General features: G+C 72.1%; 51 protein-coding genes, 1 tRNA gene and 1 pseudogene (1 of these 53 cut by a window edge). 27 read left to right on the forward strand and 26 right to left on the reverse strand.

All coding sequences use genetic code 11. From position 1 onward, the window contains the following. The 4 genes from ACFWBY_RS24905 to ACFWBY_RS24920 all read left to right on the forward strand — a co-directional run. On the forward strand, positions 1-1,032 hold a 1,032-nt coding region (locus ACFWBY_RS24905), incomplete at its 5' end, for a vitamin B12 dependent-methionine synthase activation domain-containing protein (RefSeq protein WP_385345208.1). 32 nt (positions 1,033-1,064) lie between these two features. After that, positions 1,065-2,003: a methylenetetrahydrofolate reductase [NAD(P)H] gene (gene metF, locus ACFWBY_RS24910; protein ID WP_385345210.1), complete on the forward strand. Its 939-nt coding sequence runs from the start codon at positions 1,065-1,067 to the stop codon at positions 2,001-2,003. 32 nt (positions 2,004-2,035) lie between these two features. Continuing rightward, positions 2,036-3,484, forward strand: coding sequence for an adenosylhomocysteinase (ahcY, locus tag ACFWBY_RS24915; RefSeq protein WP_385409703.1), 1,449 nt, complete (start codon positions 2,036-2,038; stop codon positions 3,482-3,484). A gap of 202 nt (positions 3,485-3,686) precedes the next feature. Beyond that, entirely contained in the window at positions 3,687-3,962 is a 276-nt protein-coding gene (locus tag ACFWBY_RS24920; protein WP_385340465.1) for an acyl carrier protein, read from the forward strand. Between the two features lie 107 nt (positions 3,963-4,069). On the opposite strand, the gene dxr is transcribed toward ACFWBY_RS24920, so the two are convergent. Both dxr and fdxA read right to left on the reverse strand, forming a co-directional pair. Continuing rightward, entirely contained in the window at positions 4,070-5,332 is a 1,263-nt protein-coding gene (gene dxr, locus ACFWBY_RS24925) for a 1-deoxy-D-xylulose-5-phosphate reductoisomerase (RefSeq protein WP_385340464.1), read from the reverse strand. Beyond that, positions 5,325-5,651, reverse strand: coding sequence for a ferredoxin (gene fdxA / locus ACFWBY_RS24930; protein ID WP_385340462.1), 327 nt, complete (start codon positions 5,649-5,651; stop codon positions 5,325-5,327). The genes dxr and fdxA overlap by 8 nt, the downstream gene beginning before the upstream one ends. 237 nt (positions 5,652-5,888) lie before the next feature. Between fdxA and ACFWBY_RS24935 the strand changes: the two genes are divergently transcribed. Together ACFWBY_RS24935 and ACFWBY_RS24940 are read left to right on the forward strand one after the other, a co-directional pair. Continuing rightward, positions 5,889-8,255: an ATP-binding protein gene (locus ACFWBY_RS24935; RefSeq protein WP_385340460.1), complete on the forward strand. Its 2,367-nt coding sequence runs from the start codon at positions 5,889-5,891 to the stop codon at positions 8,253-8,255. Then, on the forward strand, positions 8,255-9,895 hold the full coding sequence (locus ACFWBY_RS24940; protein WP_385340458.1) for an AMP-binding protein: 1,641 nt from the start codon (positions 8,255-8,257) through the stop codon (positions 9,893-9,895). The genes ACFWBY_RS24935 and ACFWBY_RS24940 overlap by 1 nt, the downstream gene beginning before the upstream one ends. A 172-nt stretch (positions 9,896-10,067) precedes the next feature. On the opposite strand, the gene ispG is transcribed toward ACFWBY_RS24940, so the two are convergent. The 9 genes from ispG to ACFWBY_RS24985 all read right to left on the reverse strand — a co-directional run bounded on the left by ispG (position 10,068) and on the right by ACFWBY_RS24985 (position 21,236). Further along, positions 10,068-11,231: a flavodoxin-dependent (E)-4-hydroxy-3-methylbut-2-enyl-diphosphate synthase gene (gene ispG / locus ACFWBY_RS24945; protein ID WP_214947343.1), complete on the reverse strand. Its 1,164-nt coding sequence runs from the start codon at positions 11,229-11,231 to the stop codon at positions 10,068-10,070. Between the two features lie 155 nt (positions 11,232-11,386). After that, a complete protein-coding gene (gene dxs, locus ACFWBY_RS24950) occupies positions 11,387-13,732 on the reverse strand; it encodes a 1-deoxy-D-xylulose-5-phosphate synthase (protein WP_385340456.1) in 2,346 nt (781 codons plus the stop codon). 55 nt (positions 13,733-13,787) lie between these two features. After that, positions 13,788-14,711 carry a Gfo/Idh/MocA family protein gene (locus ACFWBY_RS24955; RefSeq protein ID WP_385340454.1) on the reverse strand — a complete coding sequence of 308 codons (924 nt, stop codon included), beginning with the start codon at positions 14,709-14,711 and terminating at the stop codon, positions 13,788-13,790. Further along, positions 14,708-15,841 carry an Ldh family oxidoreductase gene (locus ACFWBY_RS24960; protein WP_385340452.1) on the reverse strand — a complete coding sequence of 378 codons (1,134 nt, stop codon included), beginning with the start codon at positions 15,839-15,841 and terminating at the stop codon, positions 14,708-14,710. Before ACFWBY_RS24960 ends, ACFWBY_RS24955 begins: the two co-directional genes overlap by 4 nt. Before the next feature lie 20 nt (positions 15,842-15,861). After that, positions 15,862-17,178, reverse strand: a complete 1,317-nt coding sequence (locus tag ACFWBY_RS24965; RefSeq protein ID WP_385340451.1) for a M20/M25/M40 family metallo-hydrolase — start codon at positions 17,176-17,178, stop codon at positions 15,862-15,864. Beyond that, on the reverse strand, positions 17,159-18,121 hold the full coding sequence (locus tag ACFWBY_RS24970; RefSeq protein ID WP_385340449.1) for a sugar phosphate isomerase/epimerase family protein: 963 nt from the start codon (positions 18,119-18,121) through the stop codon (positions 17,159-17,161). Before ACFWBY_RS24970 ends, ACFWBY_RS24965 begins: the two co-directional genes overlap by 20 nt. Beyond that, positions 18,111-19,148: a Gfo/Idh/MocA family oxidoreductase gene (locus ACFWBY_RS24975; RefSeq protein WP_385340447.1), complete on the reverse strand. Its 1,038-nt coding sequence runs from the start codon at positions 19,146-19,148 to the stop codon at positions 18,111-18,113. The genes ACFWBY_RS24970 and ACFWBY_RS24975 overlap by 11 nt, the downstream gene beginning before the upstream one ends. A gap of 25 nt (positions 19,149-19,173) precedes the next feature. Then, a complete protein-coding gene (locus tag ACFWBY_RS24980) occupies positions 19,174-20,223 on the reverse strand; it encodes a polyprenyl synthetase family protein (protein ID WP_385340445.1) in 1,050 nt (349 codons plus the stop codon). A gap of 62 nt (positions 20,224-20,285) precedes the next feature. Further along, a complete protein-coding gene (locus ACFWBY_RS24985) occupies positions 20,286-21,236 on the reverse strand; it encodes a 4-hydroxy-3-methylbut-2-enyl diphosphate reductase (protein ID WP_385340443.1) in 951 nt (316 codons plus the stop codon). A gap of 271 nt (positions 21,237-21,507) precedes the next feature. Between ACFWBY_RS24985 and ACFWBY_RS24990 the strand changes: the two genes are divergently transcribed. Beyond that, positions 21,508-22,326 carry an isocitrate lyase/phosphoenolpyruvate mutase family protein gene (locus ACFWBY_RS24990; protein ID WP_385340441.1) on the forward strand — a complete coding sequence of 273 codons (819 nt, stop codon included), beginning with the start codon at positions 21,508-21,510 and terminating at the stop codon, positions 22,324-22,326. Between the two features lie 119 nt (positions 22,327-22,445). Next, positions 22,446-22,925 (forward strand): LysM peptidoglycan-binding domain-containing protein, encoded by a 480-nt coding sequence (locus ACFWBY_RS24995; RefSeq protein ID WP_385340439.1) that lies wholly within the window; start codon positions 22,446-22,448, stop codon positions 22,923-22,925. A 96-nt stretch (positions 22,926-23,021) separates the two neighbouring features. Here ACFWBY_RS24995 and ACFWBY_RS25000 read toward each other — a convergent pair whose 3' ends face one another. Then, on the reverse strand, positions 23,022-23,795 hold the full coding sequence (locus tag ACFWBY_RS25000) for a DUF5324 family protein (protein WP_385340437.1): 774 nt from the start codon (positions 23,793-23,795) through the stop codon (positions 23,022-23,024). Between the two features lie 174 nt (positions 23,796-23,969). Between ACFWBY_RS25000 and ACFWBY_RS25005 the strand changes: the two genes are divergently transcribed. Together ACFWBY_RS25005 and ACFWBY_RS25010 are read left to right on the forward strand one after the other, a co-directional pair. Then, positions 23,970-24,497 (forward strand): peptidylprolyl isomerase, encoded by a 528-nt coding sequence (locus tag ACFWBY_RS25005; protein ID WP_385340468.1) that lies wholly within the window; start codon positions 23,970-23,972, stop codon positions 24,495-24,497. A 107-nt stretch (positions 24,498-24,604) separates the two neighbouring features. Then, entirely contained in the window at positions 24,605-25,498 is an 894-nt protein-coding gene (locus tag ACFWBY_RS25010; protein ID WP_385340435.1) for a rhomboid family intramembrane serine protease, read from the forward strand. Between the two features lie 162 nt (positions 25,499-25,660). On the opposite strand, the gene crgA is transcribed toward ACFWBY_RS25010, so the two are convergent. Further along, the gene (crgA, locus tag ACFWBY_RS25015; protein ID WP_385340433.1) at positions 25,661-25,915 is read right to left on the reverse strand and encodes a cell division protein CrgA; all 255 of its coding nucleotides are present in this window, start codon (positions 25,913-25,915) and stop codon (positions 25,661-25,663) included. A gap of 91 nt (positions 25,916-26,006) precedes the next feature. Here crgA and ACFWBY_RS25020 point away from each other — a divergent pair, with 91 nt between their 5' ends. From ACFWBY_RS25020 to ACFWBY_RS25045, 6 genes and pseudogenes are all read left to right on the forward strand, one after another. Then, entirely contained in the window at positions 26,007-26,783 is a 777-nt protein-coding gene (locus ACFWBY_RS25020; protein WP_385340432.1) for a DUF881 domain-containing protein, read from the forward strand. Next, positions 26,752-27,504, forward strand: coding sequence for a class E sortase (locus tag ACFWBY_RS25025; RefSeq protein WP_385340431.1), 753 nt, complete (start codon positions 26,752-26,754; stop codon positions 27,502-27,504). Before ACFWBY_RS25020 ends, ACFWBY_RS25025 begins: the two co-directional genes overlap by 32 nt. Before the next feature lie 65 nt (positions 27,505-27,569). Beyond that, positions 27,570-27,770, forward strand: a complete 201-nt coding sequence (locus ACFWBY_RS25030) for a hypothetical protein (RefSeq protein ID WP_162688402.1) — start codon at positions 27,570-27,572, stop codon at positions 27,768-27,770. After that, complete coding sequence (locus ACFWBY_RS25035) at positions 27,767-28,405, forward strand: aminodeoxychorismate/anthranilate synthase component II (RefSeq protein ID WP_385340429.1); 639 nt, start codon at positions 27,767-27,769, stop codon at positions 28,403-28,405. Before ACFWBY_RS25030 ends, ACFWBY_RS25035 begins: the two co-directional genes overlap by 4 nt. Then, a pseudogene (locus ACFWBY_RS25040) lies at positions 28,387-29,253 on the forward strand (class E sortase); the annotation flags it as partial. The gene ACFWBY_RS25035 and the pseudogene ACFWBY_RS25040, both read left to right, overlap by 19 nt. Before the next feature lie 10 nt (positions 29,254-29,263). Further along, positions 29,264-29,980: a class E sortase gene (locus ACFWBY_RS25045; protein ID WP_385340427.1), complete on the forward strand. Its 717-nt coding sequence runs from the start codon at positions 29,264-29,266 to the stop codon at positions 29,978-29,980. Between the two features lie 234 nt (positions 29,981-30,214). Here the strand turns inward: ACFWBY_RS25045 and pknB are convergent, their stop codons facing one another. The 6 genes from pknB to ACFWBY_RS25075 all read right to left on the reverse strand — a co-directional run bounded on the left by pknB (position 30,215) and on the right by ACFWBY_RS25075 (position 38,389). Continuing rightward, positions 30,215-32,242, reverse strand: coding sequence for a Stk1 family PASTA domain-containing Ser/Thr kinase (gene pknB / locus ACFWBY_RS25050; protein ID WP_385340426.1), 2,028 nt, complete (start codon positions 32,240-32,242; stop codon positions 30,215-30,217). A 215-nt stretch (positions 32,243-32,457) separates the two neighbouring features. Beyond that, a complete protein-coding gene (locus ACFWBY_RS25055) occupies positions 32,458-33,924 on the reverse strand; it encodes a peptidoglycan D,D-transpeptidase FtsI family protein (protein ID WP_385340425.1) in 1,467 nt (488 codons plus the stop codon). Further along, on the reverse strand, positions 33,921-35,345 hold the full coding sequence (locus ACFWBY_RS25060) for an FtsW/RodA/SpoVE family cell cycle protein (RefSeq protein WP_385340423.1): 1,425 nt from the start codon (positions 35,343-35,345) through the stop codon (positions 33,921-33,923). Before ACFWBY_RS25060 ends, ACFWBY_RS25055 begins: the two co-directional genes overlap by 4 nt. A gap of 31 nt (positions 35,346-35,376) precedes the next feature. Next, positions 35,377-36,855, reverse strand: coding sequence for a PP2C family protein-serine/threonine phosphatase (locus tag ACFWBY_RS25065; protein WP_385340421.1), 1,479 nt, complete (start codon positions 36,853-36,855; stop codon positions 35,377-35,379). A 147-nt stretch (positions 36,856-37,002) separates the two neighbouring features. Further along, positions 37,003-37,506, reverse strand: coding sequence for an FHA domain-containing protein (locus tag ACFWBY_RS25070; protein WP_385340419.1), 504 nt, complete (start codon positions 37,504-37,506; stop codon positions 37,003-37,005). A 10-nt stretch (positions 37,507-37,516) separates the two neighbouring features. Next, positions 37,517-38,389: an FhaA domain-containing protein gene (locus tag ACFWBY_RS25075; RefSeq protein ID WP_385340417.1), complete on the reverse strand. Its 873-nt coding sequence runs from the start codon at positions 38,387-38,389 to the stop codon at positions 37,517-37,519. A 292-nt stretch (positions 38,390-38,681) separates the two neighbouring features. Here ACFWBY_RS25075 and ACFWBY_RS25080 point away from each other — a divergent pair. The 6 genes from ACFWBY_RS25080 to ACFWBY_RS25105 all read left to right on the forward strand — a co-directional run bounded on the left by ACFWBY_RS25080 (position 38,682) and on the right by ACFWBY_RS25105 (position 44,445). Next, positions 38,682-38,764 (forward strand) — tRNA-Leu (locus ACFWBY_RS25080). A 197-nt stretch (positions 38,765-38,961) separates the two neighbouring features. Then, the gene (locus tag ACFWBY_RS25085; RefSeq protein ID WP_385340415.1) at positions 38,962-40,671 is read left to right on the forward strand and encodes a sensor histidine kinase; all 1,710 of its coding nucleotides are present in this window, start codon (positions 38,962-38,964) and stop codon (positions 40,669-40,671) included. Between the two features lie 8 nt (positions 40,672-40,679). Further along, complete coding sequence (locus ACFWBY_RS25090) at positions 40,680-41,339, forward strand: response regulator (RefSeq protein ID WP_385340413.1); 660 nt, start codon at positions 40,680-40,682, stop codon at positions 41,337-41,339. Positions 41,340-41,538: 199 nt separating this feature from the next. Then, on the forward strand, positions 41,539-42,972 hold the full coding sequence (locus tag ACFWBY_RS25095; protein WP_385340411.1) for a DUF2252 domain-containing protein: 1,434 nt from the start codon (positions 41,539-41,541) through the stop codon (positions 42,970-42,972). Positions 42,973-43,107: 135 nt separating this feature from the next. Then, entirely contained in the window at positions 43,108-43,971 is an 864-nt protein-coding gene (locus ACFWBY_RS25100) for a J domain-containing protein (RefSeq protein ID WP_385340409.1), read from the forward strand. Between the two features lie 129 nt (positions 43,972-44,100). After that, the gene (locus tag ACFWBY_RS25105; protein ID WP_356652752.1) at positions 44,101-44,445 is read left to right on the forward strand and encodes a rhodanese-like domain-containing protein; all 345 of its coding nucleotides are present in this window, start codon (positions 44,101-44,103) and stop codon (positions 44,443-44,445) included. Positions 44,446-44,453: 8 nt separating this feature from the next. Here the strand turns inward: ACFWBY_RS25105 and ACFWBY_RS25110 are convergent, their stop codons facing one another. From ACFWBY_RS25110 to paaA, 6 genes are all read right to left on the reverse strand, one after another. After that, complete coding sequence (locus ACFWBY_RS25110) at positions 44,454-45,596, reverse strand: acyl-CoA dehydrogenase family protein (protein WP_385340408.1); 1,143 nt, start codon at positions 45,594-45,596, stop codon at positions 44,454-44,456. A 98-nt stretch (positions 45,597-45,694) separates the two neighbouring features. After that, a complete protein-coding gene (locus tag ACFWBY_RS25115) occupies positions 45,695-46,837 on the reverse strand; it encodes a 2Fe-2S iron-sulfur cluster-binding protein (RefSeq protein ID WP_385340406.1) in 1,143 nt (380 codons plus the stop codon). Further along, the gene (gene paaD / locus ACFWBY_RS25120) at positions 46,838-47,377 is read right to left on the reverse strand and encodes a 1,2-phenylacetyl-CoA epoxidase subunit PaaD (protein ID WP_385340404.1); all 540 of its coding nucleotides are present in this window, start codon (positions 47,375-47,377) and stop codon (positions 46,838-46,840) included. Continuing rightward, positions 47,371-48,051, reverse strand: coding sequence for a 1,2-phenylacetyl-CoA epoxidase subunit PaaC (paaC, locus tag ACFWBY_RS25125; RefSeq protein WP_385340467.1), 681 nt, complete (start codon positions 48,049-48,051; stop codon positions 47,371-47,373). Before paaC ends, paaD begins: the two co-directional genes overlap by 7 nt. Before the next feature lie 113 nt (positions 48,052-48,164). Continuing rightward, on the reverse strand, positions 48,165-48,449 hold the full coding sequence (paaB, locus tag ACFWBY_RS25130; protein ID WP_385340402.1) for a 1,2-phenylacetyl-CoA epoxidase subunit PaaB: 285 nt from the start codon (positions 48,447-48,449) through the stop codon (positions 48,165-48,167). Then, entirely contained in the window at positions 48,446-49,489 is a 1,044-nt protein-coding gene (paaA, locus tag ACFWBY_RS25135; protein WP_385340400.1) for a 1,2-phenylacetyl-CoA epoxidase subunit PaaA, read from the reverse strand. The genes paaB and paaA overlap by 4 nt, the downstream gene beginning before the upstream one ends. A 142-nt stretch (positions 49,490-49,631) precedes the next feature. On the opposite strand from paaA, the gene ACFWBY_RS25140 reads away from it, so the two are divergent. The 3 genes from ACFWBY_RS25140 to ACFWBY_RS25150 are packed head-to-tail and all read left to right on the forward strand — an operon-like array spanning position 49,632 to position 52,470. Next, positions 49,632-50,330, forward strand: coding sequence for a DUF5819 family protein (locus ACFWBY_RS25140; RefSeq protein ID WP_385340398.1), 699 nt, complete (start codon positions 49,632-49,634; stop codon positions 50,328-50,330). Continuing rightward, positions 50,315-51,697: an HTTM domain-containing protein gene (locus ACFWBY_RS25145; RefSeq protein ID WP_385409704.1), complete on the forward strand. Its 1,383-nt coding sequence runs from the start codon at positions 50,315-50,317 to the stop codon at positions 51,695-51,697. The genes ACFWBY_RS25140 and ACFWBY_RS25145 overlap by 16 nt, the downstream gene beginning before the upstream one ends. Further along, entirely contained in the window at positions 51,694-52,470 is a 777-nt protein-coding gene (locus ACFWBY_RS25150; RefSeq protein ID WP_385344669.1) for a TrmH family RNA methyltransferase, read from the forward strand. The genes ACFWBY_RS25145 and ACFWBY_RS25150 overlap by 4 nt, the downstream gene beginning before the upstream one ends. A 37-nt stretch (positions 52,471-52,507) precedes the next feature. Here ACFWBY_RS25150 and paaN read toward each other — a convergent pair whose 3' ends face one another. After that, entirely contained in the window at positions 52,508-54,190 is a 1,683-nt protein-coding gene (gene paaN / locus ACFWBY_RS25155; protein WP_385344666.1) for a phenylacetic acid degradation protein PaaN, read from the reverse strand. A 157-nt stretch (positions 54,191-54,347) separates the two neighbouring features. On the opposite strand from paaN, the gene ACFWBY_RS25160 reads away from it, so the two are divergent. Continuing rightward, positions 54,348-55,886 (forward strand): 3-hydroxyacyl-CoA dehydrogenase, encoded by a 1,539-nt coding sequence (locus ACFWBY_RS25160; protein WP_385344663.1) that lies wholly within the window; start codon positions 54,348-54,350, stop codon positions 55,884-55,886. Then, positions 55,883-56,371, forward strand: partial view of a TetR/AcrR family transcriptional regulator gene (locus ACFWBY_RS25165; protein WP_385344660.1) — the 5' portion only. Its footprint extends 99 nt past the window's final position; only the first 489 of its 588 coding nucleotides appear in the window; the start codon lies at positions 55,883-55,885; its stop codon lies off the right edge, out of view. Before ACFWBY_RS25160 ends, ACFWBY_RS25165 begins: the two co-directional genes overlap by 4 nt.

The following is a 56,371-nucleotide window of genomic DNA, read 5'->3' on the forward strand; positions in this document are numbered from 1 at the left end:
GCCTACGTCGAACAAGACCTCCACGAGATCTACGAGGGCGAAGTCCGCTACGCCCGCGACGCCTTCGAAGGCCTGCGCCTCATGGACGCCCTCATGGGAGTCAAACGCGGAGTCCCGGGAGCGAGCCTGCCCCCGCTCAAACAGCGCCGGGTCCGGCAGCAGCCCGCCGCCGGAGCCCTGCTGGTCGAGGAGCGTCCCGAGGACGAGGGATCGGTCCGCTCGGACGTCCGCAGCGACAACCCGGTCCCGACTCCGCCGTTCTGGGGCACCAGGGTGGTCAAGGGCATCCCGCTCAAGGACTACGCGTCCTGGCTGGACGAGGGCGCCCTGTTCAAGGGGCAGTGGGGGCTGAAGCAGGCCCGCGGCGGACCCTCGTACGAGGAGCTCGTGGAATCCGAGGGCCGGCCCCGGCTGCGCGGGCTGCTCGACCGCCTCCAGACGGAGAACCTGCTCGAGGCGGCCGTGGTCTACGGGTACTTCCCCTGCGTCTCCAAGGGCGACGACCTGATCGTCCTCGACGAAGCGGGGTCCGAGCGGACCCGCTTCACCTTCCCGCGCCAGCGCCGCGGCCGACGGCTCTGCCTGGCCGACTTCTTCCGCCCCGAGGAATCGGGGGAGACCGACGTCGTCGGCCTCCAGGTCGTCACCGTCGGCTCGAAGATCGGCGAGGAGACCGCCCGCCTCTTCGCGGCCGACGCGTACCGGGAGTACATGGAGCTGCACGGCCTGTCCGTGCAGCTGGCCGAGGCCATGGCCGAGTACTGGCACGCCCGCGTCCGCGCCGAGCTGGGCTTCGGCGGCGAGGACCCGGCCACGGTCGAGGACATGTTCGACCTCAAGTACCGCGGCGCCCGCTTCTCCCTCGGCTACGGCGCCTGCCCCGACCTGGAGGACCGCGCCAAGATCGCCGACCTCCTCCAGCCCGAGCGGATCGGCGTCCACCTCTCCGAGGAGTTCCAGCTCCACCCGGAGCAGTCCACCGACGCCATCGTCATCCACCACCCCGAAGCCAAGTACTTCAACGCACGCTGACGAGCGCACCCGTACGTCCGGAAGGAACCTCCATGTCAGGTACGCAGCTCGCCGCCGAGCGCGGCCGACGCCGCCCGGCCCTGCTTCCCGCCGACGGCGAGCGCTCGTTCTCCTTCGAGTTCTTCCCCGCGAAGGACGAGGCCGGAGAGCGCCGCCTGTGGCACGCGATCCGCCGGGTCGAGGCGGTCGCCCCGACCTTCGTCTCCGTCACCTACGGGGCCGGCGGATCCTCCCGCACCAGGACCATCGCGACCACCCACAAGATCGCCACCCAGACGACCCTGCGCGCCGTCGCGCATCTGACGGCGGTCGGGCACTCGGTGGCGGAACTGCGCCAGATCATGGGCCAGTACGCCGACGCCGGGATCCACGACGTCCTCGCCCTGCGCGGGGATCCGCCCGGCGACCCGAACGGCCCCTGGACCCCGCACCCGCAGGGGCTCGACCACGCCCATGAGCTCGTGTCCCTGGTCAAGGAGGTGGGCAGGTTCGGCGTGGGCGTCGCCGCCTTCCCCGAACGACACCCGCGCTCGGCCGACTGGGAGGAAGACATCCGCCACTTCGTGGCCAAGTGCCGGGCCGGTGCCGACTACGCCATCACGCAGATGTTCTTCCAGGTCGAGGACTACCTGCGGCTGCGCGACCGGGTCGCGGCGGCCGGCTGCGACATCCCGATCATCCCGGAGATCATGCCCGCCACCGACGTCCGCCAGATCCGCCGGTTCGCCGAGCTGAGCAACGCCTCCTTCCCGGACGCCCTGGCACTGCGTCTGGAAGCCGCCCGCGACGACCGCGCCGAAGGACACCGCATCGGTGTCGAGCACGCGACCGACATGGCCGAGCGGCTCCTCGCCGAGGGCGCTCCCGGCCTGCACTACATCACCCTCAACCGTTCCACGGCCGCCCTGGAGATCCACCAGAACCTGGGACCGGCCCGGGCCCGACTGTCGGCCCGCGCAGCGGTCGCCTGACCCTGACCATCACCCCGCACGGAGGAATTCGAATGACCAGCACGCAGGTGGCCGACTTCAAGGTCGCCGACCTCTCCCTCGCCGCCTTCGGCCGCAAGGAGATCACCCTGGCCGAGCACGAGATGCCCGGCCTGATGTCGCTGCGCGAGGAGTACGCCGCCACACAGCCGCTGGCCGGCGCCCGGATCACCGGTTCGCTCCACATGACCGTGCAGACGGCCGTCCTGATCGAGACGCTCGTCGCCCTGGGCGCGGACGTCCGCTGGGCCTCCTGCAACATCTTCTCCACCCAGGACCACGCGGCCGCCGCCGTCGCGGTCGGCCCGGACGGTACTCCCGAGGACCCGCGGGGCGTCCCCGTCTTCGCCTGGAAGGGCGAGACGCTGGAGGAGTACTGGTGGTGCACCGAGCAGGTGCTGACCTGGCCGGGGCAGCTGGGCCCGAACATGATCCTGGACGACGGCGGCGACGCCACGCTCCTGCTCCACATGGGCGTCGAGTTCGAGAAGGCCGGCGAGGTCCCCGACCCCTCGACCGCCGAGAACGACGAGTTCGCGCTCATCCTCGAACTGCTCGGGCGCACGCTCAAGGCCAACCCGTCGAAGTGGACCGACACGGCCGGTGAGATCCGCGGCGTGACGGAGGAGACCACCACCGGCGTCCACCGCCTGTACGAACTCGCCGCGAACGGGCGCCTGTTGTTCCCCGCGATCAATGTGAACGACTCCGTCACGAAGTCGAAGTTCGACAACAAGTACGGCTGCCGCCACTCGCTGATCGACGGCATCAACCGCGCCACCGACGTCCTGATCGGCGGCAAGGTAGCGGTCGTCTGCGGTTACGGCGACGTCGGCAAGGGCTCCGCGGAGTCGCTGCGCGGCCAGGGCGCGCGCGTGATCGTCACCGAGATCGACCCGATCTGCGCGCTGCAGGCCGCGATGGACGGCTACCAGGTCGCCACCCTCGACGACGTGGTCGAGATCGCGGACATCTTCATCACGACCACGGGCAACAAGGACATCATCATGGCCTCGGACATGGCCAAGATGAAGCACCAGGCGATCGTGGGCAACATCGGCCACTTCGACAACGAGATCGACATGGCGGGCCTCGCCAAGATCGAGGGCATCGTCAAGGACGAGGTCAAGCCGCAGGTCCACACCTGGACGTTCCCCGACGGCAAGGTGGTCATCGTGCTCTCCGAGGGCCGTCTGATGAACCTCGGCAACGCCACCGGCCACCCGTCCTTCGTGATGTCGAACTCCTTCGCGAACCAGACGATCGCCCAGGTCGAACTGTTCACCAAGCCCGAGGAGTACCCGGTCGGCGTCCACGTCCTGCCCAAGCACCTCGACGAGAAGGTGGCCCGCCTGCACCTCGACGCCCTCGGCGTGAAGCTGACGGCCCTGCGCCCCGAGCAGGCCGCGTACATCGGCGTCAACGCCGAAGGCCCGTACAAGCCGGACCACTACCGCTACTGACGTACGGCGGGCCCCGAGCCCCGGCACGCGACGACGACGGCCGCGGCAGCTCCCGGCAGGGGGCTGCCGCGGCCGTGCTCCCGCACCCGCCGCACCCGCCGTACCCCGAGCCCATCCCCAGCCGTGCCTTTAGCGGGCACGGAGACGATCCTGAGGCGGCGGCCCACGGGCCGCGACGACCTTGCGGACAGGAGGACCAGCCATGACCACCCCCGGAAACCCGCCGCCGGTGGCAGGAGAGCTGCGCGGCTGGCTGACCGAACGCCTTGCGCTGCTCCTCGGCCGGCCCGCCACCGGCCTCGACCCCCGTACCCCCCTCGCCGCCTACGGCATGGACTCCGTCGGCGCCCTGAGCCTGTGCGGAGACCTGGAGGACGAGCGGGGCCTGATCGTCTCCTCGACCCTGGTCCACGACCACCCGACGATCGACGAACTGGTCGCGCACCTGTCCGCGCCGGCGGCGCCCGCCGACCGCTGACCGGCCCCGCGGCCCCTGGTCCGCGCGCTCTCCGGGACTTCCGTACGGAAAATCCCCCGCCCGGCACCGCCGGACGGGGGATTCTTCGTGCCGCGGGCGGCTCGGATTCAGCCGGCCAGCTCCCGCGCGCGGACCCGGGCCCGCTTCTCCGCTTCGAGGACGTCGGACAGGGTGAGCCCGGCGGCGCTCGGAGCGTGGTCCAGCTGCTCGTCCACCACCTGCTGCACGGTGCTCACGATGCCCGTGAAGGGCAGCCGGCCGGCGAGGAAGGCACCCACGCACTCCTCGTTGGCGGCGTTGAAGACGGCGGGAGCCACACCGCCCGCGCGGCCCGCGTGCTGCGCGAGCCCGACGGCGGGGAAGGCCTCGTGGTCCAGCGGGAAGAAGGTCCAGGCCGTCGCCGCGGTCCAGTCGCAGCCGGGGGCGGCGTCCGGCACCCGGTCCGGCCAGCCCAGCCCCAGGGCGATGGGGATCCGCATGTCCGGCGGGCTGACCTGCGCCAGCGTCGAACCGTCCGTGAACTCGACCATGGAGTGCACCACCGACTGGGGATGGACCACCACGTCGATCCGGTCGAAGGGGATGTCGAAGAGCAGATGGGCCTCGATGACCTCGAGGCCCTTGTTCATCAGCGTCGCCGAGTTCACCGACACCATCGGGCCCATGTCCCACGTCGGGTGGGCGAGCGCCTGCTGCGGGGTCACGTTCTCCAGATCGGCCCGGACGCGGCCGCGGAACGGCCCGCCGCTCGCGGTCAGGACCAGGCGGCGGACGTCCGTGTCGCGGCCGCCGGTCAGGCACTGGTACAGCGCCGAGTGCTCGGAGTCGACGGGCACGATCTGCCCCGGCCGGGCCAGCCGCTTCACCAGGGGACCACCCGCGACCAGGGACTCCTTGTTGGCCAGCGCGAGCACGGTCCCGGCTTCGAGCGCGGCCAGCGTGGGGGCCAGGCCGATGGACCCGGTGATGCCGTTGAGCACCACGTCGCACTCCATGGCCGCCAGCTCGGTGGCCGCGTCGGGCCCGCCCAGCAGCTTCGGCAGCGCGCGGCCCGCGGCCCCGGCCGAGAGCAGCCCGCGCAGGGCGGGCAGGGCGTCGGCGTCCGACACCGCCACGTACTCCACGCCGAGCGAGAGGGCCTGCTCGGCGAGCAGGTCCGGGCGGCCGCCGCCCGCTGCGAGGCCGAGCACGCGGAACCGGCCGGGCGAGCGGCGGATCACGTCGACGGCCTGCGTACCGATCGAGCCGGTCGAGCCGAGGATGACCACGCTGCGGGGGCCGGAGGCGACCGGCTGGGCCACGCGCGGATCGGCGAGCGGTGCGGTCAGGGGAGCGGTCCGGGGTGCGGTCAGTGGCGCGGGCTCAGACATGGGCCGCGGCCAGGGGGAGGGCGGCCACGTACGGGTGATCGGCCGGCAGCGGGTCCGCGTTGCTCGCGCCGCCCGGGGAACCGACGGTCTCGAAGATCTCGATGTTCGCGGGGCCGAACGCGGTCCACTCCTGCGGCACGTCGTCCTCGAAGAAGATCGCCTCGACGGGGCAGACCGGCTCGCAGGCCCCGCAGTCGACGCATTCGTCGGGCTGGATGTACAGCATGCGCGGGCCCTCGTAGATGCAGTCCACAGGGCATTCGTCGATGCAGGCCTTGTCCTTCACGTCGACGCAAGGCTGAGCGATGACGTACGTCACGGGTGGCTCCTCGGGGTGGCGGAAACGGTCCAGGTGTCGTTGCCGGCGCGAGCTGTCCAGCTCGCCCCGTATTCGAACCAGCGGGGCTTGTGACGGGCTAAAGGCGTTCTCGGCCCGCCCTCCCGCTCCCGGCCCGCCTTCAGAGCCCCTTAAGGCCCGCTGACTAGCTTCCGGAGCCTCATGGCGGGACTCCTTTCGTCCCCCGTGTACACCGGGCATCAAGGACATGGGGGGAAAATGTCAAACGATCTCGGGACGTCTCCGCTGTCCGCCGAACTGGTGGGCAGGGAACTCGATCTGATGGGAATCCAAGGAAGACTCCAAGACCCGGCGATCCGGCTCGCCACGCTCACCGGCCCCGCCGGCACGGGCAAGAGCAGACTGGCCGCCGAGGCGGCCCGCGCTCTCGCGGGGGAGTTCCCCGGCGGCATCCGCTCCGTGGACCTGCCCGCCTGCGCGTCGCCGGACGCCGCCCTCGAGGCCGTCGCCGGAGCCGTCGCCGCAGGTGCTGCCGCGGCCGCGGTCGCCCCGGCCCAGGCCCGTTCCGGCGACGGCACGGCCCCCGGGCGGTTCCTGCTGATCCTCGACGGGACCGAGCACCTGACCGGCCGGCTCGCACCCGCCGTCGCCCAACACCTCTCCGCACACGCCTCGTTGACCGTACTGGCCACCGGGCAGCAGGCGCTGCGCATCTACGGGGAGCGCGTGGTCCCCGTGGCGCCCCTGCCGCCGCCCGGGCCGCTCCTGGAGCCCGAAGTCGCCGACGTCCAGGACAACCCGGCCGTCCAGCTCTTCACCCGGCGCGCCCACGAGGTGAACCCCGAGTTCACGCTCACCGCCGAGAACGTCGAAGCCGTCGTGGCCATCTGCAACCTGCTCGAAGGCGTCCCGCTGGTACTGGAGCTGGCCGCCTGGCGGCTGCGGCTGTTCCCCCTGCGGGAACTGCACGCCTGGCTCGTCCGCGGCGGCGACAGCCATCTGTCCGGGCCCGTCGACGCGCCCGCCCGCCAGCGCTCCGTCCTGGCCATGGCCGAGTGGAGCTGCCGGGGCCTGAGCGACCAGCAGCGCACCCTGCTCGGGTACCTCTCCGTCTTCGAACGGGGCGCCACCCTCGCCACCGCCGAGAAGGTCACCCCGCTGGCGCCCGGCGAGACCGCCGAGGCCATCGAGGCGCTCCTCGACCGCAACCTGCTCTCCATGACCGAACACCCGCGCGCCGAGAGCCGGTTGACGATGTCGCGCACCATCCGCACCTACGGGCTCGCGCTCCTCGCCGAATCCGGCGAAGAGCGGTCCGCGCGGCAGGCCCACGCCCGCCACTACCGGGGGCTCCTGCACACCCTCGACGGCCGGTTCAGCGGGTCCGAGCAGGTCCGCTGGCTGCGGACCGCCGCCGCCGAGCACGAGAACGTCCTGGCCGCCCTCGCCCACCTCCAGGAGGAGGGCGACCTGCGGGGCCGGGCGGCGCTCGTCGCCGCCAGCCTGCGCCCCTGGCTGGTGCGGGGGGAACTCAAGGAGGGGCTGCGCTGGTTCGACACCACCGCCCAGGCCCTCCAGGAGGAACAGAACGCGCAGGGCGCCCCGGCGGGCGCCACCGGTCACCACGCCGGAGCGGACGGTCCTTTGGACGAGGAGCTGCTGCGGATGCGCGCCCGCCTCCACGACGGGGCCGGCTGCCTCGCCGCCGCACTCGGCGACCACGACGGCGCCTCGCACCGCCACCGCCGCGCCGTCGCCCTCTACAAGCAGCTGCGCGACCCCCGCCAGGGCGCGCGCGCCTCCGCCCGCATGGGCCTGGCCTACTACCACTGCGGGGACCGGGCCGTGGGCCAGTCCCTGCTGTCCGCGGCCCGCGCCGGCCTGGAGGCGCAGGGCGACACCGCCGGCTCGGCCGAGGCCGCCACCGGCCTCGCCGAAGCCCTCGCCGCCGGACCCGCCGAGGAGGTGCGCGCGCTCCTCGACCGGGCCGTACGCATCCACCGGCAGAGCGGGGAGGTCCGCGACCTGGCCCGCACCCTGCTCGCCGTCGCCCGGTCCGCGCTTCGCGAGGGCGACGAGGACGCCGCGCAGAGCGCGCTGCGCGAAAGCCTGCGGCTCTTCGACTCCATCGACGAGCGCACCGAACTGCCCGCGGCGCTGGAGGAGTTCGCCCTGCTCATCCAGAGCTCGGCCGGACAGCCCCAGCGGGCCACCCGGCTCTTCGCCGCCGCGGAAGCGCTGCGCCGGCGTACCGGCGCCAAGGTCCCCGACGACCACTGGAACCGGGTGCAGGAGGCCGTCACCGGGCTGCGCCGCCAGCTCGGATGGACCGTCTTCGCCACCGCCTGGGTCGAAGGCCTGCGGCTGCGCCCGCGGTCCATGGCCGGCGAGGCGCTGGCCGCCGTGGGACCCGGCCGCGCGGAGGACCGCGGCGAGGCCGCCGTCCTGACCCCCCGGCAGCTCCAGGTGGCCCTGCTGGTCGCCGAGGGGCTCACCAACCGGCAGATCGCCGGCCGGCTGGGCATCGCCGAGTGGACCGTCGTCAACCACGTCCGGCACGTCATGCGCAAGCTGGGCTGCAACTCGCGCGTACAGGTGGCCTGGGCCGTCGGCAGGAGGAACTGATGGCCGCACCGCGGCAGCCCGGAGCCCGCACCGTGCCGCGGGACACCGCCGACGGCGGCGTCCCGCTCGCCGACCTGCTGGCCGCCGTACGCCCCCCGGCCGCACTCGCCGAGGCGTTCGTCCGCGAGGGCCGCTGGCGCCGTGCCACCGTCCTGCACGACCTGTACCGGGCGGGCGCCGCCCACCCGCACCGCACGGCGATCACCGCGCACCGCGCGCACCGGCCCGCCGGGACCCGGATCGCCCGGATCTCCTACGGACAGCTCGTCGCGCTCGTCGACCGGTTCGCGCACGCGCTGGCCGCCCTCGGCATCCGGCCCGGCGACCCCGTCGCCTTCCAGCTGCCCAACTGGTGGGAGAGCTGCGCCCTGTTCCTGGCCTGCCTGCGGACCGGCGCCGTGGCGGTGCCGGTGATGCCCGGCTACGGCACACAGGACCTTGAAGCCGTACTGACGGCCGCCCAGCCCCGGCTGTGCGTGGTGCCCGACCTGTGGGAGGGCGCCTCGCCCGCCGAGACCCTCGCCGACCTGGCGTCCTCGCTGCCCTGGCTGCGCCACCGCATCGTGCTCGGCGACGCCGCGAGCACCGGCGCCCTCGACTTCACCCGGCACTTCGTCCGCACCCCCCACGAGCGCTACCACCGCACCGGCCGGCTGCCGATGCCCGCCGACCTCGCCGACCGGATCTGCCTGAACGTCAACTCCGTGGGTCTGCGCGAGACGCACACCATGGACATGCACACCCCCAACTCCCTGCACGCCGGGCTGGAGGGCCCCGGCGCCCCGCACCCCGGCGAGGCGAGCTTCTCGGCGCTGCCGCTCGCGGTGCTGCCCTCCCTGCTCCACTCGGTGCTCGGCCCCCTCTCGCACGGCGGCACCGCCGTGCTGCAGGACGTGTGGGACCCGGACACCGCCCTGGACCTGCTGGCCCGCACCGGGGCCGGACTGGCCTTCGCCACCCCCGCCCAGTGGTCGGAACTGCTGGCCGCGCAGGCGGAGAAGCCCCGGGACCTGAGCACCCTGCGCAGGGCGCTGTCCTGCGACGCGGCCGGCACCTCCGACGCCCTGGTCCGGGAGATGCGCGAGAGCTGGCGGGTGCCGCTGACGGCGGGCGGGGAGAGGATTCCCGGGCAGGACCTGGAGCAGGCGCCGCCCGGGCCCGCGACCCGGCTGGCCCGGTGGCAGCGCGGGGCCGGCGGGCTCAGGCTGACCTGGGAGCACACCGGCGGGGCCGAAGCCGGTACCACCGGCGGGGCCGAAGCCGGTACCACCGGCGGGGCCGCGACCACCGGCGCCCCGGCTCCCGAAGAGGTCGGCGGGGTCTTCCTGATGCCCGTGAACGAGATCGAGGAGCGGCTGCCGGCCCACCCCCGGATCGCGGAGGCCGCCGTACTCGCCTACGTGGACCCCCTGCACGGGGAGCTGGCCTGCGCGGTGGTGGTACCGGACGGGGATCCGCCGAGCCTCCCGGAGGTCTGCGAGCACCTGCTGGGCCTGGGCACCGCCGAGGCCCATCTGCCCGCCCGGCTGGAACTGGTGGGCGCCCTGCCCCGCGCCGGGTCCGGCGCACTGGACCGCCGCCGCCTGCGCGCGATGCTCACCCGCCGCGCGGCCCTGGCCGCGGGCCCGTCCCCGGACTGACCTCCCAGCGACCCGCCCGCCTGCCCGGCGCGCCACGGCGTACAGCGGCCCCGCCCTTCGACGTGAAGGGCGGGGCCGCTGCCTGGTGGTGCGCGCGGGGACGGGGCGGGGTGGCCCCGGCACACCGGGGGACGGCCGCCGGGCCGCGGCGCCGCGCCGCGGGGGCCTGCCGTCACAGCACCTTCACGCTGGGCGCGTCGCCGGCCCGGGAGGACCGCTCCTCGGCCGGCATGGCCTCGACCAGCTTGAGCGCCTCCTCGATGAGGGTCTCCACGATCTTCGCCTCGGGGACGGTCTTGATGACCTCGCCCTTCACGAAGATCTGGCCCTTGCCGTTGCCGGAGGCGACGCCGAGGTCGGCCTCGCGGGCCTCACCCGGACCGTTGACGACGCAGCCCATGACGGCGACCCGCAGCGGGGCGTCCAGGCCTTCCAGTCCGGCCGTGACCTGGTCCGCCAGCTTCCAGACGTCCACCTGGGCGCGTCCGCAGCCGGGGCAGGAGACGATCTCGAGGCCGCGCTTCTTCAGGTTCAGGGCCTCGAGGATCTGCAGCCCGACCTTGATCTCCTCCACCGGGGGAGTGGAGAGCGAGACCCGGATCGTGTCGCCGATGCCCTCGCCGAGCAGCGCGCCGAAGGCGACCGCCGACTTGATGGTGCCCTGGAAGGCCGGGCCCGCCTCGGTGACGCCGAGGTGCAGCGGGTAGTCGCACTGGGCGGCCAGCTGCCGGTAGGCCTCGATCATGACGACCGGGTCGTTGTGCTTGACGGAGATCTTGATGTCCTGGAAGCCGTGCTCCTCGAACAGCGAGCACTCCCACAGGGCCGACTCGACCAGCGCCTCGGGGGTGGCCTTGCCGTACTTCTTGAGCAGCCGCTTGTCGAGGGAGCCGGCGTTGACGCCGATCCGGATGGGGACGCCGGCGCCCGAGGCGGCCCGGGCGATCTCCTTGACCTTGTCGTCGAACTGGATGATGTTGCCTGGGTTGACGCGGACCGCCGCGCAGCCGGCGTCGATCGCGGCGAACACGTACTTCGGCTGGAAGTGGATGTCGGCGATCACGGGGATCTTCGACTTGCGGGCGATCTCCGGCAGGGCCTCGGCGTCGTCCTGCGAGGGCACGGCCACGCGCACCATCTGGCAGCCGGCGGTGGTGAGCTGGGCGATCTGCTGGAGCGTGGCGTTCACGTCCGAGGTGAGCGTCGTCGTCATGGACTGGACCGAGACGGGGGCGCCACCGCCCACGGCGACGTTGCCGACCATGATCTGGCGGGTGTGGCGGCGCGGGGCGACGGACTTGGGCGGCAGGGTGGGCGAACCGAGCAGGACGGTCATGGGGGTGGATCCCTTCGGGAGACTTCGGACGAGTGGGTACGGACGGGTGGGGTGCGGCCGGATACGGCCGTGTACTGCGGAGATTCAGGACCGCGGAGCTCGAGAACCGCTGTGCCCGCGAGTGAGCCGCGGCGTCAGGCAGCCGCGCGCGCCGGTCAGACCAGCTGCGCGGCCGGCCGCGCGGCGGCGGGCTCCTGCCGCTGCAGGGCCCCGGAGAGCTTGAGGGCGATGTCGCCCGGCGTCAGGCCGAGCGCCTTGAGGATGTCGGCGCGCTTGGCGTGGTCGAGGAACTCCTGCGCGATGCCGAACTCGCGGGTGGGGGTGTCCACGCCCGCGGCGCGCAGGGCCATCGCCACCGCCGAACCGGCGCCGCCGGTCAGCCCGTTGTCCTCGACGGTCGCCACCAGGCGGTGCCGCGCCGCCAGCGGGATCAGGGCCGGGTCGACCGGCTTGATCCAGCGGGGGTCGACCACGGTGCAGCCGATGCCGTCCGCCTCCAGGAGGGAGGCCGCGTCCAGGCAGGTCTGCGCCATGCTGCCGACGGCGACGAGGAGGACGTCCTCGCTCTCACCGCGGTGCAGGACGTCCAGGCCGCCCACCGTGTCGACGGCGTCGATGTCGCTCTGCACCGGGCCCTTGGGGAAGCGCACCGCGGTCGGCCCGTCGCTGACCTCGATGGCCTCCTGGAACAGCTCGCCGAGGCGGCGGCCGTCGCGGGGGGCGGCGATCCGCATGCCCGGCACCACGTTCAGGATCGACAGGTCCCACATCCCGTTGTGGCTGGCGCCGTCGTCGCCCGTCACCCCGGCCCGGTCCAGGACGAAGGTCACCGGCTGCTTGTGCAGGGCGACGTCCATCAGCGCCTGGTCGAAGGCGCGGTTCAGGAAGGTGGCGTACATGGCCACCACCGGGTGCATGCCGCCCATGGCCAGGCCGGCCGCCGAGGTCACCGCGTGCTGCTCGGCGATGCCGACGTCGAAGGTGCGCTCCGGGAACGCCAGCGAGAAGCCCCGCAGCCCCGTCGGCTCCAGCATCGCCGCCGTGATCGCCACCAGGTCCTCGCGGCGGTGGCCCGCCTTGACGATCTCCTCGCTGAACACCGAGGTCCAGCTGCGCGGGGCCGGGGTCGCCGGGGCCTTCGCACGGCCGGTGGGGATGTCGAAGGCGGCCGTGGCGTGGAACCGGTCGAGCTCGTGGTTCTCCGCCGGGGCGTATCCGTTGCCCTTGGTGGTGATGACGTGGACGAGGACGGGGCCGCCGAAGTGACGGGCCCGCGTCAGGGCCTTCTCCAGCGCCACCGTGTCGTGGCCGTCGACCGGGCCTATGTACTTCAGGCCGAGCCCGTCGAAGAGGTTCTGCGGGGCGACGGTGTCCTTGAGGCCCTTCTTCGCACCGTGCAGGACGTCGTAGAGCCCGCTGCCGAGGACGGGGGCCTTGGCGACCAGCTTGCCCCACTCCAGCACCCGGCCGTACTTGTGCGAGGTGCGCAGCTTCGTCAGCTGCTCGGCCAGGCCGCCGATGGTCGGCGCGTAGGAGCGGCCGTTGTCGTTGACGACGATGACGACCGGAAGGTCCTTGTCGGCCGCGATGTTGTTGATGGCCTCCCAGCACATGCCGCCGGTCATGGCGCCGTCACCGATGACCGCGACCGCGAAGCGGTCCTTCTGCCCCTTCAGCTTGTACGCCTTGGCCAGGCCGTCCGCGTAGGACAGGGCGGTCGTGGCGTGGGAGTTCTCCACCAGGTCGTGCACGGACTCGGTCCGCGAGGGGTAGCCCGAGAGGCCGCCGGCCTGGCGCAGCTCGTCGAACTGGTCCGCGCGGCCCGTCAGCATCTTGTGGACGTAGGTCTGGTGGCCGGTGTCCCAGACGATCGAGTCGTGCGGGGAGCGGAACACCCGGTGCAGGGCGATCGTCAGCTCGACGACACCGAGGTTGGGGCCGAGGTGGCCGCCGGTCTTGGAGACCTTCTCCACCAGCGTCTCGCGGATCTCGGCCGCGAGCTGGTTCAGCTGCTCGTGGTCCATCGAGCGCAGGTCCTGCGGGGTGCGCACGGCCCGCAGCAGCCGGCCCACGCCCTCGGCGCGGTCCCGGTGGCCCTCGGCCGGCACGAAGCGGATCTCCGTGGAGGGCTCCAGGCCGATCTCCGGGCCGGTCTTCGGCGTGTCGGTGGAGATCAGGACGTTGTAGTGGTTGGGGAAGTGGCAGGCGTCGTAGCCGAGGACGGTGCCGACGCGCTGGTCACCGGACCAGACCTCGTCGCCACGGTCGAGGACGCCGCCGTTGGTGAGCTCGACGAAGCCGAGGAAGGCCACCCGGTCGACGGTGCCGCCGGGCTGGGTGGTGGCCTGGTCCGTGGTCACCAGCTCGTGGATCTCACCTTCCCGCACGCATCGGCTGGTGTACGGCTCCAGGACCATGCCGCGGTCGTCACGGCGGTGCTTGAGCACCTTGACGACGACGCCGTTGACGCTCTTCTTCCGACCGTTCTCCGGGTGTGCCATGACAGTTCAACTCCCTGGGTGCTGTGCTGGATCGATGCGTACGGGAAGGCTGTGATCAGTGGACGGCGGCCGTGCGTTCGGCCTCGTACACCTGGTGGACGAGTTCGAGGGTGGCCAGGCCGTCCGGCCAGGTGGCGCGCTCGCCGCGCAGCACCTCGGTGAACTCCTCCAGGACCCCGACGTACTCGTGGCCCAGCGAGCTCTTGAAGCCGGGGTAGCCGCCCAGCATGTCGGCGGCGAACCGGCGCCCGTCGCCGAGCACGACCTCGACGTCCTTGAGCTCTCCGTGGCCGTAGGCCCAGTCGAGGTCCACGACGGCCTCGGTGCCGTCGGCCGAGGTCAGCCGGATCACGGCCTGCTGGTCCACGCCGTTCTCGTCACGGGTGACGTCCGCGCCGGCCAGCGAGACCTCACCGAGGAGCAGGTGCACCACGTCGATGGCGTTGGGGCCGTTGTCGGCGACCGCGCCGCCGCCGCACCGCTCCGGGTTCAGGTACCACTGGTCGCGGCCGACGTGCTCCTCGATCTTCTCCCAGTAGCGCACCGTCAGCTTCTCGACGGGCACGTCGCCCGGCAGGCCGTCCCGCAGCGCGAGGACGTTGGTGTTGTAGCGGCGGTGGTACGCGGTGAACAGCGCCACCTTGTGGACGGAGGCCAGGGCCCGCAGGGTCCGGCCCTCCTCCACGGTGATCGCTAGGGGCTTCTCGACGCAGACCGAGCGCCCGGCGCTCAGCGCGTCCCGTACGACCGCGAAGTGCACGTCGTTGGGCACGTTGACGACGACCGCGTCGAGTTCCGTGCCGGCCAGCAGTTCGCGGTGGTCGCGGTAGGTGGGGATCTTCCCCTCGAAGGGGGCCAGCACCTCTTCGTTGAGGTCGCACACGGCGGCCAGTTCCAGGCCCGGGAGGTTCTCCAGCGCCTCCAGGTAGAAGCGGGAGATCACTCCCAGCCCCACGATGCCGATACGGATCTTGCTCATCGTTCTCCTCCAAGGGGAGCGGGCGGGACGAGGGAGTACTGCTCTGCGACCTCCAGCAGCTCGCCGTGCAGGGCGGCGGCTAGCGGTACGCCGTTTTCGCGTGCCTCGCGGGCGTGCCGGTCCTCGGGCCAGCCGGGGTAGCTCACCGGCCGGGCCGGGTCGATCGCGGGGGAGCCCAGCAGGGAGGCGAAGAGGTCGTCGGCCTGCGCCAGGAACTCGCCCTCGGGGCGCAGGGTGCCGGGCGCGATCGCCAGCGCGAGGAAGCCGATGTTGTCGTCGCGGCCGTTGGGGCGTGCCCCGCCGAGCTCCCCGGTCGGGCCGAGGTTCGCGCCGGGCAGCAGCGCCGCCAGCGTCTCCACGAGCAGGCTCAGCCCGTACCCCTTGTAGGAGCCGGTCTCCGGGCGTCCGCCCAGCCACTGCAAATGGGCCTCGCCCCGGTCGAAGGCGCCGGGGTCGGTCACCGGCGTGCCGGCGTCGTCGGCGAGCCAGCCCTCGGGGATCCGCTGTCCGGCCCGCTCCGCGGCCCGCACCCGGCCCGTGGGCACCACGGTGGTGCTCATGTCCAGTACGTACGGGGGGTGTCCGCCGGCCGGGACGGCCAGGCTGAACGGGTTGGTGCCGAGCATCGCGGCGGCGCCGCCCGGCGGGCGGATGATGCGCTGTCCGCCGCAGTTGCCGGCCAGCAGGCCGATCTGGCCCCGCTGGGCCAACTTGCCCGTGAAGTACCCGGCGCACCCGAAGTGGGTTCCGTTGTACAGGGAGACCAGGCCGATCCCGTGGGCCCGGGCCCGCTCGGCGGCCAGGTCCATCGCCGCGCCCGCAGACCACAGGCCGAGCGCCCGGTGCGAGTCCACCAGGACCGCCGCGCCCCGGTCGGCGACGATCTCCAGATCGGCCCCCGGGTCGGCGCGGCCCTCGTCGAAGAGGGGCAGGTACTGCCGGGTCAGGTTCGCCAGGCCGTGGGAGCTGACCCCCGTCAGGTCCCCGTACACCAGCGCCTCGGCGGCGGACAGGGCGCGGTCGGCGGCCAGGCCCCGGGCGGTGAACACCTCGGCGGTGAAGCCGACGAGCTCCTTGTGGTCGAGCCGTACGGTGCGGGACCGCTCGGCGGTGGGTGCGGCGGTGGTCATGTGGTTCCTCTGGTTGCTCATCACGTCGTCGACGTCGGGTCGTTGGTGGCGAAGGCGATCAGCAGCCGGGCGATGTCCCCGGCGAACAGTTCGAGTTCCTCGCGGTCGGCGAACTCGCCCTCCGCGTGGGCGTTGTTGCGCTGCAGGTCGCCGGGCCCGAACACGGCCGTGAAGCTGTCCGGCAGCCCGTCGGCCCAGATGGCGTCGCAGGTGAAGGCGGCCTCGTCGGCCGGCCAGGAGGCCAGTTCAGCCCCCTCGGTCAGCAGCCGCTGCGCCCACGCGTCGGACGCGTCGAGGGCGGGCAGGCCCCGCTTGAGCCAGTCCAGGCTGGTGATCTCCTCGGCGTCCGCGGCGGTCCGGGCGATCAGCTCGCTTCCGGCGTAGCGGTGGCGGAAGCCGGCCAGTGCCAGGCGCAGCTCCCGGCGCGTCGCCTCCTCCAGCGCCACACCGTCGGCGCCGGAGCCGTAGGAGAGGTTCAGCAGCAACTGGCCCGTCCCGTAGACCTTGTTGTGCAGCGGTCCGGTCTGCAGGCCGGCCACGCACACCTGGCCGCTGTTCGCGTACTGCGGCAGGGCGTCGGCCAGGTGTCCCGCGATGTGTCCCAGCAGGACCGTCGCGTTGTGCCCGGCGGCCGGGGCGTCGTCGATGGAGTCGTCGCCCGCGACCCGCACCCGGGCCGTCATCGCGGCCGTGGAGCGGGTCAGCAGCCGCCGGCCCGTCGGTTCGCAGAAGATGTTCAGCCGGCCGGTGTACCCGCGCTCGATCAGCGGCCGGGTGCCGTAGACCCCCATGGCGCCGCCCTCTTCGCCGGACACCAGCTGGATCAGGACGCCGGTGTCGCGGCCGATGGCGGGCTCGGCGGCGAGCGCCGCCCGGATCCCGGCCAGCAGGGCGACCGCGGGACCCTTGGCGTCGATGGCGCCGCGGCCGTGGAAGCGGCCGTCCGCCAGCGACACCGGCTGCACCCCGGCGACCGTGTCCACGTGGATGTTGAACATCACGGTCCGTGAGTGCGGCAGCCGCGGACCGAGCCGCAGCACCAGGCTGGGCTGCGAGGACAGGAACTCCTCGTCGTCCCGCACCGCCCACCGCACCACCGCCGGGACCTGCTCGTCGGCCAGCTGGTCCGCGTCGGCGGTGCCGTGCCACTCGACGGTGAAGCCCAGCTCCCGCGCCGCCTCGGCGTAGGCCCGCTGTGCCTCCCACAGCCGGACCTCGCCGCCCGCCCCGGTCTCCAGCGGACCGGCGGTCGGCAGGGACAGCAGCCGCAGCAGCAGTTCGTCGTCCCCGGCGGTGAGCGGCGCGGTCCGCAGCAGCTCAGTCGTGGATGCCGGCACGTACGTACTCCTCTCTCGTCTCGTCAGTGGCCGATGCCACGATCTCGGTGGCGACCAGGTGTTCCAGGTGCCGTCCGTACTCCACGAACAGGTCCGGTCCGTCCTCGCCCAGTTCGGTGCGGCTCTCGTGCGGCCGCAGCGCCAGATGCGGTTCGATCGACCAGGCGCCGGTGTAGCCGTTCTCCAGCAGCAGCCGCAGGCACCGGGCCACCTGGCTCTCGCCCTGCCCGGGCAGCGTGTACGCCGCCTTCGCGCCGATGCCGACCGCGTCCTTCACGTGGACGTGGGCGACCGCCTCGGGGTACTGGCTCATCAGCCGCTCCAGCACCCCGTAGGCCTCGTACTCGTACGCCGCCCCGTTGCCGGTGTCGAACAGCAGCCGCAGCGCGGGAGAGTCCACCTCCTCCAGCAGCCGCAGCATCCGGTCGGCGCTGCGACCGGCCCAGCCCGCACAGTTCTCGTGCAGCAGGACCAGGCCCGAGGCGTTCGCCCGGGCGGCCAGCAGCCGCATGCGGCGGATCACCTCGGCGCCCCAGTCGGCCTCGTCCCACCCGTCGTTGGGGTAGGACATGACCCGCACGTAGCGGGTGCCGAGGGCGGCGCACCGCTCGGCGAGCCGGTTCAGCTCGGCCAGGTCCTGCTCGATGCCCTGGCTGATGGGCCGCGACCAGTCCGCGATCCGCGAGTCCACGCAGGCCGTGCCGAGGCCCGCCTCGTCCAGCGCCCGCAGGCAGTCGCCGAAGGCCGCGTCGTCCAGGTCCGCGATCGCGACCCCGCCCACGCTGCGCATCTCGATCAGCTGCCAGCCCAGTCCGGAGACCGCGCGCACCTGCTGTTCCAAGGTGCGTCCGGCCTCGTCGCCGATCCCCGCGTAGAGGATCCCGGGGGCGGCCTCACCCCTCGGCGGGTGCCGGGCGTACCCGGTCCGAAGGTCAGGAAGCATGGGGCAGTGCCTCTTCTTGGAGCGATTCCTCGAGCCGGGCGATCCGGGCGAGTTCCTTGGCTTCCGCGAGCACGGTCGTCACCCGGGCGTTGAGCCGGAAGTCCGCTTCCAGGTCCGCGTCCGTCGTGAACTGCTCGTACGCGTGCAGCAGGAACCGTGCCAGGGAGTCGTCGCGGAAGAGCGAGCGGACGCTCTTCCCGTCGGCGGAGGTGTTCAGGTGCGCGTAGTCGTCGCTCTCGCTGATCGGGTAGTGCCCCACGGCCCAGCCGTCGCTGAACCCGAGGCGGATCACCCGTTCCCGGATCGGCGAGGCCAGATCGGAGAAGATCTCCGTCTGGACGCCGCCGTCGTGGCTCAGCAGCAGCCGGGCCGCCCCCATCTCGGGGACCACCGTGTCGCCGACGTGCATGTCGTGCAGCTCGGCCCCGGCCGTACGGCCCGCGCCGGCCAGGCTCAGGGCCACGCCCACCGAGTGCGGCAGTTCCACGTCGAAGGCCGTCGGGTGGCCCTCCGTCTGGAGCGTGCGCACCAGGCGCGGCTTGCGCTGCGCGACGAAGATGGTCTCCAGCGCGCCGAGCTTGCCGCTCTGCACGAGGGAGCGCAGCCGGGTGGTCAGGGCGCTCTGCAGCCAGTGCGCCACCACCATGACCTTCAGGTCGTGGCCCGCGCGCAGTTCGTCGATGGCCGCCAGTTCCTCGGTGTCGGCCACGAGCGGCTTCTCCACCAGGATCCGGTCGAACCCCAGCTCCGCCAGCTCCCGCAACGGCTCCAGCCGGTGCGTGGGCGGCGTGCACAGGTGGACGACGGTGTCCTTGGGATCGAGGATCTCGGCGGCTTTGGCGAGCTCCGGTACGGAGATCACTTCGGGGGCGCCCAGCTGCGGGGTGTGCGGGTTGAAGTCGTAGACCACGGGCGGGAGGCCGGATATGAGGGCGGCGCCGCGCTCGGTGCGGCGCAGCCGCTCCAGGACGGTCCAATGGAGCCCGTGACCGGCCCGGCCGAAGCCTACGATCAGTGTTCTGGGCATGATTCACTCCCGTTGGCGCTCGAGGTCAGTGGCTTCGGTAGGCGACCCTGGTAGCCAGCCGCGAGAACTCCTCGCACCAGGACTGGTCCAGCCCGGACCGGGAGATCGACGCGCAGGCCTTGTCGACGAGTCCGGCGATGGTGCGTTCCACGGTGGCGCGGACCCCGGTCTCCTCCAGGACCTTGCGCAGGAGGTCGACGTCCCACGGGGCGCCGTCCTTGCGGTCCAGGAGCGAACGCACCCGCTGGTCCTGCTCGGCGGCCAGCGCCAGCAGCAGCGTCATCTTGTGCTCGGCGAAGTCCAGGCCCGTCGGCTTGCCGGCGTCCTCGGTGGTGCCGAAGGCGTCGATCAGGTCGTCGCGGAGCTGGAAGGCCTCGCCCAGGGCGAGCCCGTACGTCTCGAACGCCGAGGCCAGGTCGGGGCGTCCGGCCAGGGTGGCGCCCAGGACCAGCGGGCGGTGGATGGTGTAGCGGCCCGACTTGCACACCGCGATCCAGCGGGAGAGCGAGGGGTCGACCACGCCCTCCGCGGCGACCGCCACGTCGAGGTGCTGGCCGATGACCATCTCGGCGCGCAGTTCGTCCCACACGGCACGGGCCGGGGCGGGGAAGCGGCTGGTGAGCTGGTCGGCGTAGATCAGGGCCAGGTCGCCGGCGAGGACCGCGACGCCCTCGCCGAAGCGGCGGGACTCGCCCTGCCAGCCGTTGATCTGGTGCTCGGCCTCGTGGAGCCGGTGGACGGTGGGTGCGCCGCGGCGCAGCGAGGAGTTGTCCACGACGTCGTCGTGGATCAGTGCGAACGCCTGGAGCAGTTCCAGGGCCGCCGAGGCGTCGATGGCGACCGCGTCGGACGGGTTGCCGCCGGCGGCCAGGAAGCCGCTGAGGGCGAACACGGGGCGAAGTCGCTTGCCGCCGCTGGAGACCAGCGAGGAGATCGCGTCGACCGGCTGGGCGGCCCGGGGGTTGATGCCGTACCAGTACGCGCGCTGGTGCTCGACGAACTGCTCGAGCCGCTGCTCCACCTGGTCGAGCAATCCGGCTCGGAGTTGCTGAATATCGGTAACGACGGTCGTCATGGCAGCCTTCTCTGAGATGAAATCGGAATGTGCGCGAAACCGTGTGAAGATTTCGGGATAGATCACCGAGCCGATGCCCCGGACAGACTTGCCGGAAGGCTGAAGACCACGTTCTCGACGGCGGTCTGCTCGAGTTCGAGATCGACGTAACCGAGCGAGGCCAGCCGCTCCAGGAGCTGGTCGATCAGGATCTCGGGCGCGCTCGCCCCGGCACTCACACCGACGGAGGAGACCCCCTCCAGCCACTCGGTGCGCAGGTCGCCCACCTCGGGCACCAGGTGGGCGGCGGTCCCCAGGTCCCGGGCCACCTCGACCATCCGGATCGAGTTGCTGGAGTTGACGGAACCGACCACGAGCACCAGGTCGCTGCGCTGGGCGATCGCCTTCACGGCGTTCTGCCGGTTCTGGCTGGCGTAGCAGATGTCGCCCTTGCCCTCCAGCGCGGGGAACTTCTCGTGGAGGGCGTCGATGATGCCGGAGGTCTCGTCCAGCGAGAGCGTGGTCTGCGACAGGTAGGCCACGTTCGCGTCGGAGGGCAGGTCCAGCGCGGCCACCGCTTCGACGTCCTCGACGATGACGGTAGCCTCGGGGGCCTCTCCGAAGGTGCCCTCGACCTCTTCGTGGTCGCTGTGGCCGATCAGGAGGATCGTCTTGCCGTCCCGTGCGTAGCGGATGGCCTCCTGGTGCACCTTCGAGACCAGCGGGCAGGTCGCGTCGATGACGTCGAGGTCGCGGTGCGCGGCGTTGGTGCGGACGGCCGGGGAAACCCCGTGGGCGGAGAAGACGCAGACCGAGCCCTCCGGCACTTCCTCCTCGCTGTCCACGAAGATCGCGCCGCGCTGCTCCAGGGAGCGGACGACGTAGTGGTTGTGGACGATTTCCTTCCGTACGTATACGGGAGCTCCGTACTTGTTCAGGGCCTCCTCTACGATCTGTATCGCGCGGCGCACACCGGCGCAGAATCCACGCGGCTCCGCCAGAATCACCTTTTTCGGAGCTCTGGTTCCTGACATCTGGTGTTCTCCCGTTTCGGTCGGTCGCGGTGAGTTCGAGACTGCCGACAACCGCTGAAACCAGTCAACGAATATCGGCCCGGGGGCCCGTCCCCGGAGCCATGAGGACGAATTTCCGCCCGTTCGCTGCCACGCCCGCCCTCCGCGTGACCCGCTCTGCCACCCCACCGGCCCCGTCGTCCCGCCGACTTGTCATACGACTGCCATAGGGTGCTCGGCGAGTGAGCGAGCGGACGTTCTTTCAACCCGGGCAAGACTGAGGAGACTTCGGATGACCGTGGACGCGAAGACCACCGAAAAGGCCCTGCGGCTCAGGGAGTTGAGCGAGTCCGTCCTCGTCCTGCCCAACGCCTGGGACGCGGCCAGCGCGGCCGTGATCGAAGCGGCCGGCGCGTCGGCGATCGCCACGACCAGCGGCGGGGTGGCCTGGGGGATCGGCCGCGGGGACGGCCAGCACGCGACGCGCGCGCAGATGCTGGAGGCCGCCGCGCGCATCGTGGCGGCCGTGGACCTGCCGGTCAGCGTGGACGTGGAGGGCGGCTACGACGACGTCGCGCGGACCGTGCGCGAGGTCGTGGCGCTGGGCGGCGTCGGCATCAACCTGGAGGACTCCAAGGCGTCCGACGGCACGCTGTACACCGCCGAGGAGCAGTCCGAGCGGATCCGGGCCGCCCGTGCGGCCGCCGCCGGAGCCGGGCTGCCGGAGCTGGTGGTCAACGCCCGCACCGACGTCTTCCTCTTCGGGATCGGCGAGGAGTCGGGCCGGCTGGCCGACGTGCTGGCGCGCCGCGAGGCGTACGCGGCGGCCGGCGCCGACGGGTTCTTCGTACCGGGCCTGCTGGACCTGGAGGCCCTGGCCGAGATCGCGCGGGGGCCGCTGCCGGTCAACGCCCTGGCGGGCCCGGGCGGTCCGTCCGTCGCCGAGCTGGCGGCGGCCGGCGTGCGCCGCGTCAGCGTGGGCACCGCCGTGGCGCAGGCGGCGTACTCGGCGGCCCGCGCGGCGGCCGAGGAGGTGCTCGCGCGGGGCACGTACGGCGGGCTCGGCGGCACGCTCGACTACGGGACGCTCAACGGGCTCTTCGTCAAGTAGCCCGCTTCCCGCTGGTCCCCCGGACGGTCCAGTCACACGGCCGTCCGACGCCTTCTGGCAGAGAGTGGGAAGCGGCACTCAGACCAGGGGGGCACCACCATGCCTGGAGGCGTACGCACATGGGACTGTTCGACTTCATGAGGTCCGACAAGAAGAAGGAGAAGGCGGCCGGGAAGGCGACCGAGCAGGTGCAGCGGCACGCCGCGGACGCCCCCGCGCCCCCGGCCGGGACGCCCGGCGACGCCGGCACCCGGTACAGCGACTCGGCGGCGGCCACCAAGGAGGCCTCCGAGCGCATGGCGGCGGCGGCGCCCAAAGCCGCGCCCGCACCTCCCGCCGCGCCGCCCCTCGCCCGACCCGCGCCGCACACCCCCACCCCGGCCTCGGCCGCACACAAGGCGGTCCCCGCGGCCCCCGTGCCGCCGCCCAAGATGCAGCGCACGTACACCGTCCGCTCCGGCGACTCGCTCTCCGCGATCGCCCGCCGCGAGCTCGGCAACGAGGGCCGCTGGCGTGAGCTCTACGCCATGAACAAGGGCGTCATCGGCTCCAATCCCGACATGATCCAGCCGGGCATGCAGCTCGTCCTCCCCCACTGAGGGCCGACCCGCGGGGCGTCGGCCGAGCCGGAGCGCGAAGAGGGGCCCGGATCCTTCCCAGGATCCGGGCCCCTGCGCGTCGTGCGCGCGCCGGCGTCAGCGGTGCTTGCGCTTCGCGTCCTCCGCGTCGATCCGGGCCTCCGCGGCCTCGGCTTCCTCCGTGAGCGTCGAGGCGGGCGGCGTCGGCGCCCCGGTCTGGGCTCCCGCCTCGCGCTCCTTCGCCGCCAGCTCGTCGTCGAAGCTCGCCGGGGTCTCCTCCTCGCGCGCGGACAGTTCGGTGGCCGCCGGCGGCTCGACGAGCCAGTCCGGGTTCGACTGCTGGTCCCACCACCTCCACGCGGCGTAGGCCCCGCCGGCCAGTACGGCGACCAGCGCGGCGCCCTTGAGCAGCCGGCCCCTGCGGGCCCGCCGCTCGTGTCGCCGCACCAGCTTCTGCACGTCCTTGGCGGACACCTGGCCGCGCAGCGCCGCGAAGGCGGCCGTCGAGCGCGAAGCGGCCTCCTCTGCCACCGGCTGGGCCGCCGCGAGCGCGCTTTCCAGTCGTGGCTGCGCGTAGTCGGCTGCCTGGCGCACCGCTTGGCGGGACTGCTGCACCGCCTTCGTCGCCGCCCGGTCCACGTTCGGCGGCACGTGCGTGCGCGCCGCCCTGAGCCGGGGATGGACGTGGCAGTCGAAGGTCGTACGTGCTTGCCGGGCGGCCACGTCGGCCGCGTGGGACACCTTCGGCGTCAGACGTTCATTGGCTTCTTGGGCGTAGTGCACCGCGGCATCCTTGGCGGATTCCGCGTACGGTGCCACCACTTCCGCCGCGTGCAGGAAACTTTCCCTGGCACTCTCGGCTGCCAGGCGCACGCTTTCCTTGCGGGTCACGGTTCCTCCTCCTCGGTGGCGGACACAGTTCACCTTTCCACCCTTTGTCGGATCATGCCTGCCGTACCGCCGGGCGGCATGCGTGACAGGGCATACGGGTGGAGGATTTCAGTCCGGTGCGGCCCTCCGTGGGAGGATCTGGGACCGACAGTGATGACTATGGAAGGCAGATCCGTGGCCGAGAAGCTCTACGCCACCCTGAAGACCAGCCACGGCGACATCGAGATCGAGCTGCTGGCGAACTTCGCTCCGAAGACCGTGCGGAACTTCGTGGAACTCGCCACCGGCGCCCGCGAGTGGACGCGTCCCACGGACGGGCAGAAGACCACGGACCCGCTCTACGACGGCACCGTCTTCCACCGCGTCATCAGCGGCTTCATGATCCAGGGCGGCGACCCGCTCGGCAACGGCACGGGCGGCCCCGGCTACCAGTTCGCCGACGAGTTCCACCCCGACCTGGCCTTCACCAAGCCCTACCTGCTCGCGATGGCCAACGCCGGCCCCGGCACCAACGGCTCGCAGTTCTTCATCACCGTCGCCCCCACCGCCTGGCTGACGCGCAAGCACACCATCTTCGGCGAGATCACCGACAAGGCCAGCCAGGCGATCGTGAAGGACATCTCCGCCGCCGCCACCAACCCGCGCACGGAGCGCCCGCTCGACGACGTGGTCATCCAGTCCGTCGTCATCGAGAACCGCTAGCCCGGGAACCGCCGGCCCGGGAACCTTTCGGACCCGCCCGTCCGTCCTCGATACGTACCGGAGGGCGCGGCGGATCCGCCGGGCCCGGCCGCCGACCGAGGGGACCGATGGACACCGAACGTCTTCCGGGCTGCTACCGCCATCCCGACCGCGGGACCGGGATCCGCTGTACGCGCTGTGAGCGGCCGATCTGTCCCGAGTGCATGATCAGCGCCTCGGTCGGCTTCCAGTGCCCCGCATGCGTCCGCGAGGGCTCGGGAGGGGGCCGCGGGCCCGCCGCCAACGCCCCGCGCACCATCGCGGGCGGCGTGGTCGCCGCCGATCCGCACCTGGTCACCAAGATCCTGATCGGGATCAACGCGGCCGTGTACCTCGCGGCGATCGCCCTCCCCGAGCTGGCGATCCAGCTGGAGCTCATCGGCCGGTACTACGAGCAGCTCGGCGGTCCGCCGGAAGGGGTCGCCACGGGCGAGTACCACCGGCTGCTGACCTCGACGTTCCTGCACGTCCAGTGGTGGCACCTCATGGGCAACATGCTCGGGCTGTGGTTCCTCGGCGGACCGCTGGAGCAGGCGCTCGGCCGGGCCCGCTACCTCACGGTGTACGTGCTCTCCGCCCTGGGCGGCAGCGCCCTGGTCTATCTGCTGACCCCGCAGAACGTCGCGACCCTCGGCGCCTCGGGGGCGGTCTTCGGGCTGCTCGGCGCCAGTGTGGTGCTGGCCCGCCGCATGCGGCACGAGATGCGTCCGCTGATCACCGTGGTGGTGTTCATGCTGGTGCTGACCTTCGCGCCGCTGAGCGGCAGCCTCACCGTGTCCTGGCAGGCCCACGTCGGCGGTCTGGTGACCGGTGCGCTGCTCGCGCTGGGCCTTTTGCGGCCCGCGCCCAAGGGGGACGCCCGCACACGCGGACTCGTCCAGTGGGGCACCTGTGTGGCGGTGTTCCTGCTGGCCGCAGCCGTGATCGCGGTCCGGACGGCCGAACTTTCCGCACTCACCTGATCACACCGGCGTCAACTCTCCACAGAGTTATCCACAGATCTTCTGTCTTTTCCTCAGGTGTGGATGACGCTGTGGATAACTCATGGGGAGAGCTTGCGCGGCCGCCGCCGCCACGCCACTATCGCGGGGGTGCCGCGGGGCTTGCACCGTGCTTCGGCGCGGTCACTTCCACTGCGTGGAGACGCCGAATCCTGCCGCGATGAAGCCGAAACCGACAACAATGTTCCAGTTTCCGAGCGCTTCGATCGGAAGCTGGGTCTCGGACAGATAAAAGACGACGATCCACGCCAGGCCGACCAGGAAGAACGCCAGCATGACCGGAGCGACCCAGCTGCGGTTCGTCAGCTTGATCGTCTGTGGCGTCCGCGAGGGCGGCGGGGTGTAGTCGTCCTTCTTGCGGATACGTGACTTCGGCACGAGGGGCTCTCCTGTCGATGCGCTGGGGACCTTGCCTGCCCCGGGCGTCCGTTAGCGTAGTGGACCTGTGGCGTTGAAGGAGAAGGGTACGTTGAGCAATTCCGACGACTCCTCCGCGGGTCCCCGTCGCCGTGCCAGACCGGTCCGGCTGCTGACGGCCGCCGTTTTCGCCCTGGCCGGCTTGCTCTTCGTCACCAGCTTCAACACCTCCAAGGGTACGAACATCCGGACGGATGCCTCGCTCCTCAAGCTGTCGGACCTGATCCACGAGCGCAGCCAGAACAATCTGGACCTGGAGAAGAGCACCGCGACCGTGCGCGGCCAGGTCGACGCCCTCGCCGAGCGCGACGACGGCAGCACCAAGACCGAGGACGCCCGCCTGGCCGCGCTGCGCGCCGCCTCGGGCACCGAGGAGATCACCGGCAAGGGCGTCACCGTCACCCTGAACGACGCCCCGCCGAACGCCACGGCCCGCATCCCCAACGTGCCCGAGCCCCAGCCCAACGACCTGGTCATCCACCAGCAGGACCTCCAGGCCGTGGTGAACGCCCTCTGGCAGGGCGGCGCCGAAGGCATCCAGGTCATGGACCAGCGCCTGATCTCCACCAGCGCCGTCCGCTGCGTCGGCAACACCCTGATCCTCCAGGGCCGCGTGTACTCGCCCCCGTACAAGGTGAGCGCCGTCGGCGACCCGGCCGCGCTGAAGAAGGCCCTCGCGGCCTCCCCGGCGCTGCAGAACTACCAGCTGTACGTGAACGCGTACGGGCTCGGCTGGAAAGTGGACGAGCACAAGGCGCTGACACTGCCGGGGTACTCCGGCACAGTGGACCTCCACTATGCGAAGCCGCTGGAGTCCGCCACCCCGTGACGCCGTACTGCGCCTGCTGGTACGGACGTTCAGCGAGGTGTGCCTGACCGCCGGTTCCCTGATCGTCCTCTTCGTGGCCTACGTGACGCTGTGGACCGGGGTCAAGGCCGACCAGGCCATGGACGGCGAGATGGCCCGGATGCGCGACCGCTGGGCGGCGGCCCCCGCGGCCGCCACCGCCCCCGCCCCGGCGCCCGCCCCGACGCCCGCCACAGCCCCCGTCCCGGCGCCCCCGGCGCCCGCCGGCTACCCCCCGGACCGGGCCTTCGCCGAGATGTACGTCCCGCGCTTCGGCCCGGACTGGAACAAGCCGGTCATGGAGGGCACGGGCACCGAGCTGCTGAAGAAGGGCCTGGGCCACTACACCGGCACGGCCGCGCTCGGGGGCGGGGGGAACTTCGCGGTGGCCGGCCACCGCCGCACCTACGGCGACCCCTTCAAGGACATCCCGCGGCTGCGCCCCGGCGACGCCGTCATCCTCAAGGACGCGACCACCTGGTACACCTACACCGTCCGGCGAGAGGCACTGCGCGTACAGCCCGACGAGCTCGGCGTCGTGGACCCGGTACCGAGCCGCTCCCCCTTCACCAGCCCCGGCCGCTACCTGACCCTGACCACCTGCGACCCGGAATGGGGCCACAGCCACCGCCTCGTCGTCTGGGCCGAGCTGACCGAGACGCGGGCCGTCGCGGAGGGAAGGCCCGAGGGTTTGGCAAGGTGACCCTCCGCGCCGGGCGGCTGGCTTTAGGCTGTGGCTGTACCGCCCCCGCGGTGCGTTGAACGATCGTGGACGAAAAGGACACAGGCGGCATGTACGGCTGGATCTGGCGGCATTTGCCGGGCAACGCGTGGGTACGCGTGCTGATCTCCCTCGTGCTGGTGCTCGCGGTGGTCTTCGTGCTGTTCCAGTACGTCTTCCCGTGGGCCGAGCCGTTGCTCCCGTTCAACGATGTGACGGTGGACGAGGGATCGGGAGCCACTCCGTGAGCGCGCGCATTCTGGTGGTCGACAACTACGACAGCTTCGTCTTCAACCTGGTCCAGTACCTCTACCAGCTCGGCGCCGAGTGCGAGGTGCTGCGCAACGACGAGGTCGCACTCGCCCACGCCCAGGACGGCTTCGACGGGGTCCTGTTGTCCCCCGGCCCGGGCACCCCCGAGGAGGCCGGCGTCTGCGTGGACATGGTCCGCCACTGCGCGGACACGGGCGTACCGGTCTTCGGCGTCTGCCTCGGCATGCAGTCGATGGCCGTCGCCTACGGCGGGGTCGTCGGCCGGGCCCCGGAACTGCTGCACGGCAAGACCTCGCCGGTGCTGCACGAGGGCCTCGGCGTCTTCGCCGGACTGCCGTCGCCCTTCACCGCCACCCGCTACCACTCCCTCGCCGCCGAGCCCCGGACCCTCCCGGACGCCCTGGAGGTCACGGCGCGGACCGAGGACGGGATCATCATGGGCCTGCGCCACCGCGAGCACGACGTCGAGGGCGTGCAGTTCCACCCCGAGTCCGTACTGACCGAGTGGGGCCACCGGATGCTCGCGAACTGGCTCGTGCGCTGCGGTGACGAGGGTGCCGTGGAGCGCTCGGTGGGGCTCGCCCCGGTGGTGGGCAAGGCCGTCGCGTGACGTCGCTCGCGCCGTCCGCGCCCACGGAGGGCCGGGCCGCGCGGCGCAGGGCGGCGCAGCAGGCCGCGAAGCGAGCCCGTACCCGTACGGGCACCCGCGGCCGGGGCCGGCGGCGCAGGCGGCCCGCCTCGGGCGGCCCGCTGGTGGTCGCCAGCCGGCTCGGCGGGGAACTGTTCATCACGCTGGGCCTGGTGATGCTGCTCTTCGTCGTCTACCAGATCTGGTACACGAACCTGCTCGCGGACCGGACGGCCCAGGACGCGGCCGGCTCGCTCCAGCAGAACTGGCAGCACGGCGGGGACGCGACGGCCGGGGCGGACGGGGCGGCAGCGCCGCCCGTGGCGACGGCCTTCGAACCGGGCCAGGGCTTCGCGATCCTCCACATCCCGAAGCTGGACGTGAAGGTGCCGGTGGCGGAGGGCATCAGCAAGCCGAAGGTGCTCGACAAGGGGCTGGTCGGGCACTACGACGGCGGCGAGAACTCGGTGAAGTCGGCCATGCCGTCCGACGCCCAGGGCAATTTCGGGCTGGCGGGGCACCGCAATACGCACGGCGAGCCGTTCCGCTACATCAACCGGCTGGTGCCGGGGGACAAGATCGTGGTCGAGACGCGGGACACGTACTACACGTACGAGACGACCTCGCAGCTGGCACAGACGTCGACCAAGAACGTCTCCGTGCTCAAGGCCGTGCCCGACGGTTCCGGCTTCACGTCCCCGGGCCGGTACATCACCCTGACCACCTGCACCCCGGAGTTCACCAGCACCTACCGGCTGATCGTATGGGGCAGGATGACCGCGGAACGCCCGCGCAGCCAGGGTGCTCCGCCCGAACTGGCCAGCCCGTAGAGGATTCGCAGTGTCACGTGCCGCACCGCCCCCGAACCGCAGCGTCCTCGCGGGGTTCCTGAGCCTGCTGGGCGAGGTCCTGATCACGGCGGGCCTAGTGCTCGGCCTGTTCGTGGCGTACTCGCTGTGGTGGACGAACGTCCTGGCGGACCGGGACGCCTCGGCGCGCGGCGACGCGGTCCGCGAACAGTGGCAACAGCCGGCGCCGGCCCCGTCCGCGGCCGCCGGGCCGGGGGCGCTCGACACCCAGGGCGGCATCGGGTTCCTGCACGTGCCCGCGATGAAGAACGGCGAGGTGCTCGTGAAGCGGGGCACCCAGTCCGACGTCATCAACGAGGGCGTCGCCGGGTACTACACGGAACCGATCAAGTCGGCGCTGCCGTGGGACGAGACGGGCAACTTCACCCTGGCCGCGCACCGGGACGGACACGGTGCCAAGTTCCACGACATCGACAAGGTGGGCAAGGGCGACGCGGTCGTGTTCGAGACCCGCGACACCTGGTACGTGTACAAGGTCTTCGCGGAGCTGAAGCAGACCTCGCGGTACAACGTGGACGCGATCAGCCCGGTCCCCAAGGAGTCGGGCAAGACGGCTCCGGGCCGCTACATCACCCTGACGACCTGCACTCCCGTCTACACCTCGAAGTACCGCTACATCGTGTGGGGCGAACTGGTCCGCACCGAGAAGGTGGACGACAAGCGCACCCGCCCCGTGGAGCTGCGCTAGGAGGACCGGAGCACCTGGAGCCGGACTGCGGCGCTCCAGGCCTCCAGAGGCCCCTGTGGACGTCCGTGACGCCTCCCTGGGCGGCGATTGTCCAGGGACTCGCGGATGAAGGCACAGGTGGCCACGCAGAGGTCGGAGCCCTTGAGGGCGCACGGACAGGACCTTCACCTTGTCGAAAGGTCCGGCCCCTCTCGTCGAGAGGGGCCGGACCTTTCGCGCTGCTATCGCCGGAGGCTAGCCGCCCAGGCCTCCGAAGAAGCCGCCGCCGCCGTTGTTGTTGCCGCCGTTCTGCCCCCCGCCGGGGAGGGTGTTGACGTTGATCACCGTGCCCGTCGGGACCTGCTGGCCGAGGCCGGGGTCCGAGGACAGGACGATCGCCTTCCCCTCGTTCGGGCCCGACAGCACGTTGCCGAAGACCAGGCCCTTGGAGGCGAGCTCCGCCTTCGCCTGGTTGATCGTCTTGCCGGCCAGGCTCGGGACCTGGACCTGCTGGACGGCCTTGGCGACGGAGATGTTGACCGTCGAGCCGACGTCCACCGAGTCGCCCGCGACGCGGTCCTGCTGGACCACCGTCTTCGGAGCCGTGCCCGGGGGCGCGTCCACCTCCGTGACGCTGCCGAGCTTCAGCTTGGCGTCCGTGAGCGCCTTGGCGGCCTGCTGCTGGTTCTTGCCCAGCAGGTCCGGGACGCTCGCCTTGGACTGCTCCTTGGCCACCTGGAGGGTGACGACCGAGCCCTTCTCCGCCTCGTTGCCGCTCTTCGGATTCTGGTCGAGGACGGTGCCGGGGGACCGCTCGGACTCGACGAGCTTCTTCTCGACCTGGAAGTTCTTGGCCACGAGCGCCTTCTCGGCGTCGGCGACCGGCATGTTGATGACGTCGGGAACGGCGACCTTGGGGGCGCCGGTCGAGACCTTCACCTTCACGACGGACTTCTTGTCGACCTTGGTGCCCTCGGCCGGGTTCTGCTCGCAGACGCTGCCCTTGGGCGCGGCGTCGCAGGCCATCTCGCCGTCCTTCTGGACGGTGAGGCCGAGGTTGTCGCCGCTCTTCTGCGCGTTCTCGAAGGTTTCGCCGATGAGCTTGGGCACCACGGGACGGTTGTCGGCGCCGCCGCTGAAGAGGGAGCGTCCGATGAGGATCGCGCCGACGAGGACGAGGATGCCGGCGGTCACCAGCAGGATCGTCGAGGCCTTGCTCTTCTTCTGCGGACGGCGGCCGTGGCCGCCCTGGTCGTAGCCGCCCTGGTCCCCGTACCCGTAACCGCCCTCGCCCGGGGGCATCGGCGGGAGCATGGAGGTCTGGCCCGGGTCGGCGGTGCGCAGGGCGGTGGTGGGCTGGTCGTAGCCCTGGTGGCCGTAACCGTGGTTCTGGTCGGGGTAGCCGTAGCCGGCCGCGCCCATGGCGGCGGTGGCGGCGACGGGCTGCCCGTCGAGGCAGGCCTCGATGTCGGCGCGCATCTCGTCGGCCGACTGGTAGCGGTAGTCGGGGTCCTTGACCAGCGCCTTCAACACGATCGCGTCCATCTCGGGCGTGATCTCGGGGTCGAAGTTCGACGGGGGCTGGGGCTCTTCCCGTACGTGCTGGTAGGCGACGGCGACCGGTGAGTCGCCGATGAAGGGCGGCCGGACGCTGAGGAGCTCGTACAGCAGGCAGCCGGCCGAGTAGAGGTCGGAGCGCGCGTCGACCTGTTCGCCCTTGGCCTGCTCCGGGGAGAGGTACTGGGCGGTGCCGATGACGGCGGCGGTCTGCGTCATGGTCATGCCGGAGTCGCCCATGGCGCGGGCGATGCCGAAGTCCATGACCTTGACCTGGCCGGAGCGGGTCAGCATGACGTTGGCGGGCTTGATGTCCCGGTGCACGATTCCGGCGCGGTGCGAGTACTCCAGCGCCTGGAGGATGCCGATGCACATCTCCAGGGTGCGCTCGGGCAGCAGCTTGCGCCCGGAGTGCAGGAGCTCGCGCAGGGTCGAGCCGTCGACGTACTCCATCACGATGTACGGGATGGAGATGTTGTCGACGTAGTCCTCGCCGGTGTCGTACACGGCGACGATCGCCGGGTGGTTGAGCGATGCGGCCGACTGGGCCTCGCGCCGGAACCGGGCCTGGAAGGACGGGTCGCGGGCGAGGTCGGCGCGCAGGGTCTTGACGGCGACGGTACGGCCGAGCCGGGTGTCGTGGGCGAGGTAGACCTCGGCCATGCCACCGCGGCCGAGCACGTGGCTCAGCTCGTACCGGCCGCCGAGGCGACGCGGCTCTTCCATTTCGTTGCAGCCCTCTCCGTCAGTCCCGACCGCACCCGTGTGTGGTCCGGCGGTGTGCTGTTCGCGCAAAGGCTACCGGCCGATCGTCGGTGATCGGTTCGTGACCACAGGCTGATACCGGACCGGTACCGTACGCACGGATCCGGACGGGATCGGTGATCCGGATCACACCTGTGTGCCCCTTGCGGCTCTCTCGTGGTGGTCGGTCTCTTCCGTCACACCTTGTTGCTCTTCAATACGGCCTGCATGACGGCCTTGGCAACGGGTGCGGCCAGACCGCCGCCGGAGATGTCGTCGCGGCTCGCGGCGCTGTCCTCGATGACGACGGCGACGGCGACGGGCGAGCTGCCGTCGGGGTTCTCGGCGTAGGAGATGAACCAGGCGTAGGGGCGCTTCTTGTTTCCCTCGCCGTGCTGGGCGGTTCCGGTCTTGCCGCCGACGGTGACGCCGTTGATCCTGGCGTTGCCGCCGGTGCCCTTCTCGACGACGTTGACCATCATCTCCTGGAGCTTCTTCGCGTTGTCCCCGGAGACCGGCCGGCTCATCTCCTGCGGGTCGTGCTTCTCGATGACGTCGAGGTTGGGCGCGGTCAGATGGTCGACCATGTGCGGCTTCATCAGCTTGCCGTCGTTGGCGATCGCGGCGGTGACCATGGCCATCTGCAGCGGAGTGGCCGCGGTGTTGAACTGGCCGATCGCGCTCTGGGCGTTGCCGTCCTTGCCCATGGTCTTGTCGTAGACGCTGGCGAAGGCGCGGACCGGGATGTCGATCTTGTCGTTGTTGAAGCCGAACTTCTCCGCGGTCTTCACCATGTTGTCCCGCCCCACCTTGTCGCCCATGTTGGCGAAGACGGAGTTGCAGGAGACGCGCAGGGCCTCGATGAGGCTGGCCTTCTCGCACCCAGGGGCGTGGTTGACCATCGGGGTCTTGGTGCCCGGCAGGATGTACGGCTCGGGGGTGTCGGTCGCCGCGTTGATGTCCTGGACCACGCCGTGCTCCAGGGCCGCGGCGGCGGTGACCACCTTGAAGGTGGAGCCGGGCGGGTAGGTCTCGCGCAGGGCGCGGTTGACCAGCTTCTTGTCCTCGCTGTCCTTGAGCTCGACCCAGTTCTTCTCGTCGGTCTTGGAGTTGCCCGCGAAGACGGAGGGGTCGTACGAGGGGGTGCTGACCAGGGCGAGGATCGCGCCGGTGCGCGGGTCGATCGCCGCGACGGCGCCCTTCTTGTCGCCGAGCGTCTCGAACGCGGCCTTCTGCGCGGCGGCGTTGAGCGTCGTGACGACGTTGCCGCCCTGCTTCTTCTCGCCGGTGAACATGCCGACGGTGCGGTCGAAGAACAGCCGGTCGTCGTTGCCGGTCAGGATCTGGTCCTCGAGGGACTCCAACTGCGTGGAGCCGAAGGCCTGCGAGGCGTAGCCGGTCACCGGGGACCACAGCGCGCCGTCCGTGTAGGTGCGCTTGTACTTGTAGTCGCTGCCGTCGGTGACGGCGGACCCGGTGATCGGGTTGCCCTCGACGATGATGTTGCCGCGCTCGGTGGCGTACTGGGCGATCTGGACCCGGCGGTTCTCCTTGCGGGTGCTCAGTTCCTCCGCCTTGACGTACTGGAGCCAGTTGGTCCGCACGAGCAGTGCCAGGACGAGCAGCCCGCAGAAGATCGAGATGCGGCGCAGGGGCTTGTTCATGACGGGCGGACCACCTGGGTCATCTCGGAGTCGGGGGACGGTGCCGGTGCCGGTGCGGGGCGGCGTGCGGTGTCGCTGATCCGGATGAGCACGGCGATGAGGATCCAGTTCGCGAGGACGGACGAGCCGCCGGACGCGAGGAAGGGCATGGTCATACCGGTGAGGGGGATGAGGCCCATGACGCCGCCGGCGACGACGAAGACCTGGAGCGCGAAGGCGCCGGAGAGGCCGATGGCGAAGAGCTTGCCGAAGGGGTCGCGGGCGGCGAGGGCGGTGCGCACGCCCCGCTCGATGATCAGGCCGTAGAGCAGGAGGAAGGCCATGACCCCGGCGAGCCCGAGCTCCTCGCCGACGGTGGAGAAGATGAAGTCGGAGTTCGCGGCGAATCCGATGAGGTCGGAGTTGCCCTGTCCCCAGCCGGTACCGAGGACCCCGCCCGAGCCGAAGCTCATGATCGACTGGCCGACCTGTTCGCAGGCGCCGGACTTCTGGTAGCAGGCGAAGGGGTCGAGCCAGGCGGTGACGCGCGCCTTGACGTGGCTCGCGGTGGCGCCGACCACGGCCGCGCCGCCCACGCTCATGAGCAGGCCGATGACGATCCAGCTGGTCCGCTCGGTGGCGACGTACAGCATGATCACGAACATGCCGAAGAAGAGCAGCGAGGTGCCGAGGTCGTTCTCGAAGACGAGGACGAGCAGGCTCATGGCCCAGATCATCAGGATCGGGCCGAGGTCGCGGCCGCGGGGCAGGTAGAGGCCCATGAAGCGGCGGCTGGCCAGTGCCAGGGCGTCGCGCTTGACCATGAGGTAGCCGGCGAAGAAGACGGCGATGACGATCTTCGCGAACTCGCCGGGCTGGATGGAGAATCCGCCGACGCTGATCCAGATCTTGGCGCCGAAGACGTCCGCGCCCAGGCCCGGGATGACCGGAAGGATCAGCAGGACCAGCGCGGCGGCCATCGAGATGTAGGTGAAGCGCTGGAGCACGCGGTGGTCCTTGAGGACCATCAGCACGCCCGCGAACAGCGCGATGGCGAGCGCCGTGTACAGCATCTGCCGGGGCGCGGAGTCGGAGAACACCCCGTAGATCCGCTTGGCCGTGTTCTGCAGCCGCGTGGACTGGTCGAGGCGCCAGATCAGCACCAGGCCCAGCCCGTTGAGGAGCGTGGCGATCGGCAGGAGCAGCGGGTCGGCGTACTTGGCGTAGCGGCGCACGACGAGGTGGGCGATGCCGGCGAGGACGCCGAGGCCGAGCCCGTAGGTGAGCATGCCCGGGGGCAGCTTCCCGTGGATCGACAGGCCCGCGTTGGCGTAGGCGAAGATCGGGATGACCACGGCGAAGGCGAGCAGCAGGAGCTCGGTGTTCCGCCGGCTCGGCAGCTCGATGGCGCCGATGGTGGTCGTGTTGGTGACAACGCTCATGGTGTGGCAGGCCCCCTGTGCCCGCTTGTGTCTACTGCTTCTCGCACTGGCTGACGACCTGCTGCTCCTCGGCAGTCAGGACGGGGCCCGGCGTTTGGTTGCCCTGTGCCTCGGCGGTGCGGCGCTCCTCGTCCTTCTTGCACGCGGAGGCCTGGATGCCGAGCTGGTCGATCTTCGTGCGGGCGCCGTCGAGGCTGTTCTCGCTGATCGTGTCCACGACCTGCTTGCGCTTGAAGGCCGGCAGGTACTTCAGTTCGATGTCGGGGCGGTCGGTCTCCACCTTGGAGAGCGCCACGGGCCCGAGCTTCTGGCTGATGCCGCGGAAGAGCGCCACGTGTTCGCCCTTGACGCCGACGTAGAACTGGGTCTGCGTCCAGCGGTAGCCCGCGTACAGGCCGCCGCCGAGGACGCCGAGGACGACCAGCAGGGTCAGCGTGCGCGTGGTCCACTTGCGGCCCTTGCCGCGCCGCCTGCGCGGGTGGTCGTACGTGTCCTCGTACGCCGCGTCGTTGTCGTACGGGTCGGCATCGCCGAAGCCGCCGTACCCGCCACCGGCTCCCGCGCCCTGTCCCTGGGCGCCGTAGCCGCCGTAGCCCGGGGCCTCTCCGCTGCCGGGGGGGCCGAAGGCGCCGGCGGGCGGGGCGGCCTGGCGGCCGAGCCCGGAGGCGCGGCCGGCGGGCGTCTGCATGGCGTTGCCGCCGTCGAAGAGCTGGTGGTGCTGGTTCTCGGCGACCGCGCCGACGACGACCGGGGTGTCGTTGACCTGCGCGGCCAGGGTGTCGCCGCTGTCGGTGTCGAGGACGTCGGCCACGATGCAGGTGATGTTGTCGGGGCCGCCGCCGCGCAGCGCGAGCTGGATGAGCGAGGCCACGGTCTCGCGCGGGCCGTGGTAGTCGGCGAGGGTCTCCTCCAGGGTCTGGTGGGAGACCACGCCGGAGAGCCCGTCGGAGCAGATGAGGTAGCGGTCGCCGACCCGGACCTCGCGGATGGAGAGGTCGGGTTCCACGATGTCGCCGCTGCCGAGCGCTCTCATCAGGAGGGAGCGCTGCGGGTGCGTGGTGGCTTCCTCCTCGGTGATGCGGCCCTCGTCGACGAGGCGCTGCACCCAGGTGTGGTCCTGGGTGATCTGCGTGAGGATGCCGTCGCGGAGCAGGTAGGCGCGGGAGTCCCCGACGTGGACCAGCCCGAGGCGCTGGCCGGTCCACAGCAGGGCGGTGAGCGTGGTGCCCATGCCCTCGAGCTGGGGGTCCTCCTCGACCATGGAGCGCAGCTGGTCGTTGGCCCGCTGCACGGCCGTGCTGAGGGCCGTCAGGATGTCGGAGCCCGGTACGTCGTCGTCGAGCTGCACGAGGGTGGAGATCACCTCGGAGCTGGCGACTTCACCGGCGGCCTGGCCGCCCATGCCGTCGGCGATCGCGAGGAGACGCGGCCCGGCGTAGCCGGAGTCCTCGTTGCCCTCGCGGATCATGCCCTTGTGCGATCCGGCGGCGAACCGCAGGGACAGACTCATGCGCACCTGCCCTGTCGATGACGCTGCCTCCGGGTACAACCGGTCTCGAGCCACACTGCCCACCCTCCGGTCGGGAGCGCGCGCGGGTCCGTGTCCCCGGTGGGACGGACCGCTGCGGCTCGCTCGCTCCGCTCGCTCATTCTCGTACTACTTCCGCAGCTCGATGACGGTCTTGCCGATGCGGATCGGGGCGCCCGGCGGAATGGGCGTCGGGGTGGTCAGCCGGGTCCGGTCGAGATACGTGCCGTTGGTGGACCCGAGATCCTCGACGATCCACTGACCGTCACGGTCGGGGTAGATCCTGGCATGCCTGCTGGAGGCGTAGTCGTCGTCCAGCACGATCGTGGAGTCATGGGCGCGCCCCAAGGTGATCGTCTGCCCCGCGAGGGCCACCGTGGTACCCGTGAGGGTGCCCTCGGAGACGACGAGCTTGGTGGGCGCACCGCGGCGCTGGCGCTGCTGCGGTGGGGCCGCGGTCTGGCGGCCCTGCTGCTGGGGAGCGCCGGTGGCGCTCCCGCCGCGCCGGGAACCGCGCTGCGTGACTCTCGTACCGAAGAGATCGCTGCGGATGACCTGTACGGCCACGATGACGAACAGCCACAGAACGGCCAGGAAACCCAACCGCATGACCGTCAGGGTCAGCTCTGACATTGCCCCCGCTTCACCCTTCGGCTTGCCGGTAAATGATGGTGGTGCTGCCCACGACGATCCGCGAACCGTCGCGGAGCGTAGCGCGGGTGGTGTGCTGCCCGTCCACCACGATGCCGTTGGTGGACCCGAGATCCTGGATCGTGGAGGGCGTTCCGGTCCGGATCTCACAGTGCCGGCGCGAGACGCCGGGGTCGTCGATCCGCACGTCGGCTTCGGTGCTTCGGCCGAGTACGAGCGTGGGGCGCGAGATCTGGTGGCGGGTGCCGTTGATCTCGATCCAGTGGCGCCGGACGGCGCCCCCGGGGGACACGGGCGGTGCGGGAGCCTGGCCGCCGGGAGCCGGCCGACGCGCGCCGGCTCCGCCCGGGGGCGGGCCCGGAGGCATCGGCGGCGCACCGACCGGCGGGTAGCCGTAGCCGCCGGGCTGGGCCGGCGGAGCCTGGCGGCCCTGTCCCGGGCCCTGACCCTGGCTCGGGCCCTGGGCCGGCTGGCCCGGGGCCTGGGAGGTGCTGGAAGCGAGCGTGCGGCTGCGGACCCGGTAGAGCCCGGTGTCCAGGTCGTCCGCCTTCTCCAGGTGCACCTTGATGGGGCCCATGAAGCTGTAGCGCTGCTGCTTGGCGTAGTCGCGGACGAGGCCCGCGAGCTCGTCGCCGAGCTGGCCCGAGTAGGGGCTCAGCCGGTCGAAGTCGCCCGTGCTCAGCTCCACGATGAAGTCGTTCGGGACGACCGTCCGCTCCCGGTTCCAGATGGTGGCGTTGTTGTCGCACTCCCGCTGGAGGGCGCCCGCGATCTCCACCGGCTGGACCTCGGACTTGAACACCTTGGCGAAGGTGCCGTTCACCAGACCTTCGAGTCGCTGCTCGAACCGCTTCAGGACTCCCATGGGGCACCTCCTCCGTCGTTGTCGCCCTGTACTGCTTACTGATCGTATCCACGCATGGCGGATTCGGGTGGTTCCCCATCGGTCACGAGCGCAGGAGTGTTGGTCCTCACAAGCGATGGTAGGGGGGCCCCGGGGACAGTGTCCCGCACCTGGAGCCGAGTGCGGGAGGGGCCGTCCACGGGCGGCCTCCCGGGGGCACGGAAAGCGATGTGAATCCACCCCGTCCCCCGTGCTAATGTTCCGATGTCGCCAGGGGAACGGCCCGCAAGGGAAGATCCACTGGTAGCCGCTCGGGCGAGTGGCGGAACGGCAGACGCGCTGGCTTCAGGTGCCAGTGTCCTTCGGGACGTGGGGGTTCAAATCCCCCCTCGCCCACTTGACGAAACGGTCGTCATCGCGAAAGCGATGGCGGCCGTTTCGCGTTGTTCCGGGTCCGGCTCGGGTGACGTATCCCTCGGAGGTGCGGGCGACAAACACCCGTGGGGGTGGAGGTGGGCCGTCAGACTTTCGTCGCGCAGGACGCGACGAAAGAGAGCAGCGCGGGCCGGACGGCGGTGTCTAGGGTCGGTCGCGTGGATGTGACGGCGAAAACGCGTGCGGGATGGCTCTGGCTGAAGGGGCCCGAGCCCTGGACGCGGCGGATGCTGGCCGGGGACCTGGCGCTGGCCGGTGTGCTGGCGCTGCTCGGGCTGGGGGTCGAGGAGCTCGACAAGGGCTCCGCCGCGAGGATGCTGACCAGTGTCGTGGCCGTGGTGGTGCTCGTCCTGCTGCGGCGGCGGCTGCCGGTGTTCACGCTGGTGGTGGGCTCGGCGGTGGGCGTGTACCTGCCCGGGGCGTTCCTCGTGGCGATCCCGCTCGGCTGGTCCGCGGGTCGGCGCATCGTGGGCGTGGGCCGGGCGCTCGGCGCGTTCACCGCCGCCTTCGTCGCCGCGGTCGTACTCAACGTGGTCAAGGAGTGGTCGCAGGGCCGGCCGGTGCTGATCGTCGTCTTCGGCGCCCTGATGTTCCTGGCCACGGTCGTCATGCCCGGTCTGGCCAGCCGTTACTGGTCCCAGCGCAACACGCTGCTGCGGGCCCTCCAGGAGCGCAACGCCCAGCTGCTGCGCGAGCGGGCGATGGTCGCCGGGCAGGCCAGGCTGCGCGAACGCCAGCGCATCGCCCAGGACATGCACGACAGCCTCGGCCACCAGCTCGCGCTGATCTCGGTGCACACCGGTGCGCTGGAGGTCGATCCGGTGCTGACCGACCGGCAGCGCGTGGCGGTCGGCGTCCTTCGGCAGGCCTCGGTCGCGGCCATGCACGAGCTGCGCGAGGTCGTCGGCATCCTGCGGGACGGGGTGGAGGGCCCGGAGCCCGTGGAGGAGGCGCAGCCGGCCGCGCGCGGGGTGGCGGGCATCGCCGGGATCGTGGAGGCGGCGAGGAGCGCGGGGACCGACGTACGGCTCACGACGGCGGGGCGGCCGAGGCCGCTGGTCGCGGCGTGCGACCACGCGGCCTTCCGGATCGCGCAGGAGGCGCTGACCAACGCCTACAAGCACGCTCCGGGTGCGCCGATCACGGTGGAACTGCGCTACGAGGACGACTCCCTGGTGGTGGAGATCGCCAACGGCCCCGCGGCGGGCCCCGGCGCCGGCGAGGTGGTCTCCGGCGGGCAGGGGCTGACGGGGCTGCGCGAACGGGCCCGGCTGGTCGGCGGCATGGTCTACGCGGGAGCCGCCGAGGGCGGTGGTTTCCGCGTCGCCGGGGTGCTCCCGTACGGGACGGAGCCGGCCGGGGCGCAGGAGGCCGGGCTGCGGGAGATGGTGCCGCACGAGGTCGCGGACGACTTCGGACAGCAGCTGCGGGCCCGGCCGCCGGCCGACGGATCGGCGCCGATCGACTGGGCAGCCGTCGACCGGAAGCTGCTCAGCCGCAGCGGCCGGTCCGGGAGCGTGGCGCTGGGCTGCGGGATCGCGGTCGCGGCCGTGGTGGTGCTGCTGATCGTCATCGGGGCCGCGGTGGCCCTGCTCGTGGGCTCGGTGGGCGACGCGACGCTCAGCCGGGCCGAGTACGACAGCATCCGCGTGGGCGAGGCGGAGGACGCGGTGCGTCCGCGGCTGCCCAGCGGCGACAGCATCCTGACCGAGGGGCTCGACCGGAAGGGGCCGCCGCGTCCGCCGGGCGCGACGTGTCTGGCCCTGCTCGCGGACGACGACTCCGGCCTGGGCAGCGACAGCGTTTTCCGGTTCTGCTTCAAGGACGGCAAGCTCGTCGAGAAGCAGGCGTACCAGGCCGAGCAGTAGGAGCACGGATGACAGCGCAGGTGATCCGCGTGGTGATCGCTGACGACGAGCCGCTGATCCGGGCCGGGATCAGGATGATCTTGACCTCGGCGGCGGACATCGAGGTCGTCGCCGAGGCGGCGAACGGCCGGGAGGCCGTGGAGCTGGCCCGGGCGCACGGGCCGGACGTGGTGCTCCTGGACATCCAGATGCCGGTCATGGACGGGCTGACGGCACTGGCCGAGCTCGGGCGGGCGGCTCCGCAGGTGCGGGCGCTGATCCTGACCACCTTCGGTGAGAAGGAGAACGTGCTGCGCGCGCTGAGCGGGGGTGGCGCGGGGTTCCTGCTGAAGGACTCGGCGCCCGGCGAGCTGATCGGCGCGGTACGGGCGGCCGCGGCGGGGGACGCGTACCTGTCTCCGGCGGCGACCCGGCACGTGGTGGACCAGCTGGCGTCCGGCCGGTCCACGGGCCGCGCCGAGGAGGCCAGGCGCCGGGTGGCCGAGCTGAGCGAGCGCGAGCGCGGGGTCCTGGCCCTGCTGGGCGAGGGGCTCTCGAACGCGGACGCGGGGCGGCGGCTGCACATGAGCGAGGCGACGGTGAAGACGTACGTGAGCCGGATCCTGGCGAAGCTGGAGTGCGAGAACCGGGTCCAGGCGGCCCTGCTGGCCAGGGACGCCGGGCTCTAGTGCCGGGCTCTAGTGCCTGGCTCTAGTGCCGTGCCGGCGCCGCGACCCGGTGGACCTTTCCGGCCTAGCCACCGGGACTGCGAAAGGAGCGCCGGGCGCCGGAGGTTGCGGTCCGCGGGGCGTGCCCCGGTGGACTCGGCCGTTCGCGGCACTAGTACGGTCTGGGCCGAAAACCGATGGCGAGCAGGGGGCGGACGGCATGACGGCGGAACCCGGACAGCGCGTGGTGGCACCGCGGCAGCGGATCCCGGAGGTCGAGGGGTTCGCGCCGCGCGTCGCCGCCGGGCCGGCGAAAGGCTCTCCCCGGGCGGCCGGCAAGGCGCTGCGCACGCGCGTGCCCCGGGCGGCGCACGCGCGGTTCGAGGCCCCGGCCGACCGCCCCGACGCGGTGCGGGCGGTGGAGGAGTCCAATGCCGGCCGGGTCGCCGAACTGACGCCGATACGGGTCGGCCGGATGGCTGCCAACCCCTTCGCGTTCCTGCGCGGGGCGGCCGGGCTGATGGCGCACGACCTCTCCGGCGGCCCGGTGACGGGAATCGGCGCACAGATATGCGGGGACGCCCACGCGGCCAACTTCGGCCTGTACGGGGACGCGCGCGGCCGCCTGGTCATCGACCTCAACGACTTCGACGAAACCGTCTTCGGCCCCTGGGAGTGGGACCTCAAGCGGCTGGCCACCTCACTGGTGCTGGCCGGGCGGGTGGCCGGCGCCGACGAGGACACCTGCCGGGCGGCCGCGCTCGACGCCGCGGGGGCGTACCGCCGCACCATGCGACTGCTGGCCAAACTGCCTGCCCTGGACGCCTGGAACGCCATCGCGGACGAGGAGCTCGTCTCGCACGCCGATGCCCGGGACCTGCTGGGCACGCTGGAACGGGTCTCCGAGAAGGCCCGGAACAACACGTCCGCGCGGTTCGCCGCCAAGTCCACCGAGGCGGCGCCGGACGGGGGCCGGGCCTTCGTGGACGCGCTGCCGGTGCTGCGCCGGGTCGGGGACGGGGAGGCGGCGGCCGTGGCGGCCGCGCTGGGCCCGTACCTGGAGACGCTCCAGGGGGACCGGCAGCCGCTGCTGGCCCGGTACGCGATCCACGACGTGGCCTTCCGGGTGGTGGGCACCGGCAGCGTCGGCACCCGCTCCTACGTGGTGCTGCTGCTCGACCACCGGGGCGAGGCGCTCGTCCTCCAGGTGAAGGAGGCCCGGCCCTCGGCGCTGCTGCCGTACCTGCCCGGGCTCGGCTTCGTCTCCGCTCCGGAGGAGCACGAGGGCCGTCGGGTGGTGGCCGGGCAGCAGCGGATGCAGGTGGTCTCCGACATCCTGCTGGGCTGGACGACGGTCGAGGGACGGCCCTTCCAGGTGCGCCAGTTCCGCAACCGCAAGGGCAGCGTGGACCCGGCGGCGCTGGCCGTCGAGCAGTTCGACGACTACGGGCGGATGACCGGAGCCCTGCTGGCGCGCGCCCATGCGCACAGCGCGGATCCGCGGCTGCTGGCCGCCTACTGCGGCAAGAACGACGAGCTGGACGAGGCGATGGCCGGCTTCGCCGTCGCCTACGCCGACCGGAGCGAGGGCGACCACGCCGTGCTGGTGGCGGCGGTGCGGTCCGGGCGGATCGCGGCGGAGTCCGGGGTCTGAGCCCGGCCCGAGCCCGGTTGGAGCCCGGCCCGAGCCCGGTTGGAGCCCGGGTGGGCCCGGCCCGAGCCCGTTCCGAGTCCGCCCGGGTGATGTTTCACGTGAAACACCCGGGCGGGCGGGCCTTAGGCTGGCCGGGTGAGCGAGCAGACAGTTCCCGAAGCGTCCGAGCCCGGCCCCGGTGAAGGTCCTGGACCCGGCGAAGGTCCTGGCCCCGCTGCCGACGAGCGGCCCGAGGCGCGCCTGGAGCGCGCGGTGCGGGCCGCCGAGCAGGCGCTGATCGAGTTCGAGATCGCGGTGGAGACGTTCCGGGTGGAGGTGGAGAACTTCTCCCGCCTGCACCACCAGAAGCTCGGCCCGATGTACGCGCGGCTCGACGAGCTGGACGCCCTGATCGCGGAGGCGAAGGCCGCGCGCACCGGGGACCCGGAGGACCTGCGCCGGGCGCGCGAGGCCCGCTCGCTGGTGATGCCGATGCCCGGCGTGGACGAGCTGTTCCACGACTGGCTGGACTCCGACGGGATGTCCGACGACGCGTCCGCGATGCTCACCGACCGCGCGGTGCGGCCGCCCGAGCGCGTGCGCCCCTCGGAGGAGGTGCGCCGCCTCTACCGCGAGCTGGTCCGCAAGGCGCATCCGGACCTTGCCCAGGACGAGGCCGAGCGCGAGCGGCGCGACGCTTTCATCGCGCGGGTCAACGCGGCCTACGGGCGCGGCGAGGAGCAGCTGCTGCGCGAGCTGGCGCAGGAGTGGGCGGCGGGCCCGGCGCCGGCCGAGCCGCGGCTGAGCGAGAGCGAGGAGCTGTACGAGCGCCTCGAGTGGCTCGCGCGGCGCAAGGAACTGCTGTCGGTGGTGGCTCGGGAGCTGGAGGACAGCGCGATCGGGTCGATGCTGCGGATGGCCCCGGACGATCCGGACCGGCTGCTGGAGGAGATCGCCGAGCAGCTGCTCGGCGACGTCGAGAAGCGTGAGGCGGAGCTCGCGGCGCTCGCCGCGGAGTGAGACGCCGACGGCCCTGCGCGCCGCCGCGACCCGGTGGACCCTTCCGGCCTAGCGGCTCGGGACGGGCGGGCAGGTCTTACAGGTCGGATAGGTTGGCTCACCTATCCGTGACGAGAGAAGGCGACAGACATGAACTCCGGACCGCTTCCCTCGGTGGCCGCCTCCGCACTGCCCTCCGAGGCCTTCGTCCTCGACGTTCGGGAGAACGACGAATGGGCGGCCGGGCACGCCGAGGGCGCGCTGCACATCCCGATGAGCGAGTTCGTGGCGCGCATCGGTGAGCTGACCGAGAAGATCGAGGACGACCGCCCGGTGTACGTGATGTGCCGGGTCGGCGGGCGTTCCGCCCAGGTGGCCCAGTACCTGCGGGGCCAGGACATCGACGCCGTGAACGTGGACGGCGGCATGCAGGACTGGGAGGCCGCCGGCCGCCCGGTCGTCACCGACGCGGGCGCCCCGGGCTTCGTCGTCTGACGGGTGCCTCAGGCGAGGGGGTGAGCGGCCAGCAGGTCGCCCAGTGCCTCCTCGTGCACGGCGGCCGGGCCGAGCTGGAGCTCCAGCTGCTTGGCCCACGCGTGGTAGCGGTGGAGCGGGTAGTCGGTGTCGGCGCCGAAGCCGCCGTGGAGGTGCTGCGCGGTCTGCACGACGCGCCGTACGCCCTCGGAGGCCCAGATCTTCGCCACGGCCACGTCTCCGGCGCTCGGCAGCGGGCCGCCCGCTCCGCCCGTCGCGGCGTCGAGCCGCCAGGCGGCCTGCCAGAGGGTGACCTCCATGGCGCGCAGGTCGATGTAGCGGTCGGCGGCCTGGACGGCGACCGCCTGGAAGGTGGCCACCGGGAAGCCGAACTGCTCGCGCTTGCTGGTGTACCGGCTGGTCATGGTGAGGACGCCCTCGCCCAGGCCGAGCGCGAGCGCGCAGGTCCCGGTCGCCAGGAGCTGGCGCAGGTGGTCCCAGGCGCCCGGGGTTCCGACGAGGTGCTCGGCCGGTATCCGTACGCCGTCGAGGGTGACCTCGGCGAGCCGTTCCCCGCTGGTGGAGTACTGCTCGGCGAGGGTCACGCCGTCGCTGAGGCGGGGGAGGAACGCGAGGACGGCCTCGCCCTGTCCGGTGTGGGCGGGGACGGCGATCCAGTCGGCGCTGTGCGCCCAGGCGACCGAGGTCTGGACCCCTTCCAGGACCCACTGCGCGCCGTCCCGCCGAGCGGTGACGGCCAGTTCGGCCGGGTCGTGGCCGGTGCGGCCGTGCGCGGCGACGGTGAGCACGAGGCTGCCCCGCCCGGCGCCCGGCAGCAGGGCGGCGGCCAGTTCGGGGCTGCCGTGCGCCTGGACGGCCATGGCGGTGGCGCAGTGCTCCAGCAGCGGCACCCGGGCCAGGACCCTGCCCGCCTCGCGCAGCATGAGGCACAGGGCGATGGCGTCGAGTCCGGCGCCGTCGTGCTCCTCGGCGAGGACCAGGCTCAGCAGGTCGGAGCCGGCGAGCTTGGCCCACAGTCCGCGGTCGAACTCCTCGGCGACGGCGCGCGGGGTGAGCGCGGGGCTCGGCACGCTGTCGGGGGCGACGTCCGCGAACACGGCCCGGGCCGCCTCGACGGCGGCCTGCTGCTCCTCGGTGAAGGTGAAGTCCACTGCCTGTCCTCCCGCGTGCCCGGAACGTGTTCTCTCTGACGGTGCGTCAAGATAGAACACGTTCCTGAAATTGGACAGGGGGCGACGCGGGCGGCCCGTCAGCGGTCGAAGTCGATCTCCACTTCCTCCGACACCGGGTGGGACTGGCAGGCCAGTACGAACCCGGCCTCCGTCTCCTGCTCCTCCAGGGCGAAATTGCGCTCCATCCGCACCTCGCCCGTCACCAGGAACGCCCGGCAGGTGCCGCACACTCCGCCCTTGCAGGCGTACGGGGCGTCCGCGCGGGCCCGCAGCACCGCGTCGAGCAGGGACTCGCCCTCCCGGACCGGCCAGGTGCCCGAGCGGCCGTCGAGCCGCGCGGTGACCCGGCCGTGGGTGGCGGCGGCCGAAGCGACAGGTGCCGGCGGGGCGGTGTCCTCGACGTGGAACACCTCCTCGTGGACCCGGGTCCGCAGGACCCCGAGCGCGCCGAGCGCCTGTTCGGCGCCCGTCACCAGCCCGTACGGCCCGCACAGGAACCAGCCCGTCACCTCCGCGACCGGCAGCAGCGCGGGCAGCAGCTTCGTCAGCCGCTCCTCGTCGAGCCGCCCCGAGGGCAGCCCGGCCTCCTGCTCCTCCCGGGACAGGACGGTGACCAGCTGGAACCGGTCGGGGTAGCGGTCCTTGAGGTCGGCGACCTCCTCCAGGAACATCGTCGAGGCCGCGCTGCGGTCACTGCGCACCAGGCAGAACCGGGCGTCGGGCCGGGCCGCCAGGAGAGTGGCGGCGATCGACAGCACCGGGGTGATCCCGCTGCCGCCGACGATCGCGGCGTAGTGCGCGGCGGGCGGAGCCGCCGCCGGGTCCAGGACGAACCGCCCGGCCGGGACCATCACGTCCAGCACGTCCCCGACCGCGACCTGCTTGTGCGCGAACGTGGAGAATTCGCCGCCCTCCACGAGGCGCACCCCGACCCGCAGCGCCGTCGGGCCCGGGCCGTCGGCCGCCGGGGCGGGCGAGCAGATCGAGTAGGTGCGGCGGACCTCGGAGCCGTCGGGTGACTGCCGGCGCAGGGTGAGGTGCTGGCCGGGGGCGTGCCGGTACTCGGAGCTCAGCTCCGGCGGGACGGTGAGGGTCAGCGCCACGGAGTCCTCGGTGAGCCGGTCGACCGCCGCCACCGTCAAAGTGTGGAACGCGCCGTGGCGCGCGGGGCGCGCCGGGCTCGCGGACCCCAGCGTGGGCGACGGCGGTGACACGGCCATCTACAGCTCCTTGAAGTGGTCGAACGGTTCACGGCAGGCGGTGCAGCGGCGCAGCGCCTTGCATGCGGTGGAGGAGAACCGGCTCAGGAGCTCGGTTTCGGTCGATCCGCAGTGGGGGCAGCGGACGGACAGGGTGAGCGGGACCGGCCCGCCGGCGGAGTGCGGCCGCGGCGGGGCGATGCCGAACTCGGCCAGCTTGCGGCGGCCCTCTGCGCTGATGTCGTCGGTGGACCAGGCGGGGGCCAGGACCGTGTGCACCCGGACGTCGGGTATGCCGTGATCGGTCAGGACCCGCTCGATGTCGGCCGACATGGCCTCGATCGCCGGGCAGCCGGTGTAGGTGGGGGTGAGGGTGACGTCGACGTGTCCGTCCTCGTGCATCCGGACCCCGCGCATCACGCCGAGCTCGGCGAGGGTGAGCACGGGCAGCTCGGGGTCGGGGACGGAGCCGGCCAGCTCGGCGAGCTCCACCTCCAGCCGGGTCAGCCCGGCGTCGGCGCCGGTCCCGGCCTCGGCCCTGGTGCCGCCCTGGGTCACCATGACGCCCCCGGGTGGCTGCGGTGCAGGTGCTGCATCTCCGCGAGCAGCCGGCCGAACGACTCGGTGTGCAGCCCCTGCCGGCCTGCTCCCGCGGCCCAGGCGCCGTGGCGCGGCCCCTGGGGCAGCTCCAGCCCGGCCCGCTCCAGTACGCCGCCCAGCGCGGACAGCCACCTGCCCTCCAGCGCGGCCCAGTCCACACCGTCGGCCCCGTCGAGCCCGTCCACCGGCCGGAACATCTCCCCGGTGTACTTCCACAGGGCGTCCAGCGCGGCCCGCATCCGGGCCCGGCTCTCCTGCGTGCCGTCGCCGAGCCGCAGCGTCCACTGCTCGGCGTGGTCGCGGTGGTAGGCCGTCTCCTTGACCGCCTTCGCGGCGAGCGGCCCGAACGGGCCGTCCCCGAGGGCGAGCTCACCGTAGAGCTCGTGCTGGTAGAGCGAGAAGTAGAGCTGGCGGGCGATGGTGTGGGCGAAGTCGCCATTGGGCTGCTCGACCAGCTGGAGGTTGCGGAAGGACCGCTCCTCGCGCAGGAACGCGAGCTCGTCCTCGTCGCCGGCCATCGACAGCAGGACGCGCGCCTGGCCGAGCAGGTCGAGGGCGATGTTGGCCAGGGCGACCTCCTCCTCCAGGACGGGCGCGTGCCCCGCCCACTCACCGAGGCGGTGGGAGAGGATCAGCGCGTCGTCGGCGAGGGCGAGGACGGCGGCCGTGGGGACGGCGTCGGCGCCCGAGGCCCCAGAGGCCCCGGAGGCGGTGGTGGCGGCGGTACCGGTGGTCCCGGAGGTGCTGGTCACAGGTGGCTCACCCCGTCGGGGATCTCGTAGAAGGTCGGGTGGCGGTACGGCTTGTCGGCGGACGGGGCGAAGAAGGGGTCCCGCTCGTCCGGGGAGGACGCCGTGATCTCCGTGGAGGGCACGACCCAGATCGAGATGCCCTCGCCGCGCCGGGTGTAGAGATCGCGGGCGTTGCGCAGGGCCATCTCCGCGTCGGGGGCGTGCAGGCTGCCCGCATGCGTGTGCGAGAGGCCGCGCCTCGAGCGGACGAACACCTCCCACAGGGGCCAGTTCTGCGTCATACCCGCGCCTCGCTTCCCGTTGCTCCTGCTGTGGCTGCCGCCGCTTGCTTCTCCGCGTACGCCGCGGCCGCGTCGCGCACCCAGGCGCCTTCCTCGTGCGCCGTGCGGCGCTGTCCTATCCGTTCCTCGTTGCACGGGCCGTTGCCCTTGAGTACTTCCCAGAACTCCGTCCAGTCGATCGCGCCGAAGTCGTGGTGCCCGCGCTCCTCGTTCCACTTCAGGTCCGGGTCGGGCAGGGTCAGGCCCAGCGACTCGGCCTGCGGGACGGCGATGTCGACGAAGCGCTGGCGCAGCTCGTCATTGGAGTGGCGCTTGATCCGCCAGGCCATCGACTGCGCCGAGTGCGCCGACTCCCCGTCCGGCGGGCCGAACATCATCAGGGAGGGCCACCACCAGCGGTCGACGGCGTCCTGCGCCATCGCGTGCTGTGCCTCGGTGCCCCGGGACAGCGCGAGGAGCAGCTCGTACCCCTGGCGCTGGTGGAAGGACTCCTCCTTGCAGATCCGGACCATGGCCCGCGCGTACGGCCCGTAGGAGCAGCGGCAGATCGGGACCTGGTTGGTGATCGCCGCGCCGTCCACGAGCCAGCCGATGGCGCCGACGTCGGCCCAGGTCAGCGTGGGGTAGTTGAAGATCGAGGAGTACTTCTGCTTCCCGGCGTGCAGCTTGTCGAGGAGCTCGTCGCGGCTGGTGCCGAGGGTCTCGGCGGCGCTGTACAGGTACAGGCCGTGGCCGGCCTCGTCCTGGACCTTCGCCATGAGGATCGCCTTGCGGCGCAGCGAGGGCGCGCGGGTGATCCAGTTCGCCTCGGGCTGCATGCCGATGATCTCGGAATGAGCGTGCTGGGCCATCTGGCGGACCAGGGAGGCGCGGTATTCGTCGGGCATCCAGTCGCGCGGTTCCACGCGCTCGTCGGCCGCCACGGCGGCGTCGAAGGCCGCCGCGAGCTGCGCGCCGAGGTCGGCGCTCACGCCAGTCCCGGACTCCGGTCCCGCGTCCTGCCCCGCCCCCGATGTCGCTGCCGGGGTCACTGCCACCATCACGGCCCCCTGTCAGAGTCTTTTCCGCCTCGTCCGCCCGACCGACCGATCGTTCGGTTCATGCTCTTCAATGGTGGGACGACGGCCCGTAGGGTGTCAACCTCTGTGGTCAACCCTGTGGACGCCGGATGATCGGGGCGGGATGGATTCGAACGAGCACGAGCTCCCGGAAGGGGACCCGCCGCCCCCGCCGAGGGCGCCCGGAATCGCCGGTCTGTCCACCCCGTACCGGGTCGTGGCGGCCCTCGCCCTCGGCGGGGTGGCCGTCGCCGCCTGCTGGCACCTGGCGCTCGTGTTCCTGCACGTGGCACCGTCCAACACGCTGAGCAAGCAGCACGCGGAGACGGTCGACGGCTGGGTCTACCCCGAGTTCGAACAGAACTGGAAGCTCTTCGCGCCGAACCCGCTCCAGCAGAACATCTCCGTGGAGGTCCGCGCGGAGGTGTGGACGGACGAAGGGCTGCTGGTCACCGGCAACTGGCGCGGGCTGTCCGCCGAGGACGGCCTGGCCATCCGCCACAGCCTGCTGCCGAGCCACACGCGGCAGAACGAGCTGCGCCGGGCCTGGGACTTCTTCATCAGCTCCCACGACGAGGACAACAAGGCGAACGGCGAGCGCGGCGAACTCGCGGAGCATTACCTGCGCCGCATCGCGCTGGACCGGCTGGACCCCCGGACGGAAGCGGACATGGCCGTGGGCAAGGGCGGGCGCCTGGCCGTGGGCCGGATCGTACGGATCCAGCTGCGCGCGGCGACGACGGCGCTCCCCGCGCCCGCGTGGTCCGACGAGAAGATCGACACCCAGACGTACTACCGGGAGCTGCCGTGGTGGACGGTGTGAGCGGCGTCCGCGACGCCGCGGAGCCGGCCGACGGTGCGGAGCCGGCCGAAGCCGCGGAGCCGGCCGACGGCGCGAAGCCGACCAGCGGCGCGCGCGCCGCGACCGGGCGGGCGCCGTCGACGCGGGCCGCGACCGGGCGCGTCGCCGGCGCGCGGGCCGCGGCGGGGCGGGCCCTGGCCAAGGTCACCGGGCAGGCGTTGGGCCCGTACCAGAGCGCCGTGGTCCGCATCGGCTTCGCCGGCACCTGGCTGTTCTTCCTGCTCCGGGAGTTCCCCCACCGGCACGAGCTCTACGGGCCGGACGGCCCCTGGAGCTGGGAGCTGGCGCGCCGGCTGATCGACTCGAACCACGCCTTCACGGTGCTGATGTGGTCGGACTCGCCGCTCTGGTTCGAGATCGTCTACGCCCTCTCGGTGCTGTCGAGCGCGCTGCTGCTGCTGGGATGGCGCACGCGGGCGACGTCCGTGCTGTTCATGGCCGGCGTGCTGTCGCTGCAGAACCGCAGTGTCTTCATGGGCGACGGCGGCGACAACGTCATCCACCTGATGGCGATCTACCTCGTCCTGACCCGCTGCGCGCAGGTGTGGTCGCTGGACGCCGCCCGCGCCCGCCGGCGGGGCACGGCCTCGGCGGGCGGCGCGGGGCCGGCGCTGTGGGGCGTGCTCGGCGCGGTGTTCGCGTACGGGTCCGTGACCGGGGGGTTCAGCACCGGCTGGATGGTGGCCTTCGCCGCGCTGTGGGTGCTCGCCGCGCTGTGGTGGATGGTCGACCGCTACGAGCCGGCGGGGGAGGGCCGGGCGGTCCTCGACGTCCTGGCCAACCTGGTGCACAACGCCGGCATGCTGGTGATCATGGCGGAGGTCTGCCTGATCTACGCGACGGCCGGCTGGTACAAGATCCAGGGCTCACGATGGCAGGACGGGACGGCCCTGTACTACCCCCTGGGCCTGGACTACTTCGCCCCGTGGCCGGGGCTGTCGGCCCTCCTGGCGAGCAGCGGCACGCTGGTCATGCTGCTGACGTACGGGACGGTCGTGGTCCAGGTGGCGTTCCCGTTCACGCTGTTCAACCGGCGGATCAAGAACGTGCTGCTGGCGCTGATGATGCTGGAGCACGCGGGCATCGCCGTGCTGCTCGGACTGCCGTTCTTCTCGCTGGCGATGATCGCCGCCGACGCGGTCTTCCTGCCGACGGCGTTCCTGGTGTGGCTCGGCGCGCGGGCCGCGGCGCTGCGGCGGCGCTCCGGCGCGCCCGCGCCGGAACAGGACGCGGACCAGGACCGGGGTCCGGGCCGGGAGCCGGGTCAGGAGCCCGGGAGCGGGCCGGAGCGGGAGGCGCGACCGGGGACCGTAGGCTCGGTGGCATGAATGAGCAGCACGAGGACGCCGACGGCACACAGCGGCAGTGGCGGGAGGCCGCCGACCGGGAGGACCTCGTGCTCCTCGACGGGTTCCACGCGCTGAAGCACGCCCTGCGCTTCGGGGCGGACGTGCGGATGGCCGTGGCGGACGACCCGGAGGCCGTACGGAGCCTCGCGCGCGAGCTGGCCGCCGACGTGGAGGCAGATGTCGCGCGGCTGGTGCGGCGGGCGCCCCTCAAGGGACTGCTGCCCCGCGTACATCCCACCGGGGTGGCGGCCCTCGCGGTTCGGCCCGGCCGGGCCGAGGGACGGGCCCGGCTCGCCGCGCTGCCCAGGGCGGCCCCGGTCGTCGTCCTCGACAACCCCCGCAACCTCGGCAACGTCGGTGCCGTCGTCCGCCTCGCCGCGGGCTTCGGCGCCACCGGTGTCGTCACCCGAGGCGATCTCGACCCCTGGCATCCGAACGTGGTCCGCGCCGGGGCGGGACTGCACTACGCCACCACCGTGGACCAGGTGGACCTCGACACCCTGCCGCCGGGCCCGCTGTACGCGCTCGACCCGGAGGGCGAGGACATCCGTGCCCTCACCCTCCCGGACGACGCCCTGCTCGCCTTCGGCTCCGAACGCCATGGCATCTCGCCCGAGCTCCGCGCCCGCGCCGATCACCTGGTGTCCCTGCCGATGCGCCCGCAGGTCTCCAGCTACAACCTGGCCACCAGCGTGGCCATGACCCTCTTCCACTGGGGCGGGCCGCGCCCGGCGGACCGGCCGGCCGGCTAGCCGGCCCGACTGGCCGGCCGGCAGCCGCCCGCACGGCTCAGCCCTGGCGGCGGACCTCCACCACGCGGAAGCGGTTGGAGACGAACGCCCCGTCGCACAGCGCCGCGTTCGCCGCGGGGTTGCCGCCCGAGCCGTGGAAGTCGGAGAAGGCCGCGGTCTGGTTCACATAGACCCCGCCCGTCAGGTTCAGCGAGAGCTGCGCCGACTCCTCCAGGCAGACCTCCTCGATGGCCCGCTCGGTGTCCGCGGAGGTCGTGTAGGCCCCGACCGTCATCGCGCCCTTCTCGCGGACCGTGCGCCGCAGCAGGTCCAGCGCGCTCGCCGTGGAGTCGACGGCCACCGCGAAGGAGACCGGGCCGAAGCACTCGGAGAGGTAGGGGGCGGAGTCGTCCGGCTTGGCGGAGTCCAGCTTCACCATCACCGGCGTGCGCACCACGGCGCCCGGGAACTCCGGATGCGCCACCTCGCGCGAGGCCAGCGCGACCTCGCCGAGCCCGGCCGCCGCCTCCAGGCGGGCCTTGACGTCCGGATTGACCAGCGCGCCGAGCAGCGCGTTGGCCCGGGCGTCGTCGCCCAGGAGGCCGCCGACGGCGCCCGCGAGGTCCGCGACGACCTCGTCGTACGTCTTGTGTCCGGCGTCCGTCTCGATGCCGTCGCGCGGGATCAGCAGGTTCTGCGGGGTGGTGCACATCTGGCCGCTGTAGAGGGACAGCGAGAAGGCCAGGTTGGACAGCATCCCCTTGTAGTTGTCGGTGGAGTCCAGGACGACGGTGTTGACGCCGGCCTTCTCCGTGTAGACCTGGGCCTGGCGGGCGTTGGCCTCCAGCCACTCGCCGAACTCGGTGGACCCGGTGTAGTCGATGACCTTGATCTCGGGCCGGACGGCGAGCTCCTTGGCGATGCCCTCGCCCGGCCGCTCGACCGCCAGCGCCACCAGGTTCGGGTCGAAGCCGGCGTCGGCCAGGACCTCGCGGGCCACCTGGACGGTCAGCGCCAGCGGGAGCACGGCGCGCGGGTGCGGCTTGACCAGCACCGGGTTGCCCGTGGCCAGTGAGGCGAAGATGCCCGGGTAGCCGTTCCAGGTGGGGAAGGTGTTGCAGCCGATCATCAGGGAGATCCCGCGCGGGACGGCCGTGAAGGTCTTGCCCAGCTCCAACGGGTCCTTCTTGCCCTGCGGCTTCGACCAGTCGGCCTGCCCCGGGACCCGGGTCTGCTCCTCGTACGCGTAGGCCACGGCCTCCAGGCCGCGGTCCTGTGCGTGCGGGCCGCCCGCCTGGAACGCCATCATGAAGGCCTGGCCGCTGGTGTGCATGACCGCGTGCGCGAACTCGTGCGTCCGCGCCGAGATCCGGGCCAGGATCTCGATGCAGACCAGGGCGCGGGTCTCGGGCCCGGCGTCGCGCCAGGCGCCCATGCCGGCCCGCATCGCGGGCAGCAGCACCTCCGGGTCCACGTGCGGGTACTCCACACCGAGCTCCACGCCGTACGGGGAGGTCTCGGCGCCCGTCCAGTCGTCGGTCCCGGGCTGCCCGAGGTCGAGCCGGGTGCCGCGCAGCGCCTGGAAGGCGGCCAGGCCGTCGGCCGGCGCGCTCTCCCCGTAGGCCTTGGGGTGCTCGGGGTGCGGGGACCAGTAGGCACGGCTGCGGATCGTGGCCAGGGCCTGGTCCAGGGTGGGCCGGTGCTTGGCGGACAGCTGGGGGACGGTGAGCTCGGCGGCCATCTGGGACCAACTCCTCGTTGAGCCGGGCGGGATCAGGCGATCGGGTCAGGCAAGAAGGGATGAATAAGAGCAGACTGGAGTTAGAGTAACCGAACGATCGGTCGGGACAAGAGGGCCCGGCAGGCCTGTGGATAAGTCGGTGCGGGAGGATCGGGTCATGACAGCAATCGAGCGGTCCCGCACAGTGGCGGTAGTCGGCGCCGGCACGATGGGGCAGGGAATCGCCCAGGTCGCTCTTCTCGCAGGTCACCGCGTGCTGATCTACGACATCAACGCGGTGCTCGCCGCCGACGCGGTCGGTTTCGTGCAGGACCGCGTCGAGCGGATGGCCGCCAAGGGCAGGCTGGATCGCGCCGAGGCAGAGGACGCGATCGGCCGAATCGACTCGGCGGCGGAACTGTCCGGTCTGGCGGGCGCCGCCCTCGTCGTCGAGGCCGTCGTCGAGGACGTCACCGTCAAGCGGGCGCTCTTCGCCGCGCTCGAAGAGGTGCTCTCGCCGGACGCGCTGCTGGCCACCAACACCTCCTCCCTCTCCGTCACCGAGCTCGCGGCGGGCCTCGCGCACCCCGGCCGCTTCCTCGGCCTGCACTTCTTCAACCCGGCTCCGCTGCTCCCGCTGGTCGAGGTGGTCTCCGGGTTCGCGACCGACCCGGCCACCGCCGACCGCGCGTACCGCACCGTGCTGGGCTGGGGGAAGACGCCGGTGCGCTGCGCCGACACCCCGGGCTTCATCGTCAACCGGATCGCCCGCCCCTTCTACGCCGAGGCCTTCGCGGTGTACGAGGAGCGGGGCGCCGACCCGGCCACCATCGACGCCGTGCTCCGCGAGTGCGGGGGCTTCAAGATGGGCCCCTTCGCGCTGACCGACCTGATCGGCCAGGACGTCAACGAGGCCGTCACCCGCTCCGTGTGGGAGTCCTTCTTCCGCAGCCCGAAGTTCACCCCGTCGCTCGCGCAGCGCCGGCTGGTCCAGTCGGGCCGCCTCGGCCGCAAGTCGGGGCACGGCTGGTACCCGTACGGCCCGGACGCGAAGGCCCCGGAACCGCACACCGCCGGTCCCGAGGACGCGCCCGCGAAGGTGACCGTCGTCGGCGACCTCGGGCCCGCCGCGGCGCTCGCCGACCTCTTCGAGGAGGCGGGGATCGCGGTCACGTCCACCGAGCACGGGGGCCCGTACATCCAGCTCCCCGGCGAGGGGCAGCTCGTGCTCGCCGACGGCAAGACCTCGATCGAATTCGCCGACGTCGTCTACTTCGACCTCGCCTTCGACTACCGCGCCGCCACCCGGATCGCGCTCTCCGTCAGCGAGGACACCAGCGAGCGGACGCTCTCCGAGGCGGTCGGGCTCTTCCAGAAGCTCGGCAAGAAGGTCTCCGTCATCGGGGACGTCCCCGGCATGATCGTCGCCCGGACCGTCGCGATGCTGATCGACCTCACGGCCGACGCCGTCGCGCGCGGGGTCGCGGGCGCCGAGGACATCGACACGGCGATGCGGCTCGGGGTCAACTACCCGGCCGGTCCCGCCGAATGGCACGACCGGCTCGGCCGGGACTGGGCGTACGACCTGCTCCACCACCTCGACGAGCGCTGCCCGGGCGGCCGGTACGCGCCGTCGCTCGCGCTGTACAAGCTGGGTTACGCGGCGGGCGAGGACGAGGTCGACGGCGGGGACGACGAGGCGGGGGAGACGGAATGACGACGGTCAAGCGGGACACCTACACGCCCGAGACGCTCCTGACCGTCGCCGTCCAGGTCTTCAACGAGCGCGGCTACGACGGCACCTCGATGGAGCACCTGTCGAAGGCCGCCGGCATCTCCAAGTCCTCCATCTACCACCACGTCGCGGGCAAGGAGGAGCTCCTCCAGCGGGCCGTCAGCCGGGCGCTGGACGAACTCTTCGCGGTGCTGGGGGAGCCGGGCGCGGTACGGGGCCGCGCGGTCGAGCGCGTCGAGTACGTCACCCGGCGCACGGTCGAGGTCCTCGTCGCCGAACTGCCCTACGTGACGCTGCTGCTGCGGGTCCGGGGCAACACCCGTACCGAGCGCTGGGCGCTGGAGCGCCGCCGCGAGTTCGACCACCAGGTCGCGGAGCTGCTGAAGGCCGCCGCCGCCGAGGGCGACCTGCGGGCGGACGTCGACATCCGCCTCGCCACCCGCCTGCTCTTCGGCATGGTCAACTCC

It is taken from the genome of Streptomyces sp. NPDC060049 (assembly GCF_042736715.1).
Lineage (GTDB): Bacteria > Actinomycetota > Actinomycetes > Streptomycetales > Streptomycetaceae > Streptomyces.

Coding starts and splice junctions, on each gene's coding strand:
- ACFWBY_RS25150 (WP_385344669.1), top strand. CDS start 51,694: ATGAATGAGCAGCACGAGGACGCCGACGGCACACAGCGGCAGTGGCGG.
- ACFWBY_RS25090 (WP_385340413.1), top strand. CDS start 40,680: ATGACAGCGCAGGTGATCCGCGTGGTGATCGCTGACGACGAGCCGCTG.
- ACFWBY_RS25115 (WP_385340406.1), bottom strand. CDS start 46,837: ATGGCCGTGTCACCGCCGTCGCCCACGCTGGGGTCCGCGAGCCCGGCG.
- ACFWBY_RS25065 (WP_385340421.1), bottom strand. CDS start 36,855: ATGAGTCTGTCCCTGCGGTTCGCCGCCGGATCGCACAAGGGCATGATC.
- ACFWBY_RS24985 (WP_385340443.1), bottom strand. CDS start 21,236: ATGTCAGGAACCAGAGCTCCGAAAAAGGTGATTCTGGCGGAGCCGCGT.
- ACFWBY_RS24935 (WP_385340460.1), top strand. CDS start 5,889: ATGTCAAACGATCTCGGGACGTCTCCGCTGTCCGCCGAACTGGTGGGC.
- paaN (WP_385344666.1), bottom strand. CDS start 54,190: ATGGCCGCCGAGCTCACCGTCCCCCAGCTGTCCGCCAAGCACCGGCCC.
- dxs (WP_385340456.1), bottom strand. CDS start 13,732: ATGGCACACCCGGAGAACGGTCGGAAGAAGAGCGTCAACGGCGTCGTC.
- ACFWBY_RS24955 (WP_385340454.1), bottom strand. CDS start 14,711: ATGAGCAAGATCCGTATCGGCATCGTGGGGCTGGGAGTGATCTCCCGC.
- ACFWBY_RS24975 (WP_385340447.1), bottom strand. CDS start 19,148: ATGCCCAGAACACTGATCGTAGGCTTCGGCCGGGCCGGTCACGGGCTC.
- ACFWBY_RS25105 (WP_356652752.1), top strand. CDS start 44,101: ATGAACTCCGGACCGCTTCCCTCGGTGGCCGCCTCCGCACTGCCCTCC.
- ACFWBY_RS24970 (WP_385340449.1), bottom strand. CDS start 18,121: ATGCTTCCTGACCTTCGGACCGGGTACGCCCGGCACCCGCCGAGGGGT.
- ACFWBY_RS25055 (WP_385340425.1), bottom strand. CDS start 33,924: ATGAACAAGCCCCTGCGCCGCATCTCGATCTTCTGCGGGCTGCTCGTC.
- ACFWBY_RS25010 (WP_385340435.1), top strand. CDS start 24,605: ATGGACACCGAACGTCTTCCGGGCTGCTACCGCCATCCCGACCGCGGG.
- dxr (WP_385340464.1), bottom strand. CDS start 5,332: ATGTCTGAGCCCGCGCCACTGACCGCACCCCGGACCGCTCCCCTGACC.
- ahcY (WP_385409703.1), top strand. CDS start 2,036: ATGACCAGCACGCAGGTGGCCGACTTCAAGGTCGCCGACCTCTCCCTC.
- ACFWBY_RS24920 (WP_385340465.1), top strand. CDS start 3,687: ATGACCACCCCCGGAAACCCGCCGCCGGTGGCAGGAGAGCTGCGCGGC.
- ACFWBY_RS25060 (WP_385340423.1), bottom strand. CDS start 35,345: ATGAGCGTTGTCACCAACACGACCACCATCGGCGCCATCGAGCTGCCG.
- ACFWBY_RS25070 (WP_385340419.1), bottom strand. CDS start 37,506: ATGTCAGAGCTGACCCTGACGGTCATGCGGTTGGGTTTCCTGGCCGTT.
- ACFWBY_RS24995 (WP_385340439.1), top strand. CDS start 22,446: ATGGGACTGTTCGACTTCATGAGGTCCGACAAGAAGAAGGAGAAGGCG.
- ACFWBY_RS25160 (WP_385344663.1), top strand. CDS start 54,348: ATGACAGCAATCGAGCGGTCCCGCACAGTGGCGGTAGTCGGCGCCGGC.
- ACFWBY_RS25095 (WP_385340411.1), top strand. CDS start 41,539: ATGACGGCGGAACCCGGACAGCGCGTGGTGGCACCGCGGCAGCGGATC.
- paaA (WP_385340400.1), bottom strand. CDS start 49,489: ATGGTGGCAGTGACCCCGGCAGCGACATCGGGGGCGGGGCAGGACGCG.
- paaB (WP_385340402.1), bottom strand. CDS start 48,449: ATGACGCAGAACTGGCCCCTGTGGGAGGTGTTCGTCCGCTCGAGGCGC.
- ACFWBY_RS25140 (WP_385340398.1), top strand. CDS start 49,632: ATGGATTCGAACGAGCACGAGCTCCCGGAAGGGGACCCGCCGCCCCCG.
- ACFWBY_RS24980 (WP_385340445.1), bottom strand. CDS start 20,223: ATGACGACCGTCGTTACCGATATTCAGCAACTCCGAGCCGGATTGCTC.
- ACFWBY_RS24990 (WP_385340441.1), top strand. CDS start 21,508: ATGACCGTGGACGCGAAGACCACCGAAAAGGCCCTGCGGCTCAGGGAG.
- metF (WP_385345210.1), top strand. CDS start 1,065: ATGTCAGGTACGCAGCTCGCCGCCGAGCGCGGCCGACGCCGCCCGGCC.
- ACFWBY_RS24960 (WP_385340452.1), bottom strand. CDS start 15,841: ATGACCACCGCCGCACCCACCGCCGAGCGGTCCCGCACCGTACGGCTC.
- ispG (WP_214947343.1), bottom strand. CDS start 11,231: ATGACCGTCCTGCTCGGTTCGCCCACCCTGCCGCCCAAGTCCGTCGCC.
- ACFWBY_RS25075 (WP_385340417.1), bottom strand. CDS start 38,389: ATGGGAGTCCTGAAGCGGTTCGAGCAGCGACTCGAAGGTCTGGTGAAC.
- ACFWBY_RS25025 (WP_385340431.1), top strand. CDS start 26,752: ATGCGAAGCCGCTGGAGTCCGCCACCCCGTGACGCCGTACTGCGCCTG.
- ACFWBY_RS24940 (WP_385340458.1), top strand. CDS start 8,255: ATGGCCGCACCGCGGCAGCCCGGAGCCCGCACCGTGCCGCGGGACACC.
- pknB (WP_385340426.1), bottom strand. CDS start 32,242: ATGGAAGAGCCGCGTCGCCTCGGCGGCCGGTACGAGCTGAGCCACGTG.
- paaD (WP_385340404.1), bottom strand. CDS start 47,377: ATGGTGACCCAGGGCGGCACCAGGGCCGAGGCCGGGACCGGCGCCGAC.